This window comes from Paraburkholderia antibiotica (assembly GCF_012927125.1).
Classification (GTDB): domain Bacteria; phylum Pseudomonadota; class Gammaproteobacteria; order Burkholderiales; family Burkholderiaceae; genus Paraburkholderia; species Paraburkholderia antibiotica.
This window is the reverse complement of sequence record NZ_JABBFZ010000009.1, coordinates 1-57671: the sequence shown is the minus strand read 5'-3', so window position 1 is coordinate 57671 and position 57671 is coordinate 1. Positions and strand designations below refer to the sequence as shown.

Sequence of the window (57671 nt, the reverse complement as noted above, 5' to 3'; positions counted from 1 at the left end):
TGTTGTGAGTGGCGGTGTCAATACGCGTTGCTATGAACGAAGCCTTTTCGGATCGTCGCTGCGACGATCCGCATGTCGAGTCCGAACGACCAGTTCCGCAGGTAGTACAGGTCGTGCTCGACACGTCCTTGCATCTTTTCGATTCGATCCGTTTCGCCTCTGAAGCCGTTGATCTGCGCCCAGCCTGTGATGCCCGGCTTGATCCGGTAGCGGTGGATATAGCCGTTTACGACTTTCTGATAGAGCTCGTCGTGTTCGATCGCGTGCGGTCGCGGGCCGACGACGGACATGTCGCCGCGCAGTACATTGAAGAATTGCGGCAGTTCGTCGAGACTCGTACGCCGCAGGAACGCACCCACTCGCGTGATGCGCGGATCGCCTTTGGTGGCCTGTCTGACGACGCCGTCTTTCACCGCGTGAGGGCGCATCGAACGGAACTTGTAGATCCTGAAGATGCGTCCGTCAGCGCCTTTGCGCTTCTGCGTGAAGAACACCGGGCCGCGCGACGACAGCTTCACGGCAATCGCAATGGCGGCGAGCAGCGGGGCGAGTGCCAATAGCGCGCACGCGGCGAATGCGCGATCGAAGATCTCTTTCTTCACCATCGCGCGCGCCGATACCGGCGACGCGACGAGATTGATAGCGGGCATCCCGATCAGGTCGATCACGTGGCTATCGAACAGCGCGACGCTGCGCATGTCGGGCACGAAGCGCACGTTGACGAGATCGTCGCGGAATTCGTCGACGAAGCGCGAAATCGTGCGTTCTTCGGAGAGCGGCAACGCCAGCCACACTTCCTGCACATCGTGGGCGCGCACATACGACGCAAACTTCTCGACGTCGTTATAGACCGGTACACCGGAACCGGTGGTGCCGAGTACCGGCTTCGCGTCGAATGCGGCGACCGCGCGAAAGCCGCTGCCGGCCGAGCCTTCGATCTTGCGCACCACGTGCTGGCAATGCGCGCCGCAACCGACGATCGCGACGCGGCGCAAATTCATGCCGGCATAACGCAGTCGCGCGAGTGCCTTGTGCACGACGACGCGAACCGCGATCAGCGCGCCGCCGGTGATGCCGGTCCAATACGCGAACCAGAGCCGCGAAATGAAATCGGAACGGTGCAGCGAGAACATCAGCACGAGGCCGCAGCCCTGCACGACCAGCCACGCGAGCGACACCTGACCGATCATGCGCAGCATCGCACGACCGCGCCACGAACCATAGATGCCGAACATCGGAAACAGCACGAGCGTAAAAGCGGCGGCAAACGCGACGAATGCCATATCGATCCGACTTTGCGCCAGATCTTCGAAGCGCACATGCGATGCGGCCAACGACCCCAGAACGACAAGCGCCACATCGAGAAGACGCGCAATCAGACTGTGCAAGCCCGGTATTGCTTTTCTGTGCTGAGCGAAATTCGCCGTGTCCATTCCTGTTTCCCCGCGCTGATCTTCGATGTCAAACGTTTTGTCGATCGGCTGCGCGTGTATCCGCGCTAACCGATCCGGTCTCTCTTGCTGATCTGTTCTGCTGTGCCGCAAGCGGCATTTGCAGAAGACAACACTGCCCCCGCACGCTTGAAGCGCGCATTTCTTGAAACTCGAACTGGATTTCGCCCGCCCAGCCGGAAGCACTGACCGAACGAGCCTGAACAACGATGGGGGTGGTCCTGCGAATTACGGTCGTCCGTGTCGCACGCACGACCGCGCCGCGTTGCAGCGGCGGAGCCTTGTCGCTAACCCGCCGATGTCGCGCGTTGAGAAGACCAGCCCGATGACCCCCGATCAAACCGGTCGTTGACGCGAAGTACCTTTTTGCCGACTGCTTTGTTGTCCGTGTTTTGTGCTGCGCGACATAAAGAGCATGAAGTGTGCCAATTGACTAATCGCACTCACGCATCGACTGCCTGGGATAGGGAAAAATCCTTTAGCGACTGGGCTTTGTGGGTATTCATCAGGCGTTGGCGCAAGCGCGGGAAACATCCGGGAACATGTCGAAAGACGCGCTCGTTACGTTACGTCGCCCGTAACGGCGTGTGCGGTAGGGAACAGACAGGCGTGACATGCGACATTGGCGGCGGAAAAAGAAAAACGGGCGGAGAGCCCGTTTTAATCGTGCGTTGGAAACGACGAGAGAAAGGTAGAGAGGGGATGCCGCGAAAGACGATCTATAAAGACAAGTCGCGGGCTAATCGCCGGTTGATTGCGCGTTACTCGACGGGCCAATCGATGGACTAATCGAACAATCGCGCCACCCTCGCCACCACCCCGTTCCTCGAAATCCACTCCGCGTAAGCCCGATACTCCGGATCGTTCATCAAATGCCGTTCTTCGGTCTTCGCGCGCAGGAAATAAAGCAGATTGACGAATACCAGTCCCGCGCAATGCATGATCGCGACTTTCCAGCCAAGTGGTTCAACGAACGGCACCGAGATCATCCAGTACGCCAGATTCTTCGTCACATACGCGGGATGCTTGGTGAACCGGTACGGCCCCGACGTAATGATTCCGCGGTTGGTCAGATTCGAAAACCGCAGTCCGAATGAGATCGTCGCGCTCGCATAGCACAGCAGCAACGCGACGATCACGCAGCCCCATACGAAACGTAGCGCCGGCACTGAGATTAGCCAGTTGTCCCAGTACATCGAACCTTCATAGTGAATGTACTGACTCGAGATCAGCGACCAGAACGGCTGATAGCAGGCAATCGCGACGAGCCAGCCGAGCGTGGTCGGCTCCGCGCTGCGCACGTGGCTGTCGAGCAGACGGAACGTACACAGATAGCCGACCGTGCCGAACATCAGATCCATTGCGAACGACAGGTCGTACATGAAGCGGAACGTCGCGAGCGAAAACGGCGCGTTCAGCGCGCTCGTCAACGATGCATTCAGATGCTCCGCGTTGGTCGACAGATAGACGGTCATCAGCGGCAGGAAGAACGCTTTGACCATCCAGCCCGCCAGCGTTTCGCGCAACGGCCGCCAGTTGGCGGGACGCTCGCCGCGCAATAGCAGGCGCGCCAGTACCAGATAGGAATCGTCGACGTCGCGCTGATGCCGGTCCATCCACGCGAAATAGAACGGCGCCGCGACGATCACATACGGCGCGATCGTGCGCAATAGTGTCCAGTACGGCTCGTAGAACGCGCCGTGATATTCGGGCAGCAGCCAGTAGAGCAGGCCGATGCCGGCATAGATCGACGCGAGCGCGACAAGTCGCAGCGCGACACGCGCGAGGCTCAGCGGCCGCACCGCGCGGCCCGCGAGGCCCGCGCTCGGGCGCAGATAGACGCGCGCGACGAACAGATCGTAGACGGCGATCGTCGCGATGATCGCGAGACAGGCGAGCGTGCTGCGCGTCGCGCCGTCGATCGTCGTGCTGTCGCGTACCAGCCAGAGCGTCAACAGGCCGGCCGCGATGCCGGCGAGGCCGATCGAAAACGGCGCCGCCGAACGCGGTCGCGAGTCCTGAACCGGCGCGGCGGTTTGAATCGTGGAGTTCATGTCATCCTCGTAGTCATGACATTGATAGCGGCCGGGCTGTTGATTTTTTTAGGCCCGGCCGTCGTGCCGAATGGCGCGTTTGCGCCTATTTGCCGGTCGTCGTGACGCCGCCGAGCAGACCGCCGACCAGGTTCGTCACCGGAGCGAGCAGGCCCTTGTTGCCCGCCGTGCCACTGCCCGAGCCGCTCGACGAGCTGCCGGTGAGGCCGCCAGGCAGACCGGTCAGCGGGTTGGACGCTGTGTTGCTGGTGCCGCTTGAGTTGCCGCTTTGCGACGTGCCGGTGGGGGCACCCGCGCTGACGGTTCCGGTCACGCTGACCGTCAGCGAGCCGACGAGCGTCGTCACCGACGAGAGCGGATTGGTGCCGCCCGCAGTGCCGCCGAGCGAGCCGACCTTGGTGAGCAGGCCGGTGACTGGCTGGAGCAGGCCGCCGAGTCCGCCCACGCCGCCCGAACTACCCGAGCCGCTGGAGCTGGCGAGGCCGCCGAGCGAACCGAGATTGCCGAGCAGACCCGTCAGCGGCGACAGGATCGACGAGCCGCCGCTGCCCGTGCCGCCGGAACCGCTCGAGCCACCCGAACCGGTCGCGCCGCCGAGTCCGCCCAACAGGCCGGTGAGCGGCGCGAGCGGATTGGTGGTCGAGCCGGTCAGCAGGCCGCCGGTGCCGGTGACGGTCTTGCCCAGTTCGCTGACGATGCCGCCGCCGTCCTTGCCGACCTGATCGTTGATCGAGTTCGACACCTTCACGCCGGCCACGTTGACGCCCTTGCCGATCGTGCTGAGCAGCTTGTCGAGCGGCGCGCCGAGGCCGGTCGCGTTGCCGATCGTCTGGGTGGTGTCGGAGACCGCGGTCGTAATCGGATTGATGACCGTGCTGAGCTGCGTTTCGACTTGCTGGACCGGCGCGCTCGACAGCACCTTGTTCAGGCCGGAGCCGACCGCGGTGACGCCGCTGCCCAGGCCGTCGACGACAGCGCCGACGGTCGCCGTGACCGGCGCGAGCGGCTTCAGGGGGCCGGTGCCGAGGCTCGTCACGACACCGCCGACCGACTTGACCGCGGCGCCTGCCTCGGAGACGACACTCGAGGTCGAGGTGAGCGTCGGGCCGAGCGGATTCTTCGAGCTGCCGAGCGTGCCGAGGCCGGCCGCGGCGCCTTCGCCGAGCGTCTTCACGCCGTCGCCGAGATCGGTGATGGCCGCGCCGAGATTGCCGGTGGTGCGGCCATTGACGCCCGGGACCGAGGTGCCGGACACCTTGCTGCCGGTGTCGGCGACAGTCGTGCCGACCGCGGTGATGAGGTTGCTCGCCTGCGTGACGACGTTGCCGATCGCGGTTGAGGAGGTGCCTGAGGTGCCTGAGGTGCCTGAGGTGCCCGAAGTGCCCGAAGTGCCCGAAGTGCCCGAAGTGCCCGAAGTGCCCGAAGTGCCCGAAGTGCCCGAAGTGCCCGAAGTGCCCGAAGTGCCCGAAGTGCCCGAAGTGCCCGAAGTGCCCGAAGTACCCGAAGTACCCGAAGTACCCGAAGTACCCGAAGTCCCCGAAGTCCCCGACGATCCGACCGTCCCCGACAGCGCGCTTCCGCCAGTGTTCGGTGTGGTTAGCGTCGATCCGCAGCCATAGAGGGCGAGAAGCGTAGACGTCGCAACAGCGATGGCTGTCCGACCGGCGAATTTGTGCATGATGTCCTCGTTGAACGACTATTGGTGGAGGCCAGCAATGCAAGTTGTGCGCCAAAAGTAATTTATGTTTCGAGTTAAGGTTTGGTAAGAATATTCGTCGAATAAATTAATCGAATAAGCAATCTATTTCATCAAAACGCGCGTTTGGCCGACTGTGCCCCAGTCGTGTACCGGCGGCGTGCTACGTAACGTCCGGGCCGCGCGTAACGGGCTTTAAGCCAAATCGCATAAAACGGAAATCCGCTCGTCAACGTCACCTAGCCAAACGCTTCCCACCCGCCGCTCACGAACGACGTTCCCGCGCCGCGCGCTTCGCCCTGGCCGCGCCTCGATCGGTGGCGGTTTCGGCGGCGAGTTCCTCGACCATCTCGCGCGCGGCTATCTGCAGTTCGGGCACGTAGCGCCGCTTCGCTTCCGCGAGCGACACCGCGCGCGACAGAAACACCACGTTCAGGCTAGCCAGTACGCGTTCTTCGAACACGATCGCGACCGCCACCGCGCCGATCTTTCCCTGGTCCTGCCAGTCGCCGTGATTCGAGCCGAAGCCGTCCGCGCGCACGCGCCGCACGAGGCTGCGGATCAACGCATCGTTGGAGGCGAGCGCCTTCTGTTCCTCGCCGCCCGAGCCCGCGCGCAGCAGGTCGAGAATGTCCTCGCGCTCCTCGTCGGGGCACATCGCGAAGTACGCGCGGCCCGCCGCGGTCAGCAGGATCGGCAGGCGGCGCCCGACCATCGCGCGATGGAACGACAGCGGACTGAACCGGTGCGTAGTCTCGCGAATGATCATCGAGTCGCCGTCGGGCGTGGTCAGATCCGACGGCCACGCGACGCGTTGCAGCAGGCGCCCCATCACCGGCGGCGCGATCGTCGCGATTCGTTCGTCATCCGTAAAACCTTCGCTCAGCGCGCGCACCTTCAGCGTGAGCCGGAAGCTGTCGTCCGACGCGCTGCGCCGCACGAAGCCTTCCTCCATCAGCGTTTCCAGCAACCGTCGCGCGGTGGTGCGATGCAGCCCGGTCAGCTCGCTGATCTGCTGGCTCGTCGCCCGTCCGCTGTCCATCGAATTGAGCGCCTGCAACACCAGCAGCCCGCGCGACAAACCTCGCACATTTGTGTATTTGGTCACATAAAACCTCAATAAAATCAACTGTGTGCATTCTATGCACAATTTCGACATTTTGTTGAGCGCGCGGAGGACCGGTCCTAGACTTGCCAACAAATCAAAGATTTCATGGAGACGCAAGCTGTTGTCCTCAGGCGACTTTCTCGCCATGGCCACGGCCGGTTCCCGGCCGCCGCGCTCCCTGTTTATCCCGATCAAGTTCGTTATCTGACGCGACCGCCGAAAACGCGGCGCGCCAGGCAACTACCTGCATGAGACCGGAGTAAGAGCCCACGTATCGCTCTGGTCGCCAAAGGAGACAACATGCCCTCGTCGCTCGATCCGGTGGCCGCTCAAGGCCACGGCGCACTCACCACCGACGTCGCGATTATCGGCGCCGGCCCGGTCGGTCTGATGATCGCCAATTATCTCGGTCTGCAAGGCGTGCGCGTCGTGCTGATCGAAAAGCTCGAAAAGATCATCGACTATCCGCGCGCCATTGGTCTGGACGACGAAGCATTGCGCGTGTTCCAGTCGGTCGGTCTCGCCGACGCGCTGCTGCCGCACACCACCCCCGATCACTGGATGCGCTTCGTGACGAGCACGGGTCATTGCTTTGCCTCGATCGAGCCGCGCACCGACGAATTCGGCTGGTCGCGCCGCAACGCGTTCATTCAACCGCTGGCCGATCGCGTGCTGTACGAAGGGCTCGCGCGCTTTGCGCACGTCGAAGTGCTGTTCGGCCACGCGGTCAGTTCGTTCACTCAGGACAACGACGGCGTCACGATCGAAGCGGAAGACGTGCAGGGCGTGTGCCGCACGATTCGCGCGTCGTACATGGTCGGCGCCGACGGCGGCAACAGCTTCGTGCGCCGCGTGCTCGACGTGCCGTTCGAAGGCCGTACCAAGCCGAATCAATGGATCGTCGTCGACGTGCGCAACGATCCGATCGGTTCGCCGCATGTGTACATGCATTGCGATCCGAGCCGTCCGTACGTGTCGGCCGCATTGCCGCACGGCATCCGCCGCTTCGAATTCATGGTGATGCCCGGCGAGACCGAGGCAGAACTGTCGAAGCCGGAGAACCTGGCCGCGCTGATCCGCAAGGTCGTCGCCGAACCGGACAAGGTCGACTACATCCGCAAGCGCGTCTATACGCACAACGCGCGGCTCGCGAGCAGCTTCCGCGTGAAGCGCGTGCTGCTTGCCGGCGACGCCGCGCACATCATGCCGGTGTGGCAGGGCCAGGGCTACAACAGCGGCATTCGCGACGCCAGCAACCTCGGCTGGAAACTCGCGATGGTGGTCAAGGGCCAGGCCGGCGACGCGCTGCTCGACACCTACACCGCCGAACGCCGCGCGCATGCGCGCTCGATGATCCACCTGTCGGAGGTGGCCGGCGACATCTTCGCGCCGACGAGCCGCTTCGGCATCAAGTTCCGCGACGCCTTCGTGCGGACGTTCAACTGGTTCCCCGCGGTCAAACGCTACTTCGTCGAAATGCGCTTCAAGCCGATGCCGCGCTACGAAACCGGCGTGGTGCTGCTCGCGCGCACGCCGCGCAAGAACGGCTGGCTCGCGCGCGTGCTCGAACGCTCGGGTCATTCGGCGCCGGGCCGCCTGTTCGGTCTGATGAGCGAGAAGCGCGAGTCGCGCCTCGGTCGTCTCGTGTATGGCCGCGACCCGCATTGCCACTCGCCGGTCGGCCGCATGTTCATCCAGCCGCGCGTGCGCACGGTGAGCGGCGACGTGCTGCGTCTCGACGACGTGCTCGGCAACCGCTTCGCGATCATCGGCTGGGGTTCCGATCCGACCTTCGGTCTGTCGGCGGAAGCGCGCGCGATCTGGCAACGGCTCGGCGGCTGCTTCGTGCTCGCGAAGCCGGACACGCAACTGGTATTCCACGACGACGTACCCGACGGCGTGATCGCGATCGGCGACGTCAACACGCGGATGAAGGAGTGGTTCGCGCGCGTGCCGGAATCGGTCGTGCTGCTGCGTCCCGATCGTTTTGTCGCGGGCATGTGCTCGCCGCAGCGGGTCTCGCAGTCGATCGTCGAACTCGCGGCGAAGCTGCATCTCGACGCGGCGACGCGTGCGAACGCAGCCGACGCGAACCATGAAGCGGCAGTCGCGCACGACGGCGTGCTGACTTTCTCCACCCCCACCACCCCCGCAACCGCTACTGCCGGAGCCTGATATGCCGATGCTGCTCGAATGTCTGTCGCACACGCCATTGCACGGCTATGTCGATCCCGCGCCCGAGGTCGTCGCGGAAGTGGAGCGCCTGCATGCGGCGGCGCGCGCGCGCGTCGTCGAGTTCGATCCCGAACTGGTCGTCGTGTTCGCGCCCGACCACTACAACGGTTTCTTCTATGACGTGATGCCGCCGTTCTGCATCGGCGCGTCGGCGAGCGCGATCGGTGACTTCAAGAGCCTCGCCGGCCCGCTGAACGTCCCCGCCGACACCGCGCTCGAACTCGCCGAAGCGGTGCTCGCGAGCGACGTCGACGTCGCGGTGTCGTACCGGATGCAGGTCGACCACGGCTGCGCGCAAGCGCTGGAACTGCTGACGGGCGGTCTCGACCGCTATCCGGTGGTGCCGGTGTTCATCAACTCGGTCGCCCCGCCGATGGCGTCGTGCCGCCGCGCGCGTCTGCTCGGCGATGCGCTGGGCCGTGCGCTCGCACGCATGAACAAGCGCGTGCTCCTGATCGGTTCGGGCGGCATTTCGCACGAGCCGCCGGTGCCGGAACTGGCGGGCGCGAGCGACGAAGTCGTCGAGCGTCTGATCGCTGGGCGCAATCCGTCGGCCGAATCGCGCGCGGCGCGTCAGGCACGCACGATCGCGGCGGCGCGTGCGTTCGCGGGCGGCGACAGCCCTCTGCATCCGCTCAATCCCGACTGGGATCGCGCCTTTATGAAGCTGCTCGAAGACGGCGAACTGACCGCGCTCGACGGCCTCACCAACAACGCGATCACGCGCGAGGCCGGCAAGTCGGCGCACGAAATCCGCACGTGGATCGCTGCGTTCGGCGCACTGAACGCGAGCGGCCCGTATCGCGCGTCGCTCGATTACTACCGTGCGATCCCGGAATGGATCGCGGGCTTCGGTGCGATGCATGCGCGGCCCGTTACGGCCAACGCTTAACGGCCAAAGCTTATCGGCCATCGTCTAACGCCCACCCGAATCTGGAACCCGCCATGAACACTCCCAACCATGCCGAAGCGCTCGCGCAGCGCCTGCGCGAATCCGAACGCAGCGGCCAGACCATCGCGCCGTTGCGCGACGACCCGAGCTTCGCCGCACTGTCGAACCCGGCCGACGCCGAACAACTCGCGTACGCGGTGCAGCAGGTCAACGTCGCCGCGCGCGTCGCCCTCGGCGAGCGCGTGGTCGGTCGCAAGATCGGCCTGACGTCGCCCGCGGTGCAGCGTCAGCTCGGCGTCGATCAGCCCGATTTCGGCGCGCTGTTCGCGTCGATGGCGTACGGCGACAGCCAGCCGATTCCGCTCGCGGAACTGATCCAGCCGAAGGTCGAGGCCGAAATCGCGCTGGTGCTCGAACACGATCTGATTCACGAGCGTCATACCTACGCCGACCTGGTTCGCGCCACCGCCTATGCGGTCGCGGCGATCGAGGTGGTGGACAGCCGCATCGAAGGCTGGAACATCCGCTTCGTCGATACGGTCGCGGACAACGCGTCGAGCGCGCGCTTCGTGCTGGGCAGCCGCCCGGTGCTGCTGCGCGATCTCGATCTCGCGGCCTGCGCGATGACGCTCTCGCAGGAATCCGAAGTATTGTCGCGCGGCAACGGCGCCGCGTGTCTCGGCAATCCGCTGAACGCCGCCACATGGCTCGCGGACCGCATGGTCCGGCTCGGCACGCCGCTGCGTGCCGGCGACGTGCTGATGACCGGCGCGCTCGGACCCATGGTCGCGGTTAAACAACCCGGCACCTTCTGCGCGCAGATCGACGGCCTCGGCAGCGTTCGCGCGACTTTCTCCGCTTAAAACAGGCACTCGCAAGCAATCGCATTCACTCGATTGAGGACTCAAATGGCAAGCGAAAAACTCAAGGCCGCGATCATCGGCTCGGGCAATATCGGCACCGATCTGATGATCAAGATCCTGCGGCATGGCAAGCATCTCGAAGTCGCGGCGATGGTCGGCATCGATCCGAACTCGGACGGTCTCGCGCGCGCCGCGCGGCTCGGCGTCGCGACCACTCACGAAGGCGTGGAAGGTCTCACGCGCCTGCCGGTGTTCAGCGACATCGACGTCGTGTTCGACGCGACCTCGGCCGGCGCGCACGTGAAGAACGACGCGTTCCTGCGCGCGCTGAAGCCCGGCATCCGTCTGATCGACCTGACGCCGGCCGCGATCGGCCCGTACTGCGTGCCGGTCGTCAATCTCGACGCGCAGCTCGCCGCGCTGAACGTGAACATGGTCACCTGCGGCGGTCAGGCGACGATCCCGATGGTCGCGGCGGTGTCGCGCGTCGCGCAGGTGCATTACGCGGAAATCGTCGCGTCGATCAGCAGCAAGTCGGCCGGTCCGGGCACGCGCGCGAATATCGACGAATTCACCGAAACCACCTCGAAGGCGATCGAAGTGGTCGGCGGCGCGGCGAAGGGCAAGGCGATCATCATCCTGAACCCGGCCGAGCCGCCGGTGATGATGCGCGACACCGTCTACACGCTGTCCGAACTCGCGGACCGCGCGAAGGTGGAAGCGTCGATCGAACAGATGGCCGCTGCGGTGCAGGCCTACGTGCCGGGCTATCGCCTGAAGCAGAAGGTGCAGTTCGACGAAATCGGCGCGAGCGCGCCGCTGAACATTCCGGGTCTCGGCAAGTTCAGCGGCCTGAAGACCTCGGTGTTCATCGAGGTGGAAGGCGCCGCCCACTATCTGCCCGCGTACGCAGGCAACCTCGACATCATGACTTCGGCCGCGCTCGCGACCGCCGAGCGCATGGCGCAAGCGCTCGTGCAGGCATAAGCGACATCAGGAGACTTTCGCATGGACAAGAAACTCTATATCTCCGACGTGACGTTGCGTGACGGCAGCCACGCCATTCGTCACCAGTACTCGATCCAGAACGTGCAGGACATCGCACGCGCGCTGGACAAAGCCAAGGTGGACAGCATCGAAGTCGCGCATGGCGACGGCCTGCAAGGCTCGAGCTTCAACTACGGTTTCGGCGCGCATAGCGACCTCGAATGGATCGAGGCGGTCGCCGACGTGCTGAAGCACGCGCAGATCGCGACGCTGCTGCTGCCCGGCATCGGCACGATCCACGATCTGAAGGCGGCCTACAACGCGGGCGCGCGCATCGTGCGCGTCGCCACGCACTGCACCGAAGCGGACATCTCGAGGCAGCACATCGAATACGCGCGCGAACTCGGCATGGACACGGTCGGCTTCCTGATGATGAGCCACATGACCACGCCGGAAAACCTCGCGGTCGAAGCGAAGAAGATGGAAAGCTACGGCGCGACCTGCATCTACGTGGTCGACTCGGGCGGCGCGCTGACGATGAACGACGTGCGCGCGCGCTTTCGCGCCTTGAAGGCGGTGCTCAAGCCCGAGACGAAGACCGGCATGCACGCGCACCACAACTTGTCGCTGGGCGTGGCGAACTCGATGGTCGCGGTCGAAGAGGGCTGCGATCGTATCGATGCGTCGCTCGCCGGCATGGGCGCGGGCGCGGGCAATGCGCCGCTCGAAGTGTTCATCGCCGCGGCCGAGCGCGCGGGCTGGCATCACGGCACCGATCTGTACACGCTGATGGACGCCGCCGACGACATCGTGCGGCCGTTGCAGGATCGGCCGGTGCGCGTCGATCGCGAGACCCTCGCGCTCGGTTATGCGGGCGTCTATTCGAGCTTCCTGCGTCACGCGGAAGTGGCCGCGAACAAGTACGGCCTGAAGACCGTGGACATTCTGGTCGAGCTGGGCAAGCGCTGCATGGTCGGTGGCCAGGAAGACATGATCGTCGACGTTGCGCTGGATCTGAAGCGCGCGCAAGCCACCGAAACCGTGGCTTCATAACCCCGAACACTGCACGCACGGCCCGCCAGGCTCTGCGTGCAGTGTTCATTTCAAGCAGCAAGGTCGCCGGCAGAGCGACGCTGATTCACATTGGAGACTTTTATGCGGCAGTCAACGCAAACGACGCAGTCGACCCCGTCGACGCACCCACCCACCAACGGCGCGCTGACGATCGGGCTCTGTCTGATCGTCGCGCTGCTCGAAGGGCTGGACCTGCAATCCACCGGCCTCGCCGCGCCGCGCATGGCGCGCGAGTTTCATCTCGCGGTCGCGCAGATGGGCTGGGCCTTCAGCATCGGCGCATTCGGGCTGTTGCCGGGCGCGGCGATCGGCGGACGTCTCGCCGACCGGCTCGGGCGCAAGCGCGTGCTGATGTGGTCGGTCGCGCTGTTCGGCATCTTCTCGCTCGCGACCGCGCACGTGTGGGACCTGAACAGCCTGCTCGCCGCGCGCTTTCTGACCGGCCTCGGGCTCGGCGCGGCGATGCCGAATCTGATCGCGCTGTGCACGGAAGCGGCGCGGCCCGATCAGCGCAACACCGCGGTCGGCGCGATGTATTGCGGCATGCCGTTCGGCGCGGCGCTCGCGGCGGTGGTCGGCATTCTGAGTCCGGGCGATGCGGACTGGCGGCATATCTTCTACGTCGGCGGCTTCGGGCCGTTGCTGGTGCTGCCGCTGCTCGGGTTGTTCCTGCGCGAGTCGTCGCAGTTCGTCGCGTCGCGTGCCACTCGCGCGGCGAAGGGTGCACAGCGCGAGGCGTCGGCCAGCGTGACGCACGCGTTGTGGCAGGAAGGCCGCGCCGCGACGACGATCGCGTTGTGGATCAGCTATCTCGGCACGCTGATCGTGCTGTACTTCCTGATCAACTGGCTGCCGTCGCTGGTGTTGACGCGCGGTCTCACGCGCGTGCAGTCGGGCGTCGTGCAGATGATGTTCAACCTCGGCGGCGGTATCGGCGCGATCGTGATCGCCGGCATGATGGACCGGATGGGCCGGCGTCGCACGGTCGCGGGCATGTATGTCGGCATCGTGGTCGCGCTCGGTGCGTTGCTGAGCGCGAGCGGCGGCACGTCGATGGCGTGGGGCGGACTGCTGGCGGGGCTGTTCCTCGTCGGCGGCCAATCGGTGCTGTATGCGCTCGCGAGCAGCCTGTATCCGACCGAAGTGCGCGGCACCGGCGTCGGCGCGGCGGTCGCGGTGGGGCGTCTCGGCTCGATCCTCGGACCGTTGATCGCCGGGCAACTGCTGGCGATCGGCCAGGGCGCGAGCGTGCTGCTCGGCGCGAGCATTCCGCTGATCGTGATCGCGGCCATCTCGGCGTGGCTCGTGGTAAGCCGCTCGGCGCTTCGTTATACCCCGGCGGCCGCGCAATAACACGGCGGCCTGAAAGACAGCGCGGGCTTGCCGTCGACGGCGGTCCGCGATCACTCAACCCGTGACAGAAAGGAATTCGACATGAGCAACACCAACACGCAGACCACGGCGATTACCGAAGAAGCGACCAGCCGGTTCGTTCGGATTACCGAAGATGGCCGCGAGATGCAGCTGCACTACAACGACGTCGGGCAGGGCGCCGAAACGGTCGTGATGCTGCACGGCTCGGGTCCGGGCGCGACTGGCTGGGCGAACTTCAACCGCAACGTCGAGCCGCTCGTCGCAGCCGGCTATCGCGTGATCCTGATGGACTGCTTCGGCTGGGGCAAGAGCGATCCGATCGTCTGCAAGGGGTCGCGCTCGGAGCTGAACGCGCGCTCGCTGAAGGCGCTGCTCGATGCGCTCGATATCCAGCGCGTGCATATCATCGGCAACTCGATGGGCGGCCATAGCGCGGTCGCGTTCGCGCTCGCCGAGCCGCAACGCGTCGGCAAGCTCGTGTTGATGGGCGGCGGCACCGGCGGTCCGAGCCAGTTCGTGCCGATGCCGACCGAAGGCATCAAGCTACTGCAAGGGCTGTACCGCAACCCGACGATCGAGAACCTGCAGCGCATGATGAGCGTGTTCGTGTTCGACTCGAAGGCGCTGACCGAAGACCTGATGCAGGCACGTCTCGCGAACATGCTGGCGCGGCGCGATCACCTCGAGAACTTCGTCGCGAGTCTCGCCGCGAATCCGAAGCAGTTCAACGACTTCGGCCCGCGCCTGAGCGAAGTGGTTGCGCCGACGCTGCTGATCTGGGGCCGCGACGATCGCTTCGTGCCGATGGATATCGGCCTGAAGCTGGTCGCCGGTATGCCGAACGCGGATCTGCATGTGTTTGGTCGCTGTGGACACTGGGCGCAGTGGGAACACGCGGAGAAATTCAACAAGATGGTGGTGGAGTTCTTCGCGCGCTAATGCGCGCTTGCTGCTGGTGATCGGTGCGTCGTTGCAGGTGGCGCGCCGGTTGCCGGCTTGCGTGCGCTGTGCCGGTGGCGCTTTCGTATTGCTACCATATTTATCCGTTTTCTCCTCTGCTAGCCTTCGAGACTCGATTGGCCAATGGGGTAAGGGATAGTGATAAAGCGACGTTACATAGCGACCATCGTGACGACCGTCGGTGTACTGGGCAAGCTCGGCGTGGCGAACGCGACTGCCGAACAACCGCAACCGCAAGCGGTGCCCACGGTCAATGCGTCGACCATGCCACGGAGCTTGAACGAAGCGAGTCGCGCGGATGCAAAAACGGCCGCGCTCAAGCTGGCCAGCAATGGCGACGACGGCGGTGACGATGGCGACGACGGCCATGACGGCCACGGCGCGAAACACCGCAAACACCACGGCGACGATGGCGATAGCGGCGACGACGGCCACGACGGTGACGGTCACGACGGCGACGATGGCGCGTGACGGAGTACGACGTGTCTGTGCGCATGTTGGAAGAACCGGCAGCCGGCGCTGAAGGTACGGACGGTGACGTCGACGGCAACGTGCCGTTCTTCGAATGTTTCGACGACGTGTTGACCGCCGAAGATCAAAAGAGAATCGACGCATTTCTGCATTTGCCGGGATGGGAATTCGGCTGGAAGTCTCAATCCAGACGCGATATCTATTCGTTCTGGCACAAGCATTTCGCCGGCTTCAGAAAATCAGGCGCCTACAACTTCAAGGCGGGGAAATGGCCGCCGCCGGATTGCTCGGCGGAGTTGCGGCAGAGCGCTGAGCTGATCCACGAGTTCTGGTTGCTGCTGCAACGCACGGTGCTCGAAGGTCATACGCTGGTGCGCTGCTATGCCAACGGTTTGCCGTTCGGCTCCGAAGGCACGTTGCACACGGACTCCGATTCGCCGAACGGCTACACCTGCATCTACTATCCGCATCAGGCGTGGCATCCGGATTGGGGCGGCGAAACCGTGTTCTTCAACGCCGAGCACACCGATATCGTCGCGTCGATATTTCCGAAGCCTAACCGCCTGCTGCTTTTCCGGGGCGACACGCCGCATGTCGCGAGACCCGTATCGCGGTCCTGTCCCGAGTTGCGCGTTACGCTGATGTTCAAAACCGAAAAACGCCCAGCGGGCACGCGCTGAAAGCGTTATCGACGACGGATGCGGCGACGATCGCGTACGGCTGCCGTTGGTAAGCGGGTTTGCGTGCCGCGCGGTGAAACTACTCTTCCGTCGTCGGCATTCGAGTCACGGCGGCATCGTTCGCGGCATCGCTTGCAACATCAACTGCCGCCGGCGCGTCGCCGCGCCTGATCGTCGATTCCCGCACCACCAGATGCGGATCGAGCAACGCGTAGCTCGCGTTCGCATCGGCGTTGCCGTGCAGTTCGTCGAGCAGCCGCGTCATTGCGAGCTCGCCCATCTTCTCGCTCTGAAAATCCACCGACGTCAACGCCGGCGACGCGTACTCGCCGTACGGCACATTGTCGAAGCCGGCCACCGACACATCCCGCGGCAATTGCAGGCCCAGTTCGCGCGCTTCCTTGATGAAGCCGAGCGCGATCAGATCGTTGTAGCAGATCACCGCGTCCGGGCGCCGCGGACCCAGCATCAGACCCGAGCACGCACGCTCGCCGGCCGCGGCCGACGGGCTCAGCGCATCGTGCACGTCGAGCGCGAGACCGTATTCGTCGAGGCATTGGCGAATGCCGCGAATCCGCTCGTCGTTCCAGCGCGAACGACCGAAGCCGAGATAAGCGATGTGGCGATGACCGAGCTTGACCAGATGATTCGCGAGCATATAGCCGGCGAGGCAACTGTCGGTGCCGACGCTCGCGATCGGAAAGCGCGCGCTGCGCCCGAACAGCACGACCGGCTTGCCGAGATCGAGCAGCCATTGCACCGAATCGTCGGGCATGCGCGAACTGACGATCATGCCGTCGACGCGTTGCGCGAGCGATTCGATCAGCGTCTGTTCGCGCTGCTGGTTTTCTTCGGTATCGACGAGCAGCAGCGTGTAGTCGTGCCGGATCGCGACGCGATTGGCGCCTTTGACGAGATTGGCGAAGTGCGGATTGCCGATGTCGAGAATCGCGAGACCGATGGCGCGCGTGCGTCCGGTGATCATCGAGCGCGCGAGCGGATTCGAGCGATAGCCGAGCTGCGCGATGGCTTCCTTGAGCCGCGCTTCGACGGCCGGCGTAAAGCGCTGCGTGCCGTTCATATACTTCGACACGGTGGCGACCGATACTCCGGCGGCAGCCGCGACATCGCGAATGGTGGCGCCTTTTTTCATCGGTAGCGGGGGAGGGGGTAACGTTTTACATCGATTGCTGAATAATATCGGTTGACCCAGACAGCGTAAAGCGAAGGGGCAAGCGGGCGACGACTATTCGCCCGCGGTCCGACGCCGCGCGAAAAAAACGGAGACACGAGGCAAGCATGACGATCAAGGTGAGAGGCCTGCGCTGGTGGATGATTGGGCTGCTCACGCTCGGCACGATCACCAACTATCTGGCGCGCAGTTCGCTGAGCGTCGCCGCGCCGACGGTGCTCGAACATCTGCATATTTCCACGCACGAATACGGCTGGATCACCGGCGCGTTTCTCGTCATGTATCCGCTCGGTGCGCCGCTCACCGGCTATCTGATGGATCGCGTCGGCTTGCGCATCGGGTTTCTGCTGTGCGGGGCCGCGTGGTCGCTGATCTGTATCGCCCATGGTTTCGCGTCGGGCTGGGTCGGTCTGTTCGTGTTGCGCGGCCTGCTCGGTCTGGTGGAAGCCGCGTTTTTGCCGGGCGGCATGCGCGCGGCCGCGTACTGGTTTCCGCCGCACGAGCGCGGCACGGCCGCGGGCGTGTTCAATCTCGGCACGTCGACCGGCGCGATTCTCGCGCCGCCGCTGATCGCGTGGTCGATCCTGCACTACAGCTGGCACGTCGCGTTCATGATCGTCGGCGCGCTGGGGCTCGCGTGGGTCGTGCTGTGGCTGCTGCTGTACCGGCATCCGGATCGGCATCCGGCATTGTCGAAACAGGAGGCCGCGTATATCGGCGCAACACGGGAGGCGCGGGAGGCAGGCTCGCGCGCGCCGCGAGGCTCGGGAGGCTCGGGAGGCTCGGGACCGAAGCTGTTCGAGATTCTCCGCCAGCGCAATTTCTGGGGCATCGCGCTGCCGCGTTTCTGCGCCGATCCGGTGTGGGGCACGCTGGTCTACTGGATGCCGCTGTATCTGTACCAGGCGCGCGGCTTCGATCTGAAGGCGATCGCGTTGACCGCCTGGCTGCCGTTCGTCGCGGCCGATCTCGGCTGCATGGTCGGTGGACCGCTGTCGGCGTGGCTGAAGCGCCGCTTCGATGTGCCGATCGTCGACGGCAAGCGCATCGTCTTCACGGGCGCGGCGGTTCTGATGATCGGCATGGCCGGCGTCGGCTTCGTCCGCGATCCGGCGCTGGCGGTGTTGCTGCTGTGCATCGGCGGTTTCGCGCACCAGGCGCTGTCGATCACCGTGATCTCGATGTCGGCCGATCTGTTTCCGCGTGGCGAGGTCGGTACGGTGACCGGGCTCGCCGGGTTCGTCGCGGGGCTCGGCAACTTCGCGTTCACGCTGACGATGGGCTGGTTCGTCGCGCGCGTCGGCTATACGCCGTTTTTTGTCGCGCTCGGCTGCGGCGATCTGCTCGGCGCGCTGCTGCTGTGGACGCTGGTGCGTCGTCCGTCGATGGTGCCGGTTCAGGAGGCCGCGGCGCGGGACGTGTCCGCGTGAGGTCAAGCCGGTGATGGCGCAGCGCGGTTCGGAAAGTGAGCGGTTCGGGGAAAGGTCGGTGAAAGGGGCTGTGAAGCAGTCCGTGAAGCGGCCCACAAAGCGGCCCACAAAGCGGTCCGCGAAGCAGGCCGACGGAGCCTGAGCACCCGTTATCGTCCAAAAACAATAGGAATAATTCTCATTTTCCCACCGGCCGATTGCCCAAGTCATCTATAAGATATCTGTCCTAAGACTGCCTGAATCGGCCGCAAAGCCTTGTCAGGCGGGGGTCACCCCCTTTTGAGCAGGTCTCTGGACCTGTTTGTTTGGCCACACGTAGTGGAAAACGCGCATATACTCTCGGTCGTGTCGCAAAACGTAAACCCGGGGGCTGTGTCGTGCGGGAACGACGCCATAGTCGCCGCGCCGCGTTTTGCGCTGGCCCAGACTGCCAACGCTCTGTCTATCACCTTCTAGCAAAGCATCAATCATGTCCACATCGCCGAAGATCATCTACACCCTGACCGACGAAGCGCCCGCACTGGCGACGTATTCGCTGCTGCCGATCGTCAAGGCGTTCACGCGCTCGTCCGACGTCCTCGTCGAAACGCGCGACATCTCGCTCGCCGGCCGGATCATTGCCGCATTTCCCGACTACCTGAGCCCGGAACAGAAGATTTCCGACGATCTGGCGGAGCTGGGTGGACTCACCACGCGCCCGGAAGCGAACATCGTCAAGCTGCCGAACATCAGCGCATCGGTGCCGCAGCTGAAGGCCGCGATCGCCGAACTGCGCGACCTCGGCTACAAGCTGCCGTCGTACCCGGACGTCGCGACCACCGACGCCGAGAAGGACGTCAAGGCCCGTTACGACAAGATCAAGGGCAGCGCGGTCAACCCGGTGTTGCGCGAAGGTAACTCGGACCGCCGCGCGCCGCTGTCGGTGAAGAACTACGCGCGCAAGCATCCGCACAAGATGGGCGCATGGAGCGCGGACTCGAAGTCGCACGTCGCGCACATGAGCGGCGGCGATTTCTACGGCAGCGAGAAGTCGGCGCTGGTCGCGCAAGCCGGTAGCGTGAAGATCGAACTGATCGCCGCCGACGGCGCGGCCACGGTGCTGAAGGCAAAGACGCCGGTGCAGGCGGGCGAGATCATCGACGCGTCGGTGCTGAGCAAGAACGCGCTGCGCAGCTTCATCGAAGCGCAGATCGCCGACGCGAAAGCGAACGGCGTGCTGTTCTCGGTGCACCTGAAGGCGACGATGATGAAGGTCTCGGACCCGATCATCTTCGGTCACGTGGTCTCGGTGTTCTACAAGGACGTGCTGACGAAACACGCGGACGCGCTGGCCAAGGTCGGCTTCAACCCGAACAACGGTATCGGCGATCTGTACGCGCGTCTGAAGGATCTGCCGGCTGAAACGGCCGCCGCAATCGAAGCCGATATCAAGGCGCAGTACGAACAGCGTCCGCCGCTCGCGATGGTCAACTCGGACAAGGGCATCACGAGCCTGCACGTGCCGAGCGACGTGATCGTCGACGCATCGATGCCGGCGATGATCCGCGAGTCGGGCAAGATGTGGGGCGCCGACGGCGCGCTGCACGACGCGAAGGCCGTGATTCCGGACCGCTGCTACGCGGGCGTCTACCAGGCAGTGATCGAAGACTGCAAGCAGCACGGCGCGTTCGATCCGGTCACGATGGGCACGGTGCCGAACGTCGGTCTGATGGCGCAAGCCGCCGAAGAATACGGTTCACACGACAAGACGTTCCAGATCGCGGCGAACGGCGTGGTCCGCGTGACCGACGAAGCCGGCGCGGTGCTGCTGGAGCAGCCGGTCGAGCAGGGCGACATCTTCCGTATGTGCCAGACCAAGGACGCGCCGGTTCGCGACTGGGTCAAGCTCGCGGTCAACCGCGCCCGCGCGAGCAATACGCCGGCCGTGTTCTGGCTCGACGCGGCGCGCGCGCACGACGCGCAGATCATCAGGAAGGTCGAGCAGTACCTGAAGGATCACGACACCAACGGTCTCGACATCCGCGTGATGACGCCGGTCGAAGCGGCGAAGTTCTCGGTCGAGCGGATTCGCGCCGGCAAGGACACGATCTCGGTCACCGGCAACGTGCTGCGCGACTACCTGACCGACCTGTTCCCGATCATGGAACTGGGCACCAGCGCGAAGATGCTCTCCATCGTGCCGCTGATGGCCGGTGGCGGCATGTTCGAAACCGGCGCGGGCGGTTCGGCGCCGAAGCACGTGCAGCAACTGGTCGAGGAAGGTTTCCTGCGTTGGGACTCGCTCGGCGAATTCCTCGCGCTGGCGGCGTCGCTCGAACATCTCGCCACGACGTATCACAACCCGAAGGCGCAGGTGCTAGCGAAGACGCTGGATCAGGCGACGGGCAAGTTCCTCGACAACGACAAGTCGCCGGCGCGCAAGGTCGGCGGCATCGACAATCGCGGCAGCCACTTCTACCTCGCGATGTACTGGGCCGAGGCACTGGCCGCGCAAACCGAAGATGCGGCGCTGCAGGCGCAGTTCGCCGGCGTCGCGAAGGCGATGGCCGACAACGAAGCGAAGATCGTCGCCGAACTCGGCGCGGCGCAGGGCAAGCCGGTGGATATCGGCGGCTACTATCGTCCGAACGTCGAACTGACCGGCAAGGCGATGCGCCCGAGCGCGACGCTGAACGCGATCGTCGATTCGGTGGCCTGAAGCCGCGCACGCGACTGAGGCGGCCGGCATCGCCGCGGCGTTCGACGCTTCGAGCACCACGCGATAAACGCATAGCCACGCAGTCCGCAGAGCAGCAAGCAGGATCGCAATGACGACAATGGCGCCTTCGGGCGCCATTGTCGTTTCTGCGGTCGTTTCTGCGTTTACCGCTACGTCACCGTCGGTCATACCCGTCTCTCGTCCTTACACGTGCACGATTTCCCAGTCGGCGAGCTTCTCGGGAATCTCGAGCGTCGACGTGTCGAGTTCCGACAGATGCTCGCAGCTCAAGCCGCGCGCGAGGTCGTCGGCAGCCTGTTGCGGGCTCGAAAATTCGCCGAGCGTCTCGTTGCCGTAGGTGGCTTCCCAGCCATCCTGACCCGGCAGAATGTAGAACGCTCCCTGTGTCGAACCAAAGCGAAAGCCTTTCATTTTGTGTCTCCCAGTTGCCGATAAAAAAACCGTGGTTCGTGACGGCTCCTTCGCAATCTGTGGGATTTGAGCGGGTGGTGTCGCTGGTCCCCCTCGAATCCGACTGCTGAAGCGCGTGCTCTTGTGAAAGAGTCTACGTCAGCGAATCGGCCGGCAAGCGGGCCTCAAACACCTCTTTTCGTTAAAAATAATTCTTTATAAACATGAGTTTGCAATTTTTATTTTACGATGTGCAACGGCGGGCGACATCGTGAAATGAAGAATTTGTGCCACGCACCATGATTTTTTACGACGCGCGGCATTGTTTCGTATCGTGAAAATTAGGGGGTGTGTAGGGTGCTCAGAACGATGGTGTGCGGCTCTATGCCGCGTGAGTGGGCGCTCGTTCTTGCCGCAGCCGCCGGTTCAGGACGGAGCTGAAAACGAAGACAAAGCCAAAGACGGCCCAGGCAGCCAAACCCCGCCCGAGCCGTCTTTCAAAGCACGACTGCCGTCACACCCAGCCGAGCCAGCGCCACCACGTCGCCGCGAACAGCAGAAGCAGCAGATAGCCGACGATCGTCAGCACGATGCCGACGCGCGCGAACTGGCGCGCGGTGAAGGTATCGGTGGCGAGGCACACCATGTTCTGCGGCGCGTTGATCGGCAGCACGAAGCCGAAGCTGACCACGTAGCCGAGCAGCATCGTCATGCCGAGCCGGCTGAAGTCGCCCTGCATCGATTGCAGCACCGCGATCAGGATCGGCAGCATCGCCGAGGTCAGCGCGGTCGCGCTCGCGAAGCCGAGGTGAATCACGATCAGGAACGCCGACAGGATCGCGAACGCGGTGAACGTGCTGGCCCGGTCGAGCCCGGTGTGATGCGCGACGAGATCGCCGAGCCACTGGCCGGCGGTGGTCGTCAGGAGCGCGGTGCCGAGGCTGATGCCGACCCCGAACACGATCACCGTGCCCCATGGAATGCGGCTTTGCACGGTCTTCCAGTCCATCACGCCGATGCGCGGCAGCATCAGGATCACGAGGCCGACATAGGTGATCGACGTGGTGTCGAACGGATGCAGCTTGCCTTCGGTCGCCCAGAAAAACAGCAGACCGATCGCGACGCCGAGCAGACGCTTCTGCGGTCCGGTCATCGGTCCGAGCTCCTGCAGCGCGCGCGTCACCGCTTCCTTGCCGCCCGCGATCTGGTCGGTCTCCGGCGGCAGCATCTTCAGTACGATCACGAGCAGCAGCACCGACATCACGATCGCCCACGGCGTGCCCGCGATCAGCCAGTCGAGCCACGTGACGCGCGCGCCGAGCATCTTGTCCATGAAGCCGACGGTCAGCAGATTCTGCGCGGCCGCGGTCAGGATGCCGACGTTCCAGATGCTGGTGGCCTGCGCGACCACGATCATGATGCCGGCCGCGATGTTCGAGCGTTTGTCGACGCCGAACGCCGAAATCACGCCGATCATGATCGGCACCACGCAGGCGCTGCGCGCGGTCGCGCTCGGCACCACCAGCGACAGCACGATCGTCACCGCGATCGAACCGATCAGGATGCGCCGCGTGGTCGTGCCGATCAGCGACAGCGTGACGAGCGCGATGCGCTTGTCGAGCCCGGTGATCGTCATCGCGGCGGAAATGAACAGCGCGCCGGTGACCAGCGCGAGCGCCGAATTCGAGAAGCCCGCGAGCCCCATGCTGATCCCGGCCGAGGTGCCGTAGGTCACGCTCGGGTCCTGAATGGTCGGCGCGGTGCCGATCAGAAACGCGATCAGCGACGTGATGATGATCGCGCTCGCCTCGTACGACACGGCCTCGGTCAGCCAGACCACCACCGCGAACGCGAGGATCGCGAGCATCCGGTGGCCGGCGGGCGGCAAGGTGGCGGGCAACGGCAACAGCAGCACCACGATCAGCGCGACGACGCTCGCGATCAGGCCGATCGGGATGCCCTGTCTGGCCGGGGTGGAACCGGTGCCGGGTTGAGCTGCGGGTTTCGGTACGCTCATGCTTGTCGCTCCTCGATTGGGGCGCCGCTCGTCGCGTCTGCGTCGCACGATATGTCGTACATCGATTCGCATCGATGCACCTCGTGCTACGTCACGCCGCGGGCGGCTCGGTATCGCAAGGGGGATGTCGCAACCGCAGTTGTATCACGTCATGGGTGTCTATTCGACGGCGGCATCCTCGCCGAGCCGTTCGATCAACATCCCGACGAAGGTCTCGGTGACCGGCGGCAGGGTTGTGCCGCGCTTTCTGATCAGCGCGATGCGTCGCGTGAACGCAGCTTCGTCGATCGGTCGCGCGACCAGTTCGGGCTCCGCGCGGACCTCACGCGCCGACGCCGGCAGGATCGTGATGCCGAGCCCGGCGCGCGCCATCGCGACCGCGCTCATCATGTAGGTCGGCTCGCAGGCGATGCGCGGCACGCATTGCGCGTCGGCGAACGCGCTGTCGACGACCGCGCGCACGCTGGTGCCCTGCGCGGTCAGCACGAGCGGCTCGTTCGCCAGATCGGCGAGCGTGACGGGCCGGCGCCGCCGCGCGAGCGCGTGCTGTTTCGGCAACACCGCGACGAGCCGGTCGATCCCTTCATACAGCACGTCCAGCCCGCTGTCGGTCAACTCGCCGCCGGTCAGCCCGATATCCGCTTCCTCGCTGCGCACCAGCGTGTTGACCATGCTCGCGACCACGTCGCGCACCTCGAAGCCGACGCGCGGCACCGCTTTTCTCAGCGCCTGCACGAGTTCGGGCAGCACGCTCGCCGCGAAGGTCGGCAGACACGCGATGCGTACCGTGCCGCTCGCGCCTTCGCCGAGCGCGCGCGCATCGAGCAGCACGTGCTCCATGTCGTGCAGCGATTTCTGCAGCACCGGCAGCAACTCGCGACCGGTCGGCGTCAGCGCGACGTTGCGGCTGTTGCGATCGAACAGCCGCAGGCCGACCGTCTCCTCGAGCCGGCGAATCTGCACCGTCAACGCCGGTTGCGACAGATGCAACCGCGCGGCCGCGCGCGTGAAGCTGCCCGTTTGCGCGACCGCGATAAACGCGCGGATGTCCCGCAGATTCAGATCCATGATGATTTGTGATTGCTGCAATCAATTCATTTCAATTGTTTTATTGCTGCGCAGAACTTACGCTCGATCGCATTAAAAAACAACCTGGAGACAAGCTCATGCTGCCATTGCTGGGGCTGGCCACCATCGTCGTGCTGCTCGGCGCGATCCTGTCCAAACGCATGTCGCCGCTCGTCGCGCTGATCCTCGTGCCGCTCGCGGCGTCGCTGCTCGGCGGCTTCGGCCTGCAGACGAGCAAGTTCGTGATCGACGGTCTGAAGAGCCTCGCGCCCGTCGTCTGCATGTTCGTGTTCGCGATCCTGTACTTCGGCACGATCACCGACGCCGGCACGCTCGACCCGATCATCGAGCGTATCCTGCGCGCGGTCGGCACGCGGCCCACGCGCATCGTGATGGGCACCACGCTGCTCGCGCTGCTGATCCATCTCGACGGCTCCGGCGCCGTCTGCTTTCTCGTCACGATTCCCGCGATGCTGCCGCTCTACGACCGCCTGAAGATGGACCGGCGCGTGCTGGCCGCGGCGGTTTCGATGGCGGCCGGCATCAACTTCCTGCCGTGGACGGGGCCGATGATCCGCGCGTCGGCGTCGCTGCATCTGCCGATCTCGGCGCTGTTCAATCCGCTGATTCCGGTGCAGGCGATCGGCCTCGTGTTCGTGTTCTCGATGGCGTACTGGCTCGGGCGGCGCGAGGAGAAGCGCCTCGGCCTCACCGCCGCGAGCGGCAACGCGCCGATGCCCCAGCGCGAACTGACGCCGGAGGAACAGGCGCTGCGCCGCCCGCAAAACTTCTGGTTCAACATCGTGCTGACGCTGATCGTGCTCGGCACGATGGTCGTGATGGGCGAAAAGATTCCGCCCGCCATCATGTTCATGGTGGGTCTGTGCATCGCGCTGATGGTCAACTATCCGAACGTCGACATGCAGCGCAAACGGATCGACGCGCATGCGCGCGCCGCGCTGATGATGGCCGGCATCCTGCTCGCGGCCGGCGTGTTCACCGGCGTGATGCAGGGCAGTGGCATGCTGAAGGCGATGGCGCAGGCGGCGGTCGGTTTCGTGCCGCCCGCGATGGCGAGCCATATCCCGATCGTGCTCGGCCTGCTGTCGATGCCGCTCAGCATGCTGTTCGATCCCGACTCGTTTTATTTCGGCGTACTACCGGTGATCGCGGAAGTGGCGGGCCAGCTCGGCGTGCCCGCGGTGCACGTCGGCCAGGCCGCGTTGCTCGGGCAGATGACGACCGGCTTTCCGGTCAGCCCGCTGACGCCCGCGACCTTCCTCGTGGTCGGCCTGTGCGGCATCGATCTGGCCGATCATCAACGATTCACGTTTCCCTTGCTGTTCGGCGCGTCGGTCGTGATGACGATCGCGTGCGTCGTGCTCGGGATCTTTCCGCTTTGAGCCTCATTGAACGGACGCAAGCATCATGACAACCACTGAATCCCGACGCATCGTGCGCATCGGCGCGGGTGCGGGCTACTCGGGCGACCGCATCGAACCCGCGCTCGAACTCGCCGCGCACGGCCAGCTCGACTATCTGGTGTTCGAATGCCTCGCCGAACGCACGATCGCGATCGCGCAGCAGGCGCGCAGCAAGGACCCGGAGCTCGGCTACGATCCGCTGCTCGAAGCGCGCATGCGCGCGGTGCTGCCCGTCGCGGCGCGCAACGGCGTGCGCATCGTGTCGAACATGGGCGCGGCCAATCCGCTCGCGGCGGCGCGCATGACCGCGCGGATCGCGCGCGAGCTGGGTCTCGGCGGCCTGAAGATCGCCGCTGTCACCGGCGATGAGGTGCTCGACGTCGTCCGCGCGGGCGATTTCCATTTCGTCGAATCGGGCGACGCGGTGGCCGCGTATGCGGACCGGCTGATCTCGGCGAATGCGTATCTCGGCGCGGACGGCATCGTCGCGGCGCTCGCGGCCGGCGCGCAGATCGTGCTGACCGGACGCGTTGCCGATCCGTCGCTGTTCGTCGCGCCGCTGATCCACGAGTTCGGCTGGCGCATGGACGACTGGCCGATGCTCGGTCAGGCGACCGTGATCGGCCACCTGCTCGAATGCGCGGGGCAGATCACCGGCGGCTATTTCGCGGACCCCGGCTTCAAGGACGTGCCGAATCTCGCGCGGCTCGGTTTCCCGATCGCCGAAGTGGCGCAGGATGGTTCCGTGGTGATCACGAAGCTCGCGCAAAGCGGCGGGCTCGTCACCGAAGCAACCTGCAAGGAGCAGTTGCTGTACGAGATCCACGATCCGCGCCGTTATCTGCAGCCCGACGTGGTCGCCGATTTTTCGCAGGTGCGCATCGCGCAGGAAGCGCCGGACCGCGTGCGCGTCACCGGTGGCCATGGTACCGAGCGCACGGATACGCTGAAGGTGTCGGTCGCGTACTTCGACGGCTATATCGGCGAAGGACAGATTTCCTACGGCGGTCCCGGCGCGCTCGCGCGGGCGCGGCTCGCGCTCGACATCGTGCGTGAACGGCTCGCGCAGACGGGCGTCGAGACACGCGAGCTGCGTTTCGATCTGATCGGCGTGAACGCGTTGTATGGCGACGCGGTGGCGGCCGGTCAGGGCGAGCCGTACGAAGTGCGCGCGCGCGTGGCGGGGCGCACGACCTCGCTCGCGGAGGCGGTGCGCGTCGGCAACGAGGTCGAGACGCTGTATACGAACGGACCGGCGGGCGGCGGCGGTGTGACGAAGTCGGCGCGCGAGGTGGTCGCGGTGCAATCGGTGCTGCTGCCGCGCGAGCATGCGACGCCGGCTTTCTCGCTGGTGGAGGCTTGAGATGAAACTACGTGAACTGGCCCACTCGCGCACCGGCGACAAGGGCAATACGCTCAACGTCTCGGTGATCTGCCACGATGCGGGCGATTACGAGCGGCTGCGCGCGGTGCTGACGCCCGAGCGCGTCAAGGCGCATCTGCGCGAGGTGGTGCGTGGCGAGGTGGTGCGGCATGAGTTGCCGGGCATTGCGGCGTTCAACTTCGTGCTGGGCGATGCGCTCGGCGGCGGCGTCACGCGGTCGCTCGCGCTCGATGCGCATGGCAAATCGCTGAGCTCGGCGCTGCTGGATCTCGACGTGGGGGAGTGAGCGGACGTGGCCGACGGAGTGCCGGCCGTCGCGATCGACCGGTTTTCGTCCGGCCGGTTATGCCGTCACGCCATCACGCCGTCATGCCCCGGCCCGGGTCAACTCGTGCGCGCGGCGCAGCCGTTCGCGGCTATTGCTCAGATGCATGCGCATCGCGGCGCGTGCATCGTCGGCGTCCTGGCGCTCGATCGCGCGATAGATCATCTGGTGCTCGCCGAGCACGTTGCGCAGCACCTCGATATGGTCGAGCTCGGCGATCTCGGCCGAGCCGAGCCGCGTGCGCGGGCTGACCGAGCGGCCGAGCTGGCTCAGCACGTCGAAGAAATAACGGTTGCCGCTTGCTCGCGCGATCTGCAGATGGAATTCGATGTCGTGCGCGAGCGTGTCGGTGCTGCCGCGCTCGAGTTCCGATTCGAAGCGCTCGAGCGCGGTGCGGATCTGCTTGAGGTTCTGCTCGGTGCGCCGCGCCGCCGCGAGCGCGGCCGCGGCCGCTTCGACATCGATTCGGAATTCGATGATCGCCATCACGTCGAGCATGCTCGACAGGTCGGCGGCGGGCAGTTGCATCGGTTTTTCGGTGGCCGGCGCGAGCACGAACGTGCCGATGCCGTGACGCGTCTCGACGACCTTGGCCGCCTGCAAACGCGAAATCGCCTCGCGGACGACCGAGCGGCTCACGGAGAGCTGCTTCATCATCGCGACTTCGGTGGGAATGCGGTCGCCTGGCCTTAGCGCCCCGCGGCGGATTTCGTCGGAAAGGGTGGCCACCACCTTCTCAGTTAGGCTGCTCATTTTTGTGGCTGGTTGACTGATTGCCCGCAAAGTATCGCACAGGACTTTACTCGATTTGCCTGCTTCGACGGCAGGAGGGCGGCCTATTTTTACGGGGGATCGGCGGGTTGTGCGCGGCTTGAGCCCGGCGCGCGAGCTGGCCGTCGCCGAAGTGGGTTCGGTGCTGCGAGGGCCGCGCCGATTGTGTGGACGAGCCGTTGTCGCTCCGGTTGCCAAGTCGGGACGTTGTACAGGAGAATTTTATGTCATCAGACGTCCTAGTTCAACGGCGGTGTCAGCCATGTAAAACCACGAAACACGCCGTATAAGCCTAAATAATAAAAAGAATGTGCAGGGTAAACACCCAATTGGATTCCGGCAAAACATCAAGGTAGACTGTCATCAGACAACATATCAGATGTCACGTAACCGATCCCGGAGACACATCTTGACCTCGACCCTGTCCGCCGCGCTCGATCCGCTCGAATCCGCGGTCGCGAAAGTGAAGCGCAATGTGCTGCCGCTGTTCCTGATCATGTTCATCGCGAACTATATCGACCGCGTGAACATCGGCTTTGTCAACGCGCATATGAAGGCCGATCTCGGCATCGGCGCGGCCGCGTACGGGCTGGGCAGCGGTCTGTTCTTCATCGGCTACGCGCTATTCGAGGTGCCGTCGAACGTGCTGATGCAGAAGTTCGGCGCGCGCGCGTGGCTCACGCGGATCATGGGCACGTGGGGGCTCGTCGCGGGCGCGATGGCGTTCGTGTGGAACGACACGTCGTTCTACGTGCTGCGCTTCCTGCTCGGCGTCGCCGAAGCCGGCTTCTTTCCCGGCGTGGTCTTTTACTTCACGCAGTGGCTGCCGCAGAAAGAGCGCGGCAAGGCGATCGCGATCTTTCTGTCCGGCTCGGCGCTCGCGTCGGTGCTGTCCGGCCCGATCACCGGCTCGCTGCTGTCGATTCGCGGTTTCGGCCTGCAGGGCTGGCAGTGGATGTTCCTGATCGAAGGCGGTTTCTCGATCGTGCTGTGTGTCGTCAGCTGGCTGCTGCTGAAGTCGCACATCCGCGACGCGCACTGGCTCAGCGCCGACGAAAAGCGCGTGCTCGCGCAGTCCATCGCGGCCGAGCAAAGCGAGCGCGAAGCGCACGGCGGCGCGCATCTGCCGACCATGAAGCTGCTCAAGGATCCGCAGATCGTGCTGTTCTGCTTCCTCTACTTCGCGATCCAGCTGACCATCTACGCGGCCACTTTCTGGCTGCCGACGATCATCCGCAAGATGGGCGGCCTGTCCGACTTCGAGGTCGGCATGTTCAACGCGATTCCCTGGTTGATCTCGATGGTCGCGATGTACGGCTTCGCGGTGGTGTCGGCGAAATGGCGCTTCCAGCAGGGCTGGATGGCGCTCGCGCTGGTGATCGCGGCGGTCGGGCTGTTCGCGTCGACCTCGGGCAACCCAGTGTTTTCGTTCGTCGCGATCTGCTTTTCGGCGATCGGTTTCAAGGCCGCGTCGTCGCTGTTCTGGCCGATTCCGCAGGGCTATCTCGATGCGCGCGTCGCCGCCGGCGTGCTCGCGCTGATCAATTCGATCGGCAACCTCGGCGGCTTTTTCGCGCCGGCCACTTTCGGCTATCTGCAGCAGCACACCGGCTCGATCACCGGCGGTCTGTATGGGCTCGGCGTCGCGTCGCTGCTCGCGGCGGCGGCTGGTTTCCTGACCCGCAACAAGCCGGCTAACCGCGAACCGCTGCCGGAGTCGCTGCGAGGCAACGCACATTGACTACACTGACGGCTCGCAGGCGGCCGTCGCTGTTTCTGAAATTCTTATCCGGTCCGGTCGAGCGCGCGCATGCTGCGCCGCTGCTCGAGCCGGCCGGCTCATTTCATCACACAGGTGCTTTTTCCATGACCACGAAACCTACCGAATCGAACGCCACGCCGATCGTCACCGAACTGCGCGTCGTGCCCGTCGCCGGCCGCGACAGCATGCTGATGAATCTGAGCGGCGCGCATGGTCCGTTCTTCACGCGCAACATCGTGATCCTGAAGGACAGCGCGGGCCACACCGGCGTCGGCGAAGTGCCGGGCGGCGAGAACATCCGCAAGACTATCGACGACGCGCGGCCGTTCGTGGTCGGCCAGTCGATCGGCAATCTGCAGGCGATCCTCAACAAGGTGCGCACGCAATTCGCCGATCGCGACGCGGGCGGCCGCGGCCTGCAGACTTTCGATCTGCGCACGACGATTCACGCGGTCACCGCGCTCGAAGCGGCGCTGCTCGACCTGCTCGGCCAGCACCTCGGCGTGCCGGTCGCGGCGCTGCTCGGCGAAGGCCAGCAACGCGACGAAGTGGAAATGCTCGGCTACCTGTTCTATATCGGCGATCGCAACAGGACCGATCTGCCGTACGCGAACAACGCCGGCGCGCGCGACGACTGGGAGCGAGTGCGCACCGAAGAAGCGATGACGCCGGAAGCGGTCGTGCGTCTCGCCGAGGCCGCGAAGGCGCGCTACGGTTTCAACGACTTCAAGCTGAAGGGCGGCGTGCTGCCAGGCGACGCCGAGATCGAAGCGGTGACGGCGCTGGCCGAGCGCTTCCCCGAAGCACGCGTGACGCTCGACCCGAACGGCGCATGGTCGCTCGCGGAAGCGGTGCGTCTGTGCCGCGACCAGCACGACGTGCTCGCGTATGCGGAAGATCCGTGCGGCGCGGAGAATGGCTACTCGGGCCGCGAAGTGATGGCCGAGTTCCGCCGTTCGACCGGCCTGCCGACGGCGACCAACATGATCGCAACCGACTGGCGCCAGATGGGTCACGCGATCCAGTTGCAATCGGTCGACATTCCGCTCGCCGATCCGCATTTCTGGACCATGCAGGGTTCGGTGCGGGTCGCGCAGATGTGTAACGACTGGGGCCTCACGTGGGGTTCGCATTCGAACAACCACTTCGACATTTCGCTGGCGATGTTCACGCACGTCGCGGCCGCCGCGCCGGGCAAGATCACCGCGATCGATACGCACTGGATCTGGCAGGACGGGCAATTCCTGACTCAGGCGCCGTTGCAGATCGTCGGCGGCAAGGTCAAGGTGCCGCAGAAGCCTGGTCTTGGCGTCGAGCTGGATATGGACGCGCTGGAGAAGGCGCACGCGCTGTATCAGCAGCACGGCCTCGGCGCGCGCGACGACGGCGTGGCGATGCAATATCTGATTCCGAACTGGAAATTCGATAACAGGAAGCCGTGCCTGGTGCGGTGAATGTGTTGAGAATGCGCCGGAAGCTCTAGCGGGCTCTTTGGCGTATTTCAGCCGGAAGGTTTTAGCGCCCCTTGAAAAAGGGGCGTTTGCATTGCTGGCTGGGAATTTCCGCTCAGGAAAGCAGACGGATTGCCATTACGCGGTCGGCCATCCGACTTGCTGAGCCCGATCGAGCGTGGCTCGCACCACCCTCCGGTGGAAAGGCGCGATCAACGCAATATAGGCGCGCCCCAGCGGACGATTGTAGAAAACAAGCGTCGTCAGTATCAGGCGGCGAGATCGACCTTGAGAGGCCGGCTGCACGAGCACCGACACACGGAAATCGAGGTGCTTGTCGTTTTCGCCGAGAACGACCTCGTGATCATGTCGTTCGAATACCCGAAAAAAGCTGATCCGCTCGTCTACGTTGGCTTGCCTCGCCAGCAGATCAACGGATCGCTTCAGGCCGAGCGGCCAGACGAGGAGGTCGCGGAATTTCACCAGCAGCGCGATCCACTCGGGTTGTTTTGCAAACGCGTGCCGGGCGAGAGACGCTGCGTCGTCGGCGGCGGTTTCCGCCAGGTCCACCGAGAATGCGTCTGCGAAATCGGCCTGGCCGTACGACGAACTGAGCCGGGAGGCCGGGGGCAAGTCCACCTGCTCGATCTTCGGATAACTGTGCATGTCAGATCCGCTAATTCAAGCCATCAACGTCAAGTCATCAACGAAAGCGGGCTCTATCGAACGGCGTGGACCCGTCCCGCTCGTCTTCTTATCCCTTGCGAAACACCACGTGCGAAATCCGCTGCACCAGCAGCGCGGCCGCGAGCGATGCCACCGCCGTTAACCATACGCCGATATGGATCGACTGCACCAGCGCGTCGCGCGCGCTATCGAGCAGCGCCAGCGTATTGAGTCCCGACGTTTTCATATCCGCGACGAGCTGCGCGCGCGACGCGTCGTCGATCAGGATGCGCAGATCGGCGAAGCGCGGCTGCCATTGCGACGCGGCCGGCTCGCCGAGCACGTTCATCGTGCGCGTGACGACGTTGCGGTAGTGATGCGACACGACCGTCGCGACAATGCTGGTGCCGAGCATGCCGCCGACCATGCGCGTCGATTGCAGCAGTGCCGTCGTGATGCCGAAGCGTTCGCGCCCGGCGATCTCCTGGCCGAAGATGTTCAGGTTGTTCAGGATGAAGCCGAGGCCGATGCCGACCGCGCCCATCGGCAGCACGATGCGCAGATGCGGCGTGTCTGGATTGGCGAACGCGAGCGCGATCGATGCGAACATCAGCAGGGCGAAGCCGATCGTCAGAATGCGCGTCGGCTTCTTCATGTGAATCACGATGCGCGTATTCAGCAGACTGCCGAGCGCGATGCACGCGGCGATCGGCGTCGCGAGCAGGCCGGCCTGCTGCGGCGACAGGCCGAAGCCGCCTTGCAGTAGCAGCGGCGCGAAGAAGATCAGCGAGAACATTACGAAGCCGGACAGCATGCCGAGCGTGAACAGCGTGACGAGCTGCGCGTCCTTGAACAGGTCGAGCGGGAGGATTGGGTGGGTCGCGCGTTTTTCGCAGGCATAGAGCGCGATTGCACCGACGATCACGCACGCGCCGAGCACCAGGTTGCCGGCGGTGAGACCGTGCTTCGGCACCGCTTCGATAAACGCCTGCAGACCGCCGAGCACGGCCGCGACGAGTCCCGCGCCGAGCCAGTCGATCTTCACCTCGCCTTCGTGCGGGCGGCGGAAATTCGGCAGATGCGCCCAGATGAAATAGAGCGCCGCCGCGCCGACCGGCAGGTTGACGAGAAACGTGGAGCGCCAGCCGAGGTGCTCGCTCATCCAGCCGCCGAGCGACGGCCCGGCGGCGGTGCCGATCCCGTACGCGGCGGCCAGCACCACCTGCCAGCGCACGCGGGTGCGCGGATCGGGAAACAGATCGGGGATCGACGCGAACGCGGTGCCGACCATCATCCCGCCGCCGATGCCTTGCAGGCCGCGCGCGATCGCCAGAAACAGCATGCTGTTCGCGAGCCCGCACAGCACCGACGCGAGCGTGAACGTGATCACCGCGGCGATCACGAAGCGTTTGCGGCCGAAGTAGTCGCCGAGCCGCCCGAACACCGGCACCGTGACGACCGACGCGAGCAGGTACGCGCTCGCGATCCACGCGAAATATTCGAAGCCGTGCAGTTCGGCGACGATCGACGGCAGCGCGGTGCTGACGACGGTCTGATCGAGCGCGACCAGCATGTTGACGAGGCCGATGCCGAGCATCGCGTATAACGCGTGACGAAACGGCAGGGTGGGAGCGGTGGGCGTGGCGGAGGCAGTCGAATTCACGGAGCGGGCGAAGTGTCGGGTGGGCGCTGCACGAGGAGAAGCGGTCGGACTACTCGCGATTGTACGCAACGCAAGTTGTCTGACCTCTTGAGGGATTATACGGGTTTTCCCTGATTCGAAACGACGCGTCGCGCGAAAAACGACACGTGCGGCGGCAAATAGCGCACAGATAGCGCGCAGATAGCGTGCACAGACGCGGGCGGTGCTCTGCGTGCAACAGTACTGTCATGCGCGCTCGAACATGGTAAGTTCGCTCGCGTTACAACCTGCCGATGTATCCGTGGAGAATCTCATCCTGCGTCACGCTCCGATTTCCCTGGCGAACACTGCTCGCCACTGCAAGACTGCCGCGAGCGCGCGCCTCAACGCGAGCCTGAGCGCGGCGCTCGTCGGCGGCGCGCTGCTGCTCCACGCGGGCGCCGCCGCCGCGTCCATCGATAGCGGCTTCGTCTCGCTGTACGGCGTGTTCGATACCAGCCTCGAAATCACCGACGCCGGCTCCGGCTGGACCCCACGGCTCGACTCGGGCGCCTTTCGCGGCTCGCGTCTCGGGCTGCATGGCGCGGAGCCGCTCGGCAACGGCACGGCGATCGTGTTCACGCTGGAGAACGGCTTCAGCTCGACCGACGGCTCCGCGCAGGCGCCCGGCTCGATCTTCAACCGCGAGGCGTGGATCGGCGCCACCGGCGCGTGGGGCGAGGTGCGCTTCGGCCGTCAGTATTCGCCGATCTATATCCCGTTCAAGGGCGATCTCGATGCCTTCGGCGCGGGCACGATCGCGTCGGGACTCAATAACCTGTCGAAGATCACGCCGTACGCGAACAACGCGATCGCGTATCTGTCGCCGCGCGTCGCCGGCTTCAGCACGACCGTGATGATGGCGACGCGCGATCCGTCGGAGGACGACGGCAATGGCATCGACGGCTATTACGTGACCGCGTCCTACCATCTCGACTCGCTGCATCTGTCGTATGCGCGTCAGCAGACGCATGGCGCCGGGTCGCTGCGCGCGAATCTGGGCGGCGCGAGCTACGGCTTCGGCAACCTGCGCGTGTGGCTGGCGTTTTTCAACGGCGAGGGCGGCACGCCGGTCTATCACGGCGCGGGCGGTTCGCTGTCCGCGCAGTACAGCTTTTCCGCTCATCTGCGCGCGGCGCTCGGCTATGCGCACGTACGCGACTACACGACCCCCAACGGCAGCGCGGACCAGTTCAGCGCCGCGGTCGAATACGACATGTCGCGCACGCTGCTCCTCTATTGCAGCGCCGCCTATCTGGCGAATCACGACGACTCGAGCTTCACGCTGCGCGGCGTGAACGTGACCGGGCTGCCGGTCGCGTATCCGGGCGCGCCGGTCGCGGGCGTGCAATTCGGCCTGTTGCAGCGCTTCTGAGCAACCGCCCGCAATAGCCGGCTTTTGATTGCGCGCCAACCCACTAAATGGATAAAAGCGCTTAAATGGGCCAGTTAAATATGCACTTCAAGTTCCGGTATTAATTCGAAGCACGATGCGGACAATTCCGATATAAGTGTCCATGATTTGACAAATCTGCTTGCGGCTTTGAGCGGAATTTGATTTATCAGGCTGCCGAACAAAAAAAGGCCGACACAATGTGTCGGCCTAAAGATTCTGGCGTCCGAGGATATTGGCCAGAACCTGAGAGACATGAACATGAGGCCGTGTAGCGGCGCGCAGCATGGCTGCCAGCAGACAACGGCCAGAGCGCGCGGACTATCGGTCCGCACGTTCCTCACTTTTCGCTTATTGATCCTTCATTTTCTCATTTCGCTTTTCAGATGGCTTCGGCTAACGGCATGTTTCGTTGCAGGTACTAAACATCGCTGCTCGTGAACCAGAACGCATGGCCGCGAGTATAACGTCGTTAATCGAATTTGTGAAAGTGAAAAACGTCAACCATTTGTCATGAAATTATTATTTTTTTCGTGACATTAGCCGTTGGAATAACGCATCGAATTGAATCCGCCCGCATTCGCCCGTCGATGCGTGGTGAATCGCGTCCAATCGTGTCGTCAGGCGGCACGGTGCGGCTAAAGGCGGAATTCCTTGCACTGGCGCTATGCTAGCGGTTTCGTCTACGAGGTCCACAAGAGGAGCAACCGATGACACAACCAGCAGGTTCAATGATTACGTTCAAGCGCCCCGACGGCAAGGAGCTGCAGGGCTACCTCGCGAAGCCGCAAAAAACCGCCGGCGCGCCCGCGGTCGTCGTGATTCAGGAATGGTGGGGCGTGAACGACCAGATTCGCGGCGTCGCCGATCGCCTCGCGCAGGCCGGTTACTTCGCGCTCGTGCCCGATCTGTATCGCGGCAAGTCGACGGTCGAGGAAGAAGAGGCGCACCACCTGATGAGCGGCCTCGATTTCGGCGATGCCGCGAGCCAGGACGTGCGCGGCGCGGTCCAGTACCTGAAGCAGCACTCGGCGAAGGTCGGCGTGACCGGCTATTGCATGGGCGGCGCGCTGACGCTGCTCGCGCTGTGCAACGTGCCCGAGGCGACGGCCGGCGTGGTCTGGTACGGCTTCCCGCCGCTCGACTATATCGACGCGTCGAAGATCAACGTGCCGGTGATGGGCCACTGGGCGCTGCAGGACGAATTCTTCGCGGCCGACACCGTCGACGCGCTGGAAAAGAAGCTCGGCGACGCGAAGGTCGACCTCGAGTTTCATCGCTATCTGGCGCGCCACGCGTTCGCCAACGAAGCCGCGGTCGGCCCCGGCCGCATCGCGCAGACCCAATACGATCCGGTGTGGGCGCAGCAGGCGTGGGATCGCACGCTGACGTTCTTCGGCCGGACGCTGTGGAAGTGATGGGTCGATAATCGCCGGACGCGGGTACGGCGCACGGGGCGCGGGGCGCGGCTCGGACGCTCGCGTGCCGTGCCCGCCGTCGTCGGACCCGTTGGCGTGGGCCTATGAAGTACCGCTATCATGCAGTCGCTTACGACGAAACTGGCGGAGATACCTTGACGACCGATCCGGCAGCCAGCCGCACGGCGACCGAAGCCGCCACCATGCCGGCGGACTTCGAGTACAGCCACTTCGACACCTATCGCGATGCGCCGCGTGTGCAACTGCCCGCGTGGCGCGAGCGCGTCGGCCATCTTCTCGATGTGCCGATTTCGCGGCGGCAACTCGCCGACGGTTTTCGCGGCAGCATCGACAGTTATCGCGTCGGCGGCATGGCATTCATGGATTGCCGTACCGATCCGATTACGCAGACGCGCCCGCTCGCGCGTATTTCGACCGATAACCTGCGCCAGTTCGTGTTTCATGTGGCCGTCGACGGCCTGTTCGAAACCAGCACCGGTCTCTATCCGAAGCGCGACGCGCTGCAAACGCGGCCCGGCATTCTCGCGCTCGACCTGAATCAGCCGATGCGGATGGTGCGCGGCCCGTGCCACATGCTCGCGCTGTTCGTGCCGCGCGACATGATCGAGGCGGTGCTGCCGGAAGCGGAGTCGATTCATGGCAGCGTGATCGAATATCAGACGCCGCTCGGCCGCATGATTCCCGCGCATCTCGCCGAACTGTGCCGCCGGTTGCCCACGATGAATCCGCTCGAAGCCGAGCAGGCGATCCGCACCTGTGCGTTATTGATCGCCGCGGCGTTCGGCAGGCAGAACGGCCTCACCGGCAATGCGCGCGCGGCGGCACGCACCGCGATGTTCGCGAGCGCGCGCCGCTATATCGATGCGAATCTCGGGCTGCCCGATCTGACGGTCGACAGCGTGCTCGCGATATCGCAACTGTCGCGGCCGACGCTTTACCGCCTGTTCGAGCCGGAGGGCGGGCTCGCCGCGTATATCCGCAACCGCCGCCTGCGCGAAGCGGCCGACGAGTTGTGTCGCTACCCGCACAAGCCGGTGATCGACGTCGCGTACGGCTGGGGCTTCAATAGCGCGTCGGATTTCAATCGCGCGTTCAGGCGTGCTTACGAGATGTCGCCGGGCGATTTTCGCGCGGCGGCGTCGGCCATGACGGCAACCCGCAATCAGAGGAGATGACAACGTGGTGAAGATCGATCCGGACCGGCTGATAGCCGACCTCAAATGGCTGCGCAGCTTCGGCGCGACCGGGCCCGGCGTGGTCCGGCTGTCGCTGTCGCCGGTGGACCTGGCGGCGCGCGAGTGGCTGGCCGGCAGGATGAACGAGGCCGGGCTCGATGCGCGCATCGACGGCGTGGGTACCGTGTTCGGGCGTTCGCGCAATAGCGGTCCGGCGCTCGTGATCGGCTCGCACACGGATACGCAGCCGACCGGCGGCTGGCTCGATGGCGCGATGGGCGTGATCTACGGGCTCGAGATTGCCCGTGCGCTCGGCGAAAACGATGCGACGCGGCATCTCGCGGTCGACGTCGCGTCGTGGATCGACGAGGAGGGCACGTTCTCGGGGTTGCTCGGCAGCCGCAGCTTCGTTGGCGAGGCAGTCGACGCGACGATTCGCGATGCGACCAATCGCCAGGGCGAGCGTCTCGAAGACGTGCTGAAGGCCGCGGGACTCGCGGACCGACCGCGCGCGCGTTTCGAGGCGGGACGTCAGGTCGCTTATCTGGAGCCGCATATCGAGCAGGGCGGCCGGCTCGAAGCGCTCGGCAAATCGATCGGCGTGGTGACGACGATCGTCGGGCTGCGCGAACTGAAGCTGCGCTTCACCGGCCAGCGCAATCATGCGGGCACGACGCCGATGGCGATCCGCCGCGATGCGGGCGCGGCGTTGGTCGCGTTCATCGCGCGCATGAACGACGCGTTCAAGGCGCTCGCCGATGCCGATACGGTCTGGACCGTCGGCCGCATCGATCTCGATCCGGGCGCGATGAGCGTCGTGCCTGGTGCGGCCGACATGTACCTGCAATTCCGCGACGCGAATCCCGTGCGGCTACAGGCGATGGAACAGGCGCTTGCCGGGCTGGTGCGCGATTTCAATGCGCAGCGCACCGTCGGCGTCGAGCTGCAGTCCATCGACGAACCGATCGAGCCCGTCAGCATGGATGCGACGCTCGCGGAGCACATCGCGCGGGCCGCCGAAGCGGTCGCGCCGGGGCAATGGCTGCACATGCCGAGCGGCGCCGCGCACGACGCGCAGGTGATCGCGCGCTGCATGCCGGCGTGCATGATGTTCGTGCCGAGCATCGGCGGGGTGAGCCACGACTTTATCGAGGACACGGCCGAGGCGCATATCGTGCTCGGCTGCCAGGTCGCGGCGACGGCGGCGGCTTCGATGTTGCTGGCGTTGGCAGGTCGGTAGGTTTGAGGGACCTGGATGTTGGTGTTGTCGTTGTCGGCGCGCTCGCTGCAATGCGCCGACAACACCGCACAGTGAGCGCGGCCAAGCGAATACCGCTAAGCGAACGCCTCCACGCGGCAATCTCCGCCGCGCGTTATTTCCACTTATCGCCGAGTGCGTCGAGCCCGGCTTTCATCAGATCCTCGGGCAGCATCGCGATGCGCAGTTCGCAGTCGGCGTTCAGTTGCAGGAACCACGGTTCCGCGAGCGCGGGAATCGCCGTCGCATCGGCGATGTCGATGACCGCTACCGCGCCGCGTTTGCCTTGCTGTTCGGTGAAGTAGATCGCTTCCGGCCGGGTTTCCTCGAGAATCTTCTGCATCAGCACGCCGATGCGGCCTTCGCGCACGAGCGTGTTGAACGGTTCATTCGGTATTCGTATGTTGAGCAGCATGCGCATGTCGTTCTCCTGTTCGACGCCCGGTGAGGCATCTTAAGGATAGGTGCTGCATACCTCGACCGAGGGCGTTGATCGCGGACGAAGCATCGGCGATGACGGCCGGAGTGGTGGGGTGGTGCTGTGCGGTGCGACTGATAATACAAGTCATTTCGTTTCGATAGTCGCCGCGTTGCCTTTCCGTTCCCGTTGGCGATGCAAAAACTAGAATATTTAAATTTAAAAAAGGATGCTCAATATCGAAATAAATAGGACAAGTTTGATTTGATGTAAAGCTAATTGAAAGATTATGTTGGGGATGGCGTCCATTGAATATCGATCAACCTGAATTCGTATAAGGCGGAACGGGCTAATCTGGCAGTTCGGCTTGGCGCTCAACGTTCTCCAAGTATCAAATCTATTCGTATTGAATTAATTATTTTGGGAGCGCTCATCATGTTGGGTGATTAATTGTTAATTCTTGCAATGCGCTAATTCCAATTATGGCGACAGCATGATAATTTCCGCCTCGACATAATTCGGCGAGCCGTTCAGGGGAATGGGGCGCCGTAATCAGTAAATAACACGAACTAGAAACGGGTATGACGATCGGTTCTCGCCTTCTGGCAGCGCGCTTATTGCAGCGCGATCTCGCGCGCTTCGGCGCATGGACTGAGCGCCGATTCGCTGGGTCATCCTGCCCAGGCGGTTCGCCGCGTCCGCTATGGATGCGCGCGACGGCGTGGATCATGGTGGTCGTGATGTATTTCGCGCCGGCGTTGCTACTGGCCGAGGCGACCGCGCAGGCAGCGCCGATTGTCGATCCGCGCGCACCGCTGCCGTTCCAGCCCACCATCACGCAGACCAGCACCGGCATCCCGGCGGTCAACATCACCGCGCCGAATTCGAACGGCTTGAGCTTGAACCGCTACCAGTCGTTCAACGTCGACAGTCAGGGTCTCGTGTTGAACAACAGCCTGACAGGTGGCAAGCCGCTGCTAGGCGGCGCACTTGGCGCCAACCCAAATCTCGCGGGCCGCACCGCGACGACGATCATCAATCAGGTCACATCGACGGGGCCGGCCTCTTCCTTACTCGGGCCGCTGGAGGTGTTTGGCAATCCCGCCACGGTCATCATTAGCAACCCGAATGGTATTTCGGTCAATGGCATGGCGCTCACGAACATGCCTGGGCTCGTGCTGACCACCGGGGCCGTGCAGTTCCTCACGGGCGTGGGCGGAACGTCGGCGGACTTCGCGAACGCCGGCGCGCTCGCGTACAGCGTGAATTCGGGCAACATTTCGATCGACGGACCGCCAGGGGTGAACGGGCCCGGTGCCGGTATTGCCGGCACGGTGGGCAACATCGATCTTATCGGCCAGACGCTCAGCATCAATGCGCCGCTCCAGGCGGACGAGCGCGTCAACCTCATCGCGGGCAATCAGCTCGTCACGCCGACCGCGATGGATGCCACCGGCACCCGCTACGGCACCGCATCGAACGGCTCGGTCAATACGGCGGCAGCGATCGGCAACGGTGGCGTCGCCATCGACGCGAACCAGTTCGGTTCGGTCACGAGCGGGCAGGTCTTCATCGTGTCGACCGCCGCCGGCGTGGGCGTGAACACGCAAGGCGCGCTGTCGGCGACCGCGGGCAATGTGGTCGTCAGCTCGAACGGCGACATCGCTGTCGGCACGACGTTCGCGAACCAGAACGTCAATCTCGCGAGCGCGGGCACCACGACCGTGTCGGGCAATGGCCTCGCCAACCAGAATTACACGGTGACGGCGAACGGCGATATCAATGCGACGGGTAACGTCGCGGCCGGACAGAATGTCTCGCTGAACGCGGGCGGTAACCTGAATTCGTCGTCGGTGGCGGCCAGCGGCAGTGCGACCCTGATCGCCGGGGGCGCGATGTCGCTGGGCTCCGTGTCCGCCAACTCGCTCGATCTCGAAGCGACCAACGGCAATCTGACGCTCGACTCGGCCATCACGGCGGCAGGGAGCATCAAGGCGGTCGCGGGCCAGGATCTGAGCGTCAACGGCGCGGTGCAGGGCGGCACTACCGTGACGCTGAGCGGAGGCCGGAACGCAACCGTCGACGGTTCGGTGCAGGGCGGTGGTGACGTTTCGCTCCTCGCGCAAACCGGCACGGCCACCACCACGGGTGCGGTTGTCACCGATGGTCAACTGACCGTGACCGGTCAGCAGGGTGTGAATCTTGGCGGCACGGTGTTCAGCGGGGGCAATGCGACGCTCGGCGCGAGTGCCGGCAGCGTCACGATCAGCGGCGCGCTGGCCACGCCGGGTGAGGTTGCCGTCACGGCCGGGCAGGATGTATCGGTGGCGGGGCAGGTTCATAGCGGCCAGAGCAGCACGATTACGGCAACGCGTGACGTGACGCTCGATGGCGGTGTCGAGGTCGACGGTACCGGCAACGCGACGGTGAACGCCGGGCGCGATCTCACCGGTAGCGGTGCGATCAGTGTGGCGAATGACACGACGCTCGTGGCAGGGCGCAATCTGTCGACGACCGGCGCGATCCAGACCGGCAACAACCTCGCCGCAACAGCGGCGCAGAACCTCTCGGTCGGTGCGACCACCGCGGTCGGCACCGAAACGCTCACCGCGAGCGCCGGTAGCGCGACGCTCGGCGGCAATGCGCTGTCGGGCGGCGACATGAGCGTGAGCGCCGGCACGGATGTGACGGCACAGGGCAGCGTGCAGACGCTGGGCAACCTGGGCGTCAATGCACAGGGCGGCAACCTCACCGCAACGGCACCGGTGCAGGCCGCGGGCAATGCGACGCTGAATGCCGGGCAGACCCTCGCGCTGAACGCGCAGACGACCGTCTCGGGCGATGCGACGCTCACCGGCTCGGACATCACGACGCAAGGGCTTTCGGTGGGCGGCAACCTGACGGCCACCGCACGAAACAGCCTCGACACGTCGGCCGGTCAACTGAACGCCGCCTTCGACGCGAACGCTCCGGCTCTCACCGTCAATGGCAACGCAACGCTTTCCGGCGCGAATGTCACGACCGCCAACGCGGTAATCGGCGGCACGTACAGCGCGACAGCAACGAACAGCCTGACGACAGGCGGCACCGCAGCGTATCAGGGCGATGCGACGCTTGCGGGCGGGACCGTGACCAATGTCGGCACGCAGATGGCGGCCGGTAACCTCACGGTATCCGGCGCGAGCGTGACGAACCCGGGCGCGCTGTCGTCGCTGCAGACGACGACGGTCAACGCAACGGACCTCAACAACAGCGGTTCGATCTACGGATCGACGAGCACGCTGAACGTCTCGAATGGCACGACCAATTCGGGCGGCCTGCTCGCGACGAACGCGCTGACGCTGACCACGAATTCACTCGACAACAGCAACGGCCTGATCTTCGCCGGCGATGTGAACAACCCGACGTCAGCGACGGGTGACGCGACGGTCAATGTCAATGGCGGCAACGGCAGCTTCGCCAATACCAACGGACTGATCCTCGCGCAGAACAGCCTGACGGTGAATTTGCCGAACCAGGCGATCGATCCGTCGGCCGCCTCGATGGGCACACTGAGCGGCGACAGCGCGTTCAACCTGTCGGCGCAGGCGATCAACAACAGCGGCGCGTGGACGCTGCCGGGCACGGCCGTGACCGTGACGGCGACGCAGGGCATCACCAATACCGGGACGATCAATCAGGGCACAGGCACGCTGGCGCTCAACGGCGCGGTGTCCAATTCCGGTACGGTCACGGCGAACGATCTGACGATCAACGGCTCGCTCGCGAACCAGGCTGGCGCGACCGTGCAGGCCAACGACGCGTTCACGCTGAACGGTTCGGGCACGAACGCCGGCACCGTTGAAGCGGTCAACACGCTGAACCTGGTCGGGTCGAGCTACGACAACTCGAATGGCGTGACCCAAGCCGGCAATAGCAGCAGTGCAGCGGGCAGCGGCAACGTCAACATCAACCTGACCGGCGATCTGACAAATGCGGGCGGCACGCTGACGGCGACCAACGACCTCGCGATCACCGCCGCGAATGTCATCAACTCGGCGGCCGGCAGCAGCGGCACGACTACGACGACTACCACCGTGGAGAACTCGGCGCTTGCGCTGGGACTGGTCGTCGGTTCCGAGTCGATCGTCGAGTCGGGGCTGTACGGTAGCGACGGGGACCGGTATTGCTGCATAAATCTGCCTTATGGCACCTATCAGGCGACGCTGGCCGACGTGCTGTCGGCCGACGGCATAAGCAATCTGGCTTCGATCGACGCCTTTCTGGGCCCCGACAGCGGATGGCCGAAGGCGCAGGTCAGTGCGCCCGTCACGAACGGCAACACCGTCACGTTCGTGGAAGTGCCGACCATCACGGGTACCAGCAATACCGGCAACTCGATCATCCAGAACCTGTGGTTCGTCGAGACGCCGGATAACGCCTCGAAGGCCATCGCCACGATAACCGTTGCGTTGCCCACCGCGACGGAGACAACGACCACCACCGGAGGAGCGCCGGGTGCCGGCTCGGTGATCGCGGCCGGCAACGACCTGGCCATCAGGACGGGCACGCTGAACAATCAGGGCGGCACGGTGAGTGCGGGCCACGATGCGACGCTTAACGTGCAATCGCTGTCCAACGGCGGGTCGACCTATAGCTCGACCGTTACCGATTCGGTCGACGTCGCGTCGATCAACAGCTTCCTTTCGCAGGCTCCGTCGACGCTTTCGATCTGGAGCAGCTTCTACGGTCCGAATGGTCTGAACGTCTGCCCGAATGGCGGCGCAGGCATGTGTATCGCGCCCCCGGGTATCAAGCTTGCCGCGGCGGGCACGGTGACGCCGATTTCGACGTCTTCCTCGGTGACGGTTCAGGGCGCGACCGGCCAGATTGTCGCTGGCAACAATCTGAATCTGTCGGGCGGCGATCTGACGAACGCGGGGACGTTGGCCGCCGGCACCGACGTCAACATCGCGGCGTCGAGCTTCACGAACCAGGGGACCCATACCGGCACGATGACAACGACGGCCGGCTGCGCCGCCGGTTATACGGGTTGCTCGACCGGCGGTACGACGAACCTCAACTCGCAGACTTACGCGTACCAGCAGATCAACAGCAATGTGACGGCCGGCCACGACATCGTGATCGCGGCCGGCACCGTCGCCAACACGTACGGCAATCTGGTCGCGGGCAACAACGTGGTGATTGGCGGCGCGGGCACCACGTCGAGCGCGCCGACCCAGGCCGGCAGCGTGACGAATACGTCCGGCGCCATTGCGGCGGGCAATGACGTCGATATCAATGCGGCGACGCTCACGAACACGATCGCGGCGCCCGTGCAGGTTCATCAGAACTACGGCAGCGCGACGCCGTTCGCGGGTTGCGGGCAGGACTGCGAAGCGTATGTCGACGTGCAGTCGGCCAACCCCGCGACAATCACCGCCAACCATGACGTCAATCTGCAGGCGGGCGTGTTCGGCAACACCGGCAGTCTAGTCACCGCGCTGAACAACGTGACGATCGATGCGGCCAGCAGCGCGTCGAGTAACAACCAGTACCTGAATGCGTACTGGCATGCCAACCTGGTGAGTAATACGTGGGGCTGTGCGGGCGACGCCTCGCTCTGTTCGACGCTGTATGGCAGCGCGTATTCGTCGGGCGACATCCAGAACCCGGCTGGCCTGCCGGATGCGGTGGGGTTGCCCGATTTCGTGCCGGCCACGATTCAGGCCGGCAACACGCTGTCGGTGAATGCGCCGAATCTCGGCAATACCGGTAATGTGATCGGCCAGACTGTTGCGCTGTCCGGTTCGCAACTGGTCAACGGCCTGACCAATCCGGATGTCTATACGCCGCCTCCCGCGGTCTCGGGTCAGGTGATTACGCTTGGACCGCTCGCGGTGCCGGGCAGCGCCACTACCACCGTCAATGCGGCGGGGCAGGTCACGAACGCGAACGGTCAGCCGGTTTCGGTAACCGGGTCGGCGGGCGTTCCGGCCGGTGTGCCGGTGGGCGTGCAGACCGTCGGCAAACCGGTGGTCCAGCCGGTGCAGACGGTTACCGGAGGCTCGGTATCGACGCCTTCGTATCTCGTCAATAATCCGGCCTCGCTCGTGTCCGGCGACCTGTCGCCGGCAGCGCTGCTGGCCGCGCTGCCGGCGAGCCTGCAGCCCGATACCACGCAGTTCTATTACGACCCGTACACGCAGGCGCAACAGGTCGAGCAGGCGGCACTCGAGGCGACCGGCAAGGCAAGCTTCTACAACACCACCAGCGCGACCGACAGCACCAGTCAGGCATCGATCAACAACCAGGATACGCAGGCGCTGTATGGCGCGGCGCTGCAGTACGCCGAGCAGAACAATGTTGCGCTCGGCACCCAGCTGAGCGCGGCGCAGCTCGCGCTCGTGAACGAGCCGATGCTCTGGTATGTCGAGCAAACGGTACCGGAGCCGGGCTGCACGGCTACGGGTAGCGGCGCGTGCCCGACCGTGCAGGCACTGATGCCCGAAGTGCTGCTGCCGCAGAACTACGCGGCGGTCAACGCAGATGGAGAGATCAGCGGCACGAACGTGACGCTCAACTACGCGGACAGCATCCTCAATACGGGGACGGTCAATGCGCAGAACCTGACGGTCAACACCGGCACGCTGACGAACGAAGAGCGGTCGGTGAACGTCGGCACGATCTACCAGTATCAGGCGGAACTCGACGGCAGCATTACGCAGACGACGGGCACGGTGGTGCAGCAGGGCGGCTTCATGTCGGCTGCGAACTTTGAGCTGAATGCGCAGGCAATCGATCAGATCGGCGGCGCGCTGCAGCAGATCAATGCGGACGGCAGCATCGATACGGCGGGTACACAGGCGCTGCTCGCGAACCTGCAGAGCCAGCTGGGCAGCAGCTTCACGCAGAGCACCGTCAGCGACAACCTGACGACGACGGTGATGGACCAGGCGTCCGCGTTCGATAGCGCGTTCATGATGGTGGTGATCAGCACGATTGCGATTGCTACGTCTGTCGTTGTTGGACCTGGAGTGGGCGCGTTGCTTTCGAGTGCGATGTCGCAGCTCAATAGTGGGCAGGCGTTCAGCTTTGGGAAGGTGCTTGAATCCGTGGGCGTCGCGGAGTTGACGGCTGGTGTTGACGCGGGGCTGGGGCTCGATTCGTTCAGCTCGCTTGGGACGAATATCGTGTCGTCCGATCCGGCGGTGACGCTTGCCAATCTCGGTGATACCGCACTGGAGATCGGCGAGCAGAGTGCGGTGAATGCGGGGATTTCGACGGCGATCGAAGGGGGCAGTTTCCTGACGGCGCTGGAGAACAACGTTGTGACTAACGTTGCCGCTGTTGGGGCTAATGCGATTGGTACTTATCTGCCGCCGGGGACGGTGGGCAATGTGCTTGCTAACTCGGTGTTGGGGTGTGCGGGGAGTGCGGCGCTGGGTACGGGGTGCGCAGGGGGTGCGATTGGTGGTGCCACGAGCGCGGTGCTGTCGCCGTGGGTAATCCAGCAGATTGATCCGAGCGGTGCGCCGCTCGATCAGGGACAGATTGCTGCGGTAACGGCGCTCGCAACGTTGGCCGGTGGAGGACTGGCGGGTGTTTTAGGTCAGAACGTGCAGGGAGCAGTAACGGCGGCGCAGAACGAGGCGCTGAACAACGCGACGAAGCACCTTGGGGTTGTACTCGATACCTCATCGATGACGCCGCAGCAGAAGGAAGAGTACGAGGATACGCAGGTCAACGTGCTGACACCGACGCCCAATGTCGGGGGGGCGGAAACGGCGTCTGGCGGGGAGGAAGTGACTGGCGTTGCGCCGCCGATCGGGAATGTTACAAATCCTAGTGGCGGTGCCACAAACAACAGCATCAGGCTCGTAGAGCAAGACGGGAGCATATATCAGTTCAGTATTCCGGGGGTGAATGGAGACCTCTCCGTTGTTACTGAAATGACTCAAAATGGCAACCAGCTCGTATTGAATGGCATGCACATTGATGGCCCTGGCGCCGGATCTAGTAGCCTCAGTCAACTACGTAATATTGCGCGCGCTTTGGGGCAGCAGTACGGAGTTGACGAAGTCGTGATCAACGGCGGAACGCGAACGTCTGGCGCCAGTCCAGGAAAGGTGCCGCGCAGCATAACGATCAAGGTGAACCAATGACGGTGATTCGAGTGACCGGATGGAAGACCGGTTTCAACAAAGTTCAGTTCGGCTCGTTACTTCGAGAGTTCTGCGGCTTCTCTCTATCAGAAGGAAAGCGATGTGTGGATAACTTGCTTCAGGGCGAGCCGATTACAGTGACGATTACACAAGAGCGTACAGCATACTTCTTGGAGTGGGCCTCCCTATTAGGTGCGGTCTGCGAGTTGGTGGAGGAGTAGTTTCTCCGCTCGCTGAGGAGCGCAGTAACGAACGAGCCGTGGAGTTGCCACAAACACAGCGACGGGCGGGCTCAAAGTGCCGCCGAACCTTCAACCGCTCACAAATCCCGCCCAGGGTCCGGTGATTCCTTCTGATTGGATGCGTGTGCACACGAGTGCGGGGACCATCCGGAGAGCGTGAACGAACATACGTACACGCACCAGGTGTTGCCGCAAAGCGGAGGCGCGACCGACGAGGAGCTGGTCGGCGAAATCCCGACGGTTGGGGCTGGAGCACTGGCGGCGGGGGTGGCTGGGGCCAAAAACAGTGGAACAACGACGCTCTACGTGCCGTGAGTCCAGAGGAATATTCTTCGATTATGAACTCCGGGCAATTCTCGTTTGGTCCGGCCGGCAGTGAAATGAAGCAGTTCGGATTTAACGTGAACGAGGTGTTGAACTTCTCGAACTTTGCGCCGCACTATGCTGCAATCGTGAGGGCGGACATCCCGACGAGTCTTCTTGGGAACTTCAATGTTTCAAACTCGATAGATCCGTTTATCTTCAGAAGCGGTGTCCTTACCGTCAATGGGCAGTCGGGACTGAATCTGTTCAATTCGGCAGTGACGAATGTCGGTCATGCGTATTAAGGGGATCGCTTTGCATCAAATTGTGGCGACTGTCCGCATAGCGGACGACGTTGATGCTCCGAAGGTGAAGGGGGTACGTAGTGGGTACGCTCCGCACCACAAGTTTGCAACGGTTGATTACCTGGCTAGCGGGGTTCACTCGTATGTTGATGAAGATCTTCACTATCCGGGGGAGACGCTTAAAGCGCGCATTAGCTTTCCGAGCTGGGAGCACTTCCAAGGGGGAGTGAAGGTGGGCGATTCCTTCGAAGTGCTTGAACTTGATAGGCTGGTTGGGTACGGAACGGTAGATGAAGTACTGTGAATGAATCTGCATCTATGGTTGAGTGGACAACGGCCTGACCAATCCGGATGTCTATACGCCACCGCCCGCAGTCTCGGGTCAGGTGATCACGCTCGGACCGCCCGCGGTGCCGGGCAGCGCTACCACCACCGTCAATGCGGCGGGGCAGGTCACGAACGCGAACGGCCAGCCGGTTTCGGTCACGGGGTCGGCGGGCGTCCCGGCTGGTGTGCCGGTAGGGGTGCAGACCGTCGGCAAACCGGTTGTCCAGCCCGTGCAGACGGTTACCAGCGGCTCGGCATCGACGCCTTCGTATCTCGTCAATAATCCGGCCTCGCTGGTGTCGGGCGACCTGTCGCCGGCAGCGCTGCTGGCCGCGCTGCCGGCGAGCCTGCAGCCCGGTACCACCCAGTTCTACTACGACCCGTACACGCAGGCGCAACAGGTCGAGCAGGCGGCACTCGAGGCGACCGGCAAGGCAAGCTTCTACAACACCACCAGCGCGACCGACAGCACCAGTCAGGCATCGATCAACAACCAGGATACGCAGGCGCTGTATGGCGCGGCGCTGCAGTACGCCGAGCAGAACAATGTCGCGCTTGGCACCCAGCTGAGCGCGGCGCAACTCGCGCTCGTGAACGAGCCGATGCTCTGGTATGTCGAGCAAACCGTGCCTGAACCGGGATGCACGGCAACCGGTAGCGGCGCGTGTCCCACCGTGCAGGCGCTGATGCCGGAAGTGCTGCTGCCGCAGAACTACGCGGCCGTGAGCGCGGATGGGGAGATCAGCGGCACGAACGTGACGCTCAACTACGCGGACAGCATCCTCAATACGGGGACGGTCAGCGCGCAGAACCTGACGGTCAACACCGGCACGCTGACGAACGAAGAGCGGTCGGTGAACGTCGGCACGATCTACCAGTATCAGGCGGACCTCGACGGCAGCATTACGCAGACGACGGGCACGGTCGTGCAGCAGGGCGGCTTCATGTCGGCCGCGAACTTCGACCTGAACGCACAGGCAATCGATCAGATCGGCGGCGCGCTGCAGCAGGTCAATGCGGACGGCAGTGTCGATACAGCGGGTACGCAGGCGTTGCTCGCGAACCTGCAGAAGCAGTTGGGTAGCAGCTTCACGCAGAGCACCGTCAGCGACAACCTGACGACGACGGTGATGGACCAGGCGTCTGCGTTCGATAGTGCGTTCATGATGGTGGTGATCAGCACGATTGCGATTGCTACGTCTGTCGTTGTTGGGCCAGGAGCGGGCGCGTTTCTATCGAGTGCGATGTCGCAGCTTAATAGCGGACAGGCGTTCAGCTTTGCGAAGGTGCTTGAATCTGTCGGTGTCGCGGAGCTGACTGCGGGTGTTGACGCGGGGCTGGGGCTCGATTCGTTCAGCTCGCTTGGGACGAATATTGTGTCGTCCGATCCGGCGGTGACGCTTGCCAATCTGGGTGATACCGCACTGGAGATTGGTGAGCAGAGTGCGGTGAATGCGGGGATTTCGACGGCGATTGAGGGTGGTAGCTTCCTGACGGCGTTCAGGAATAGTGTCGTGGCCGATGTTGCGGCTGTTGGGGCGAACGCGATTGGTACTTATGTGCCATCGGGTACGGCCGAAAGCATATTTGCTCACGCGGCATTGGGGTGTGCGGGGAGTGCGGCGCTGGGTAACGGATGTGCAGGCGGGGCGATTGGTGGGGCGGCGAGCGCCATCGTAGCGCCGCTTGCTCGCGATGCTCTCTATGACGGCAGCCAGAGTGTCACGACCACGGACAACGGCGATGGCACGATCACCCAGACGACGAGTTACAACAACTCGGGGATCAATGCGGCCGTAGCGGCGCTGGCGACACTGGCCGGTGGCGGTCTCGCCGGGCTGGCCGGGGCGAATGTACAGGGCGCGGTGACGGCCGCACAAAACGAGGCGCTCAATAACTCGCTGAGCGCAAAGCAGCAGCAACTCCTGGCACATGCCTTCAGCTTCGAGGGGATGCCAGCTGGTTCGATCACGCAGGCGGATGCGGCGAGCACGCTGGCAGCGTTGCAGGTGGCACAGGACGATCCGAACCTGACACCAACAGAACGCGGATACTTTACGAGTGCAACGTTGTCGGTGTACCAGGCGGGCATCCAGGCGGGGGTACTGTCAGCGAACAACGTGGGTGCACTGGTATCGGCGGCGGTCGGGTCGATGGCCTTCAGTGGTGGCGGAGACGGCCCGCTGCCTAACGGTGCGTCGCAAAGAAATGTGCTGCCGTCCACGACAGGTAATCGTACCGCGGTCTCGGTGGGCGGGGTTACAAACACGGCGGCGACGTCTGAAGGTACGGCCAACGCTGCAACCCTTCAAGGTTTGAAGGGCCAACTCGCGAATGAGAATCTCGCCAATATCGCCGCTCAGGATTCTAGGTTGGCAACTGCGGTGAATGGGAGTGGCACGTCAAATCCTAACTTCTCTATCGGTTCCGGAACAGTCGCCGAAGCTAACGCGCTAGGGCAAGCTTGGGTCGGCGACGGGGCAACATTGGTCTCTAATCAAGCGGCCTGCCCGGGCTGTTTGGTTAGCGCAGACGGAACTATGATCTACAGGCCGCCACAACCTAAATCTTCGCCGTTCGCGACAACGGGCGTTCAAGCGAATTTTGTAAGGCAAACTCCGAGTGGGACAATAATTAGCAATGGTCACCTGAACGTAACGCCATGAAAGCAATTGTCAAATCGATGTGGGTGAATAGCCCAACTATAGATCTGGATAGCTACTTCCCGGACGATCCGGAAAATTTCAGCTTGTGGATCGAACTTAGGGTGGGGCCAGACGATTCTAGCGGTGCCGATGATTATCGCGTCTTGGTCTGCACACCAGAGTGGCTTCATCAAAACGTAAAAGAGCCCCGGTGGGGCCGTCACATGTTGATCGTCGAAGAATACGATCGCTCGGCCATCGAGGCGAGCATCCTCGATTACGTGGCGAAATGCATGGGCGACGGATGGCGTGACATCGCGGAAAAGATCGCGCGCAATCTCTCTTGGGAGTTCGAGGACTATCGAGAATGACGCAGCGAATTAAATTGCATCTCGGTGACGAGTTGTTGCCACAAACAGTGCAACGTCTTCGGCGGACGCACAGGCCTATGCAGCCAGTCGCGCTGCACAATTGCAATCGGAGTTACCTGCTGGCTCACAAGGTAGAGTGACGATGGGGGTTGGTGTCTTGCAGGATGCGAACGGCAATCAGATAACGGTTGTTTCTACGAGCGAGCCGAATGGCTATCTGCGTCCGGGTGTGACATTGAATCTTGGCGAAGTTGTTGTGCCGGGAACGGGACATGCCGAAGCGGACATCGTAAACTGGGCCGCTCAGAACGGCTATACAGTCCAGACCATCGGCGTGGGACGGCCTATCTGTCCTTCCTGCGCGTCAGCGCTAAACGGTGCCAACGCAGTGCCTGCAACTCCATTGAAGGTTACGAAATGAGCATAAATACGCGGCTAAACACTGTAGCGCCGGATCTGGTCGAGTTTGGGAAAGGACTGTCCGCGAACAAGCGGAGAGCTATAGCTCGGGTGGTCGCAGAATGGGCTTGTCGTGAAACCAGCGCGATGACGATTTTAGATGACGGCCGCGTGACGCTCTTACTGGAGGATGGGCATACCGCCACGCAGCAGGATCGAGAGCGGCTTGCTGGCGATGTAGACGATTTGGATGAGAAGTATTTCACCATCGTTGAGCAGCACGACGGTTTGGATGATGCTGGAGAGGCCTTGCAGTGGTTCCGCAAAGCGAGGGCGGCGGCCTCACTGCTTTATTCGCTCGATGCAGACGCAGTGCAAGGTTTCTGCGAAGCGCTGTACGAAGCTCAGGCTGCAACAAATGATCTGGACGCTCTTAAGTCGCTGTGCCGTCGATAGGGCGCTGCCGTTGCGGTGCTGTCGATCGAAAGCGGACGGATAGAGTAGGTGCATCGGCGCGCGGGAGACTGCCGCGCATTGCTCTTCAGGACGTTCCGGATTGCAGGCTGGAAAAGCGCGTCTGGGCAAAAAATTCGGGAAGTGAAACCGCGTCTGGGCGGCAGTGCTGGCGAAGCCGCGCCGCGTCTGGGGTTGTGGGCCGTTGCGAACGTGGGGTGCGTCGGGATGCAGTGTTGCTACAAACAGCAGTACTTCTGCGGCGACAGACGGTGCTGACTTCTATGTTACATCGAGCGGAACAGCTGTCCCCGCGACTGGCTACAGGGCGGTCGGAGGTCCTGCAGTCGCCGAGGCACAAGCGGGAACAATTGCCCCTCGTAATCCGACGTACATCACGTTCGACAACATCACGAATATTAGTCCGTCAGCGGCGCAGAGCTTGCTCCAATTGCCTCGGACACCAACTAATTGGGTGAGCTTTGATACGTTGCCACTCATCAATGACTTGACAATTTCTACGGGAAAGTGGAATACAACCACAACCTTGGAGCCGATTACCAATACGTTCCCCGAGTGGGGTAGCGGCGGAGGTACTCAAGCGATTACAAATCAACCGATCCAGGTGAAGGGGTTCGGGACCCTTCCTACAGGAACAGGAAAATGAGAGGCGTGCCTTACTACTACTCCGAATTTCAGCGAGAACTGGATGCCTTCAATGCTTCTGTTGGAGAAGAGTTTAGGGCTTTTTCGGAAACCCATAGCCCACGCGAGGTGTTTCTGTGGCTGGAGCAACAACGTAACGACGGCCGCTTGCCGTCCACAATGGAAAGGCTGCTCACCGATTTCTATTGGGAGATCGCGTGACGGGAGCAGGGATGCCTTGCCACAAACACGCCATCTGCTTTGCAGCAAGTAGAAAAATTCGGTTTCGTCTAGATGCGGAAGCGTACTTCAAGCGGCCCGATTAAGGTTGCACTGGGTATGGGATGCCTTTAGGTTTTGCTACATTGGGCTTCATAGTTGGTGTGATTTCCCGCTTTCAGCCTCGATGTGCTAACCCCTGCCACGAGTTCGCTGACTTTTGGGCATGGTTGAAACGAGCCGATGCTCTGGTACGTCGAGGAAACGGTACCCGAGCCGGGCTGCACGGCTACGGGTAGCGGCGCGTGCCCGACCGTGCAGGCACTGATGCCCGAAGTGCTGCTGCCGCAGAACTACGCAGCGGTCAATGCGGATGGGGAGATCAGCGACACGAACGTGACGCTCAACTACGCGGACAGCATCCTCAATACGGGTACGGTCAGCGCGCAGAACCTGACGGTCAACACCGGCACGCTGACGAACGAAGAACGGTCGGTGAACGTCGGCACGATCTACCAGTATCAGGCGGAACTCGACGGCAGCATTACGCAGACGACCGGCACGGCGGTGCAGCAGGGCGGCTTCATGTCGGCCGCGAACTTCGACCTGAATGCGCAGGCAATCGATCAGATCGGCGGCGCGCTGCAGCAGGTCAATGCGGACGGCAGCATCGATACGGCGGGTACGCAGGCGTTGCTCGCGAACCTGCAGAGCCAGCTGGGCAGCAGCTTCACGCAGAGCACCGTCAGCGACAACCTGACGACGACGGTGATGGATCAGCCGTCTACGTTCGATAGCGCGTTCATGATGGTCGTGATCAGCACGATCGCCATTGCTACGTCTGTGGTTGTTGGACCTGGCGCGGGCGCATTTCTATCGAGTGCGATGTCGCAGCTCAATAGTGGGCAGGCGTTCAGCTTTGGGAAGGTGCTTGAATCTGTCGGTGTCGCGGAGTTGACTGCGGGTGTTGATGCGGGGCTGGGGCTCGATTCGTTCAGCTCGGTTGGGACGAATATTGTGTCGTCCGATCCGGCGGTGACACTTGCCAATCTGGGCGATACCGCACTGGAGATTGGCGAGCAGAGTGCGGTGAATGCGGGGATTTCGACGGCGATCGAGGGTGGTAGTTTTCTGACGGCGCTGGAAAACAACGTTGTGACTAACGTTGCTGCTGTTGGGGCTAATGCGATTGGTACTTATCTGCCGCCGGGGACGGTTGGCAATGTGCTCGCTAACTCAGCGTTGGGGTGTGCGGGGAGTGCTGCGCTGGGTACGGGGTGCGCAGGCGGTGCCATTGGCGGGGCCACGAGCGCGGTGCTGTCGCCGTGGGCAATCCAGCAGATTGATCCGAGCGGTGCGCCGCTCGATCAGGGACAGATTGCTGCGGTAACGTCGCTCGCAACGTTGACCGGTGGAGGACTGGCGGGTGCTTTAGGTCAGAACGTGCAGGGAGCAGTAACGGCGGCGCAGAACGAGGCGCTGAACAACGCGACGAAGCACCTTGGGGTTGTACTTGATACCTCATCGATGACGCCGCAGCAGAAGGAAGAGTACGAGGATACGCAGGTCAACGTGCTGACACCGACGCCCAATGTCGGGGGGGCGGAAACGGCGTCTGGCGGGGAGGAAGTGACTGGCGTTGCGCCGCCGATCGGGAATGTTGCAAATCCTAGTGGCGGTGCCACAAACAGTGCGGTGACAACGGGCAGTGCGGGAGACATGACCACTGCAGCGCAGTTGCGAACTCAGTTGAGTTTGCAGCAAGCTGGTATTCTTGACTCGAACGGACAGCTCACTGTTCAGGCAATCAAAAGCTCTGACGCTATTCCGCTGGCCGACGGCGTAATTAAGAATCCGAGTGTGGTGAGCGAACTGACAAGTGACGGGTCGAATATTGCCGACTGGGGTAAGTACACAACGCAGTCAGTAACGATGCCAAATGGACAATCGATGCAGGTTCATTACTACATGAATTCAATTACGGGTAAGGTCGATTACGTTACGCCGGACTTCAAGGTGAAAGGGGTTGTGAAACCATGAAAGTGCGTTATGCGAGACCGCGCGACTATAAAGGGCATGGCGATGATCCAAGCTTTACGTTAGGGAAGACGTACGTTGCTCTTGGTGTTCGATTCCAGCCAGAAGGCCGTCCAGCAATGATCACGGTTCAGAGAGACTCTGATAGCACGCCGGTCTTGGTGGAGCTTCAATGCTTCGATGTTGTCGATCCGGCAGTTCCTAATGGCTGGACTTTTTTGGATTTCGGTAGCGGGCGCTATTCCATAGCGCCCAGCGAGTTTGGCGGCGATTTCTGGGATCGTTTCCATGACGAGAACCCGGAAGCCGAAAAGACGTTTGAACAGGTCATAGAGAGACTCAAGATTTTCCACGAAGACTGAACTGCAAGTACAAGCGACCTCAGCGAACTTCGTGCTGTGCGGCTGGAAAGTGCGTCAAGGGCAAAAACTGGAGTTGCGACTTATGGCCCAATGAATCCAGGGCCACTCTCATCCGACATCGTCAACACGTTCAGAAGCGGTACGTATATAGAGACAGAGTGGGGTTGTGCTTGATACCTCATCGATGACGCCGCAGCAGAAGGAAGAGTACGAGGATACGCAGGTCAACGTGCTGACACCGACGCCCAATGTCGGGGGGGGCGGAAACGGCGTCTGGCGGGGAGGAAGTGACTGGCGTTGCGCCGCCGATCGGGAATGTTGCAAATCCTAGTGGCGGTGCTACAAACACGCCGTCTGCTTTGCAGCAAGTGAAAGACCTTTTCTCGACGAACGAACCGGGGGCGATTCAAATCGGTGGATCAACGTTTAATGAGCTTCCGAACAGCGGAAAAGCCGCCATATTCTCAGGCGTCACAGACTCGCAGGTTGAGGAATATTTCCTGAACGTGACGGGGGCAACGAACTTGCCGCAAGCTCAGCCATTAACCATTAACGGAACTGCGGGTGTCCGCTACACAATTTCGACAACGCAAGGGAATTTTACTCTTCGCAGCGTATCGGCTTCTGCGAGTCAAACTGGACCCGCGTGGACGATTGATGTGCCGGGGGCTGTGACCGGCAACACCTACAATAGAGAAATCAAGTTTTTGCGTGGGAGCGGAAATTGAAACTCTTGGGCATAGATGAACTCGTGCAGAACGTTTTTGGGCTGTGGATCACTGCGCTGTTCGACGGGATACTTGTGAATAATCCAACACTTACGTTCGAAGAACACCGGGAGGCATTCTTCTTTCTACTCAAGACGTTCTTGGATGATGGCAAGATCAAATTCTGCCCTCCCGCCGAACTTTGGCGCGATGGTTATGACGTTTGGGATGCCGATGCTGCAACTATCCTGCAATATCTTCGTTCACGATGGCCGCAAGCTGCACAGTCAGAAAACGATCTCGTTTTAGCGGACTACTTTTACGAAATACCGGCCATTCTTTGGGTCGCACCGGATGGTACGTTGCATGGTTCATAGGACTAGAGATTTGTTGCCAAAAACAGTGGAACAACGACGCTCTACCGTGCCGTGAGTCCAGAGGAATATTCTTCGGTTATGAACTCCGGGCAATTCTCGTTTGGTCCGGCTGGCAGTGAAATGAAGCAGTTCGGATTTAACGTGAACGAGGTCTTGAACTTCTCGAACTTTGCGCCGGACTATGCTGCAATCGTGAGGGCAGAAGTGGGCGCGCAAATTCGGACGGTCGGATAAGTGGAACGCTCGGGGCCTGAGCCGGCGATAATGCCGACAAAGGAACCAGGAAGATGACGAAGAGAACCCGACGGACGCACTCAGCCGCGTTCA

The 57671-nt window shown here is 63.2% G+C and carries 44 protein-coding genes; 32 read left to right on the top strand and 12 right to left on the bottom strand.

The window, feature by feature from the left end:
- Positions 1 to 17: 17 nt before the first annotated feature.
- Positions 18 to 1397: an undecaprenyl-phosphate glucose phosphotransferase gene (locus tag HHL14_RS16465; protein WP_329601678.1), complete on the bottom strand. Its 1380-nt coding sequence runs from the start codon at positions 1395 to 1397 to the stop codon at positions 18 to 20.
- Between HHL14_RS16465 and HHL14_RS33250 the strand changes: the two genes are divergently transcribed.
- Positions 1296 to 1502 (top strand): hypothetical protein, encoded by a 207-nt coding sequence (locus tag HHL14_RS33250; protein WP_230413092.1) that lies wholly within the window; start codon positions 1296 to 1298, stop codon positions 1500 to 1502. The two genes, HHL14_RS16465 and HHL14_RS33250, sit on opposite strands and share 102 nt — an antisense overlap.
- A gap of 734 nt (positions 1503 to 2236) precedes the next feature.
- On the opposite strand, the gene HHL14_RS16460 is transcribed toward HHL14_RS33250, so the two are convergent.
- The 3 genes from HHL14_RS16460 to HHL14_RS16450 form a co-directional block, all read right to left on the bottom strand.
- Positions 2237 to 3505, bottom strand: a complete 1269-nt coding sequence (locus HHL14_RS16460) for an isoprenylcysteine carboxylmethyltransferase family protein (RefSeq protein ID WP_169498677.1) — start codon at positions 3503 to 3505, stop codon at positions 2237 to 2239.
- A gap of 85 nt (positions 3506 to 3590) precedes the next feature.
- Positions 3591 to 5183 carry a collagen-like triple helix repeat-containing protein gene (locus tag HHL14_RS16455; protein WP_169498676.1) on the bottom strand — a complete coding sequence of 531 codons (1593 nt, stop codon included), beginning with the start codon at positions 5181 to 5183 and terminating at the stop codon, positions 3591 to 3593.
- A 283-nt stretch (positions 5184 to 5466) separates the two neighbouring features.
- The gene (locus HHL14_RS16450; RefSeq protein ID WP_169498675.1) at positions 5467 to 6309 is read right to left on the bottom strand and encodes a DNA-binding transcriptional regulator; all 843 of its coding nucleotides are present in this window, start codon (positions 6307 to 6309) and stop codon (positions 5467 to 5469) included.
- Between the two features lie 300 nt (positions 6310 to 6609).
- Here HHL14_RS16450 and HHL14_RS16445 point away from each other — a divergent pair, with 300 nt between their 5' ends.
- From HHL14_RS16445 to HHL14_RS16405, 9 genes are all read left to right on the top strand, one after another.
- Positions 6610 to 8484, top strand: coding sequence for a bifunctional 3-(3-hydroxy-phenyl)propionate/3-hydroxycinnamic acid hydroxylase (locus tag HHL14_RS16445; RefSeq protein WP_169498674.1), 1875 nt, complete (start codon positions 6610 to 6612; stop codon positions 8482 to 8484).
- 1 nt (position 8485) lies between these two features.
- Positions 8486 to 9436, top strand: a complete 951-nt coding sequence (locus HHL14_RS16440) for a 3-carboxyethylcatechol 2,3-dioxygenase (RefSeq protein ID WP_169498673.1) — start codon at positions 8486 to 8488, stop codon at positions 9434 to 9436.
- A 53-nt stretch (positions 9437 to 9489) separates the two neighbouring features.
- Positions 9490 to 10299 carry a 2-keto-4-pentenoate hydratase gene (locus HHL14_RS16435; protein ID WP_169498672.1) on the top strand — a complete coding sequence of 270 codons (810 nt, stop codon included), beginning with the start codon at positions 9490 to 9492 and terminating at the stop codon, positions 10297 to 10299.
- 45 nt (positions 10300 to 10344) lie between these two features.
- Positions 10345 to 11286 carry an acetaldehyde dehydrogenase (acetylating) gene (locus HHL14_RS16430; protein ID WP_169498671.1) on the top strand — a complete coding sequence of 314 codons (942 nt, stop codon included), beginning with the start codon at positions 10345 to 10347 and terminating at the stop codon, positions 11284 to 11286.
- Between the two features lie 21 nt (positions 11287 to 11307).
- Positions 11308 to 12339 (top strand): 4-hydroxy-2-oxovalerate aldolase, encoded by a 1032-nt coding sequence (gene dmpG / locus HHL14_RS16425; RefSeq protein WP_169498670.1) that lies wholly within the window; start codon positions 11308 to 11310, stop codon positions 12337 to 12339.
- A gap of 102 nt (positions 12340 to 12441) precedes the next feature.
- Positions 12442 to 13713, top strand: coding sequence for a 3-(3-hydroxy-phenyl)propionate transporter MhpT (gene mhpT, locus HHL14_RS16420; protein ID WP_169498669.1), 1272 nt, complete (start codon positions 12442 to 12444; stop codon positions 13711 to 13713).
- An 81-nt stretch (positions 13714 to 13794) separates the two neighbouring features.
- Positions 13795 to 14673: an alpha/beta fold hydrolase gene (locus HHL14_RS16415; protein WP_169498668.1), complete on the top strand. Its 879-nt coding sequence runs from the start codon at positions 13795 to 13797 to the stop codon at positions 14671 to 14673.
- Positions 14674 to 14862: 189 nt separating this feature from the next.
- Complete coding sequence (locus HHL14_RS16410) at positions 14863 to 15165, top strand: hypothetical protein (protein ID WP_169498641.1); 303 nt, start codon at positions 14863 to 14865, stop codon at positions 15163 to 15165.
- A gap of 23 nt (positions 15166 to 15188) precedes the next feature.
- Positions 15189 to 15845: a 2OG-Fe(II) oxygenase gene (locus HHL14_RS16405; RefSeq protein ID WP_169498667.1), complete on the top strand. Its 657-nt coding sequence runs from the start codon at positions 15189 to 15191 to the stop codon at positions 15843 to 15845.
- Positions 15846 to 15924: 79 nt separating this feature from the next.
- Here the strand turns inward: HHL14_RS16405 and HHL14_RS16400 are convergent, their stop codons facing one another.
- Entirely contained in the window at positions 15925 to 16998 is a 1074-nt protein-coding gene (locus tag HHL14_RS16400) for a LacI family DNA-binding transcriptional regulator (protein ID WP_169498666.1), read from the bottom strand.
- 146 nt (positions 16999 to 17144) lie between these two features.
- Between HHL14_RS16400 and HHL14_RS16395 the strand changes: the two genes are divergently transcribed.
- Together HHL14_RS16395 and HHL14_RS16390 are read left to right on the top strand one after the other, a co-directional pair.
- Positions 17145 to 18467 carry an MFS transporter gene (locus HHL14_RS16395; protein WP_169498665.1) on the top strand — a complete coding sequence of 441 codons (1323 nt, stop codon included), beginning with the start codon at positions 17145 to 17147 and terminating at the stop codon, positions 18465 to 18467.
- A 469-nt stretch (positions 18468 to 18936) separates the two neighbouring features.
- Positions 18937 to 21165: an NADP-dependent isocitrate dehydrogenase gene (locus HHL14_RS16390; protein ID WP_169498664.1), complete on the top strand. Its 2229-nt coding sequence runs from the start codon at positions 18937 to 18939 to the stop codon at positions 21163 to 21165.
- A gap of 204 nt (positions 21166 to 21369) precedes the next feature.
- Here HHL14_RS16390 and HHL14_RS16385 read toward each other — a convergent pair whose 3' ends face one another.
- The 3 genes from HHL14_RS16385 to HHL14_RS16375 all read right to left on the bottom strand — a co-directional run bounded on the left by HHL14_RS16385 (position 21370) and on the right by HHL14_RS16375 (position 24661).
- On the bottom strand, positions 21370 to 21597 hold the full coding sequence (locus tag HHL14_RS16385) for a hypothetical protein (RefSeq protein ID WP_013092475.1): 228 nt from the start codon (positions 21595 to 21597) through the stop codon (positions 21370 to 21372).
- Positions 21598 to 22090: 493 nt separating this feature from the next.
- Complete coding sequence (locus tag HHL14_RS16380) at positions 22091 to 23593, bottom strand: DASS family sodium-coupled anion symporter (protein ID WP_169498663.1); 1503 nt, start codon at positions 23591 to 23593, stop codon at positions 22091 to 22093.
- Positions 23594 to 23752: 159 nt separating this feature from the next.
- The gene (locus HHL14_RS16375) at positions 23753 to 24661 is read right to left on the bottom strand and encodes a LysR family transcriptional regulator (RefSeq protein ID WP_169498662.1); all 909 of its coding nucleotides are present in this window, start codon (positions 24659 to 24661) and stop codon (positions 23753 to 23755) included.
- A 98-nt stretch (positions 24662 to 24759) separates the two neighbouring features.
- Between HHL14_RS16375 and HHL14_RS16370 the strand changes: the two genes are divergently transcribed.
- Genes HHL14_RS16370 through HHL14_RS16360 form a run of 3 tightly spaced genes read left to right on the top strand, consistent with a single transcriptional unit; the run spans position 24760 to position 27755 of the window.
- A complete protein-coding gene (locus tag HHL14_RS16370; RefSeq protein ID WP_169498661.1) occupies positions 24760 to 26064 on the top strand; it encodes a CitMHS family transporter in 1305 nt (434 codons plus the stop codon).
- Between the two features lie 25 nt (positions 26065 to 26089).
- On the top strand, positions 26090 to 27448 hold the full coding sequence (locus HHL14_RS16365) for an acyclic terpene utilization AtuA family protein (RefSeq protein ID WP_169498660.1): 1359 nt from the start codon (positions 26090 to 26092) through the stop codon (positions 27446 to 27448).
- A gap of 1 nt (position 27449) precedes the next feature.
- Positions 27450 to 27755: an AtuA-related protein gene (locus HHL14_RS16360; protein WP_169498659.1), complete on the top strand. Its 306-nt coding sequence runs from the start codon at positions 27450 to 27452 to the stop codon at positions 27753 to 27755.
- Positions 27756 to 27836: 81 nt separating this feature from the next.
- Here the strand turns inward: HHL14_RS16360 and HHL14_RS16355 are convergent, their stop codons facing one another.
- Entirely contained in the window at positions 27837 to 28547 is a 711-nt protein-coding gene (locus tag HHL14_RS16355) for a FadR/GntR family transcriptional regulator (protein WP_169498658.1), read from the bottom strand.
- 427 nt (positions 28548 to 28974) lie between these two features.
- Here HHL14_RS16355 and HHL14_RS16350 point away from each other — a divergent pair, with 427 nt between their 5' ends.
- Both HHL14_RS16350 and gudD read left to right on the top strand, forming a co-directional pair.
- The gene (locus tag HHL14_RS16350; protein WP_169498657.1) at positions 28975 to 30306 is read left to right on the top strand and encodes an MFS transporter; all 1332 of its coding nucleotides are present in this window, start codon (positions 28975 to 28977) and stop codon (positions 30304 to 30306) included.
- 125 nt (positions 30307 to 30431) lie between these two features.
- Entirely contained in the window at positions 30432 to 31781 is a 1350-nt protein-coding gene (gene gudD / locus HHL14_RS16345) for a glucarate dehydratase (RefSeq protein ID WP_169498656.1), read from the top strand.
- Positions 31782 to 31916: 135 nt separating this feature from the next.
- On the opposite strand, the gene HHL14_RS16340 is transcribed toward gudD, so the two are convergent.
- A complete protein-coding gene (locus tag HHL14_RS16340; protein WP_169498655.1) occupies positions 31917 to 32444 on the bottom strand; it encodes a DUF2867 domain-containing protein in 528 nt (175 codons plus the stop codon).
- An 88-nt stretch (positions 32445 to 32532) separates the two neighbouring features.
- Positions 32533 to 34041: an MFS transporter gene (locus HHL14_RS16335; protein ID WP_169498840.1), complete on the bottom strand. Its 1509-nt coding sequence runs from the start codon at positions 34039 to 34041 to the stop codon at positions 32533 to 32535.
- Between the two features lie 346 nt (positions 34042 to 34387).
- Between HHL14_RS16335 and HHL14_RS16330 the strand changes: the two genes are divergently transcribed.
- From HHL14_RS16330 to HHL14_RS16315, 4 genes are all read left to right on the top strand, one after another.
- Positions 34388 to 35500 (top strand): porin, encoded by a 1113-nt coding sequence (locus tag HHL14_RS16330; RefSeq protein WP_407945288.1) that lies wholly within the window; start codon positions 34388 to 34390, stop codon positions 35498 to 35500.
- Between the two features lie 728 nt (positions 35501 to 36228).
- Positions 36229 to 36936 carry a dienelactone hydrolase family protein gene (locus tag HHL14_RS16325; protein ID WP_169498653.1) on the top strand — a complete coding sequence of 236 codons (708 nt, stop codon included), beginning with the start codon at positions 36229 to 36231 and terminating at the stop codon, positions 36934 to 36936.
- Positions 36937 to 37091: 155 nt separating this feature from the next.
- Positions 37092 to 38132, top strand: a complete 1041-nt coding sequence (locus tag HHL14_RS16320; protein ID WP_230413074.1) for a helix-turn-helix domain-containing protein — start codon at positions 37092 to 37094, stop codon at positions 38130 to 38132.
- A 4-nt stretch (positions 38133 to 38136) separates the two neighbouring features.
- Positions 38137 to 39372, top strand: a complete 1236-nt coding sequence (locus HHL14_RS16315) for a Zn-dependent hydrolase (RefSeq protein WP_169498652.1) — start codon at positions 38137 to 38139, stop codon at positions 39370 to 39372.
- 133 nt (positions 39373 to 39505) lie between these two features.
- Here the strand turns inward: HHL14_RS16315 and HHL14_RS16310 are convergent, their stop codons facing one another.
- Positions 39506 to 39811: a panthothenate synthetase gene (locus tag HHL14_RS16310; RefSeq protein WP_169498651.1), complete on the bottom strand. Its 306-nt coding sequence runs from the start codon at positions 39809 to 39811 to the stop codon at positions 39506 to 39508.
- Positions 39812 to 40536: 725 nt separating this feature from the next.
- Between HHL14_RS16310 and HHL14_RS16305 the strand changes: the two genes are divergently transcribed.
- The 11 genes from HHL14_RS16305 (at position 40537) to HHL14_RS16250 (ending at position 57344) form a co-directional block, all read left to right on the top strand.
- Positions 40537 to 47952 (top strand): beta strand repeat-containing protein, encoded by a 7416-nt coding sequence (locus tag HHL14_RS16305; protein ID WP_230413073.1) that lies wholly within the window; start codon positions 40537 to 40539, stop codon positions 47950 to 47952.
- Between the two features lie 398 nt (positions 47953 to 48350).
- Positions 48351 to 48509 (top strand): hypothetical protein, encoded by a 159-nt coding sequence (locus tag HHL14_RS16300; RefSeq protein ID WP_169498649.1) that lies wholly within the window; start codon positions 48351 to 48353, stop codon positions 48507 to 48509.
- Positions 48510 to 48782: 273 nt separating this feature from the next.
- A complete protein-coding gene (locus HHL14_RS32850; RefSeq protein ID WP_206002364.1) occupies positions 48783 to 49106 on the top strand; it encodes a hypothetical protein in 324 nt (107 codons plus the stop codon).
- A gap of 82 nt (positions 49107 to 49188) precedes the next feature.
- Complete coding sequence (locus tag HHL14_RS33820; protein ID WP_329601672.1) at positions 49189 to 51795, top strand: DUF637 domain-containing protein; 2607 nt, start codon at positions 49189 to 49191, stop codon at positions 51793 to 51795.
- Positions 51792 to 52145, top strand: a complete 354-nt coding sequence (locus tag HHL14_RS16280) for an immunity 8 family protein (RefSeq protein WP_230413072.1) — start codon at positions 51792 to 51794, stop codon at positions 52143 to 52145. Before HHL14_RS33820 ends, HHL14_RS16280 begins: the two co-directional genes overlap by 4 nt.
- A 417-nt stretch (positions 52146 to 52562) precedes the next feature.
- Positions 52563 to 53000, top strand: coding sequence for a replication initiation protein (locus HHL14_RS16275; protein WP_206002363.1), 438 nt, complete (start codon positions 52563 to 52565; stop codon positions 52998 to 53000).
- Positions 53001 to 53669: 669 nt separating this feature from the next.
- Positions 53670 to 53864: a hypothetical protein gene (locus HHL14_RS16270; RefSeq protein ID WP_169498646.1), complete on the top strand. Its 195-nt coding sequence runs from the start codon at positions 53670 to 53672 to the stop codon at positions 53862 to 53864.
- A gap of 240 nt (positions 53865 to 54104) precedes the next feature.
- The gene (locus HHL14_RS16265; protein WP_169498645.1) at positions 54105 to 55901 is read left to right on the top strand and encodes a DUF637 domain-containing protein; all 1797 of its coding nucleotides are present in this window, start codon (positions 54105 to 54107) and stop codon (positions 55899 to 55901) included.
- On the top strand, positions 55898 to 56260 hold the full coding sequence (locus tag HHL14_RS16260) for a hypothetical protein (protein WP_169498644.1): 363 nt from the start codon (positions 55898 to 55900) through the stop codon (positions 56258 to 56260). The genes HHL14_RS16265 and HHL14_RS16260 overlap by 4 nt, the downstream gene beginning before the upstream one ends.
- A 287-nt stretch (positions 56261 to 56547) precedes the next feature.
- Entirely contained in the window at positions 56548 to 56988 is a 441-nt protein-coding gene (locus HHL14_RS16255; protein ID WP_169498643.1) for a hypothetical protein, read from the top strand.
- Positions 56985 to 57344, top strand: a complete 360-nt coding sequence (locus HHL14_RS16250; protein WP_169498642.1) for a hypothetical protein — start codon at positions 56985 to 56987, stop codon at positions 57342 to 57344. Before HHL14_RS16255 ends, HHL14_RS16250 begins: the two co-directional genes overlap by 4 nt.
- Positions 57345 to 57671: the final 327 nt, after the last annotated feature.

Excerpts from the sequence above, each read along its gene's own strand:
- HHL14_RS16460 (WP_169498677.1), bottom strand. The coding sequence starts at position 3,505 with ATGAACTCCACGATTCAAACCGCCGCGCCGGTTCAGGACTCGCGACCG.
- HHL14_RS16455 (WP_169498676.1), bottom strand. The coding sequence starts at position 5,183 with ATGCACAAATTCGCCGGTCGGACAGCCATCGCTGTTGCGACGTCTACG.
- HHL14_RS16445 (WP_169498674.1), top strand. The coding sequence starts at position 6,610 with ATGCCCTCGTCGCTCGATCCGGTGGCCGCTCAAGGCCACGGCGCACTC.
- HHL14_RS16440 (WP_169498673.1), top strand. The coding sequence starts at position 8,486 with ATGCCGATGCTGCTCGAATGTCTGTCGCACACGCCATTGCACGGCTAT.
- HHL14_RS16435 (WP_169498672.1), top strand. The coding sequence starts at position 9,490 with ATGAACACTCCCAACCATGCCGAAGCGCTCGCGCAGCGCCTGCGCGAA.
- HHL14_RS16430 (WP_169498671.1), top strand. The coding sequence starts at position 10,345 with ATGGCAAGCGAAAAACTCAAGGCCGCGATCATCGGCTCGGGCAATATC.
- dmpG (WP_169498670.1), top strand. The coding sequence starts at position 11,308 with ATGGACAAGAAACTCTATATCTCCGACGTGACGTTGCGTGACGGCAGC.
- mhpT (WP_169498669.1), top strand. The coding sequence starts at position 12,442 with ATGCGGCAGTCAACGCAAACGACGCAGTCGACCCCGTCGACGCACCCA.
- HHL14_RS16415 (WP_169498668.1), top strand. The coding sequence starts at position 13,795 with ATGAGCAACACCAACACGCAGACCACGGCGATTACCGAAGAAGCGACC.
- HHL14_RS16405 (WP_169498667.1), top strand. The coding sequence starts at position 15,189 with ATGTTGGAAGAACCGGCAGCCGGCGCTGAAGGTACGGACGGTGACGTC.
- HHL14_RS16400 (WP_169498666.1), bottom strand. The coding sequence starts at position 16,998 with ATGAAAAAAGGCGCCACCATTCGCGATGTCGCGGCTGCCGCCGGAGTA.
- HHL14_RS16395 (WP_169498665.1), top strand. The coding sequence starts at position 17,145 with ATGACGATCAAGGTGAGAGGCCTGCGCTGGTGGATGATTGGGCTGCTC.
- HHL14_RS16390 (WP_169498664.1), top strand. The coding sequence starts at position 18,937 with ATGTCCACATCGCCGAAGATCATCTACACCCTGACCGACGAAGCGCCC.
- HHL14_RS16385 (WP_013092475.1), bottom strand. The coding sequence starts at position 21,597 with ATGAAAGGCTTTCGCTTTGGTTCGACACAGGGAGCGTTCTACATTCTG.
- HHL14_RS16380 (WP_169498663.1), bottom strand. The coding sequence starts at position 23,593 with ATGAGCGTACCGAAACCCGCAGCTCAACCCGGCACCGGTTCCACCCCG.
- HHL14_RS16375 (WP_169498662.1), bottom strand. The coding sequence starts at position 24,661 with ATGGATCTGAATCTGCGGGACATCCGCGCGTTTATCGCGGTCGCGCAA.
- HHL14_RS16370 (WP_169498661.1), top strand. The coding sequence starts at position 24,760 with ATGCTGCCATTGCTGGGGCTGGCCACCATCGTCGTGCTGCTCGGCGCG.
- HHL14_RS16365 (WP_169498660.1), top strand. The coding sequence starts at position 26,090 with ATGACAACCACTGAATCCCGACGCATCGTGCGCATCGGCGCGGGTGCG.
- HHL14_RS16360 (WP_169498659.1), top strand. The coding sequence starts at position 27,450 with ATGAAACTACGTGAACTGGCCCACTCGCGCACCGGCGACAAGGGCAAT.
- HHL14_RS16355 (WP_169498658.1), bottom strand. The coding sequence starts at position 28,547 with ATGAGCAGCCTAACTGAGAAGGTGGTGGCCACCCTTTCCGACGAAATC.
- gudD (WP_169498656.1), top strand. The coding sequence starts at position 30,432 with ATGACCACGAAACCTACCGAATCGAACGCCACGCCGATCGTCACCGAA.
- HHL14_RS16340 (WP_169498655.1), bottom strand. The coding sequence starts at position 32,444 with ATGCACAGTTATCCGAAGATCGAGCAGGTGGACTTGCCCCCGGCCTCC.
- HHL14_RS16335 (WP_169498840.1), bottom strand. The coding sequence starts at position 34,041 with ATGCTCGGCATCGGCCTCGTCAACATGCTGGTCGCGCTCGATCAGACC.
- HHL14_RS16325 (WP_169498653.1), top strand. The coding sequence starts at position 36,229 with ATGACACAACCAGCAGGTTCAATGATTACGTTCAAGCGCCCCGACGGC.
- HHL14_RS16310 (WP_169498651.1), bottom strand. The coding sequence starts at position 39,811 with ATGCGCATGCTGCTCAACATACGAATACCGAATGAACCGTTCAACACG.
- HHL14_RS16305 (WP_230413073.1), top strand. The coding sequence starts at position 40,537 with ATGGTGGTCGTGATGTATTTCGCGCCGGCGTTGCTACTGGCCGAGGCG.
- HHL14_RS32850 (WP_206002364.1), top strand. The coding sequence starts at position 48,783 with ATGTCGGTCATGCGTATTAAGGGGATCGCTTTGCATCAAATTGTGGCG.
- HHL14_RS16280 (WP_230413072.1), top strand. The coding sequence starts at position 51,792 with ATGAAAGCAATTGTCAAATCGATGTGGGTGAATAGCCCAACTATAGAT.
- HHL14_RS16275 (WP_206002363.1), top strand. The coding sequence starts at position 52,563 with ATGAGCATAAATACGCGGCTAAACACTGTAGCGCCGGATCTGGTCGAG.
- HHL14_RS16265 (WP_169498645.1), top strand. The coding sequence starts at position 54,105 with ATGCTCTGGTACGTCGAGGAAACGGTACCCGAGCCGGGCTGCACGGCT.
- HHL14_RS16260 (WP_169498644.1), top strand. The coding sequence starts at position 55,898 with ATGAAAGTGCGTTATGCGAGACCGCGCGACTATAAAGGGCATGGCGAT.